Annotated in this window: 53 protein-coding genes and 1 tRNA gene (2 of these 54 running past the window's edge); 12 read left to right on the top strand and 42 right to left on the bottom strand. The window is 67.6% G+C overall.

The window, feature by feature from the left end; genetic code table 11:
* A protein-coding gene (locus HNR24_RS08995; protein WP_182495613.1) for an endonuclease/exonuclease/phosphatase family protein crosses the window boundary here: on the bottom strand, positions 1-112 show its 5' end (the start). 1,115 nt of this gene lie to the left of the window's left edge; 112 of the gene's 1,227 nt are visible here — the first part of the coding sequence; the start codon lies at positions 110-112; its stop codon lies beyond the left edge, outside the window.
* 483 nt (positions 113-595) lie between these two features.
* Between HNR24_RS08995 and HNR24_RS09000 the strand changes: the two genes are divergently transcribed.
* Positions 596-2,689 (top strand): BCCT family transporter, encoded by a 2,094-nt coding sequence (locus tag HNR24_RS09000; RefSeq protein ID WP_058888040.1) that lies wholly within the window; start codon positions 596-598, stop codon positions 2,687-2,689.
* Positions 2,690-2,845: 156 nt separating this feature from the next.
* On the opposite strand, the gene HNR24_RS09005 is transcribed toward HNR24_RS09000, so the two are convergent.
* A complete protein-coding gene (locus tag HNR24_RS09005) occupies positions 2,846-3,676 on the bottom strand; it encodes an aldo/keto reductase (RefSeq protein ID WP_058888039.1) in 831 nt (276 codons plus the stop codon).
* Between the two features lie 233 nt (positions 3,677-3,909).
* Here HNR24_RS09005 and HNR24_RS09010 point away from each other — a divergent pair, with 233 nt between their 5' ends.
* Positions 3,910-4,590 (top strand): hypothetical protein, encoded by a 681-nt coding sequence (locus HNR24_RS09010; RefSeq protein ID WP_058888038.1) that lies wholly within the window; start codon positions 3,910-3,912, stop codon positions 4,588-4,590.
* Positions 4,591-4,624: 34 nt separating this feature from the next.
* On the opposite strand, the gene HNR24_RS09015 is transcribed toward HNR24_RS09010, so the two are convergent.
* From HNR24_RS09015 to HNR24_RS09035, 5 genes are read right to left on the bottom strand one after another with little or no spacing between them, the layout of a single operon-like run.
* Positions 4,625-5,419 (bottom strand): LytR/AlgR family response regulator transcription factor, encoded by a 795-nt coding sequence (locus HNR24_RS09015; protein ID WP_058888037.1) that lies wholly within the window; start codon positions 5,417-5,419, stop codon positions 4,625-4,627.
* A gap of 42 nt (positions 5,420-5,461) precedes the next feature.
* Positions 5,462-6,787, bottom strand: coding sequence for a histidine kinase (locus HNR24_RS09020; protein ID WP_182495614.1), 1,326 nt, complete (start codon positions 6,785-6,787; stop codon positions 5,462-5,464).
* Positions 6,777-8,459 (bottom strand): sodium/solute symporter, encoded by a 1,683-nt coding sequence (locus HNR24_RS09025; RefSeq protein ID WP_058888035.1) that lies wholly within the window; start codon positions 8,457-8,459, stop codon positions 6,777-6,779. Before HNR24_RS09025 ends, HNR24_RS09020 begins: the two co-directional genes overlap by 11 nt.
* Positions 8,456-8,881 carry a hypothetical protein gene (locus HNR24_RS09030; RefSeq protein ID WP_232301710.1) on the bottom strand — a complete coding sequence of 142 codons (426 nt, stop codon included), beginning with the start codon at positions 8,879-8,881 and terminating at the stop codon, positions 8,456-8,458. The genes HNR24_RS09025 and HNR24_RS09030 overlap by 4 nt, the downstream gene beginning before the upstream one ends.
* Positions 8,866-9,348 (bottom strand): hypothetical protein, encoded by a 483-nt coding sequence (locus HNR24_RS09035; RefSeq protein ID WP_058888034.1) that lies wholly within the window; start codon positions 9,346-9,348, stop codon positions 8,866-8,868. The genes HNR24_RS09030 and HNR24_RS09035 overlap by 16 nt, the downstream gene beginning before the upstream one ends.
* 276 nt (positions 9,349-9,624) lie before the next feature.
* On the opposite strand from HNR24_RS09035, the gene HNR24_RS09040 reads away from it, so the two are divergent.
* Both HNR24_RS09040 and HNR24_RS09045 read left to right on the top strand, forming a co-directional pair.
* Positions 9,625-9,951: a DUF4212 domain-containing protein gene (locus HNR24_RS09040; RefSeq protein WP_083504672.1), complete on the top strand. Its 327-nt coding sequence runs from the start codon at positions 9,625-9,627 to the stop codon at positions 9,949-9,951.
* Positions 9,948-11,624 carry a sodium:solute symporter family protein gene (locus HNR24_RS09045; RefSeq protein ID WP_058888033.1) on the top strand — a complete coding sequence of 559 codons (1,677 nt, stop codon included), beginning with the start codon at positions 9,948-9,950 and terminating at the stop codon, positions 11,622-11,624. Before HNR24_RS09040 ends, HNR24_RS09045 begins: the two co-directional genes overlap by 4 nt.
* 121 nt (positions 11,625-11,745) lie before the next feature.
* Here HNR24_RS09045 and HNR24_RS09050 read toward each other — a convergent pair whose 3' ends face one another.
* The 9 genes from HNR24_RS09050 to HNR24_RS09090 form a co-directional block, all read right to left on the bottom strand.
* A complete protein-coding gene (locus tag HNR24_RS09050) occupies positions 11,746-12,588 on the bottom strand; it encodes an NAD-dependent epimerase/dehydratase family protein (protein ID WP_182495615.1) in 843 nt (280 codons plus the stop codon).
* An 80-nt stretch (positions 12,589-12,668) separates the two neighbouring features.
* Positions 12,669-13,172 carry a CBS domain-containing protein gene (locus HNR24_RS09055; RefSeq protein ID WP_182495616.1) on the bottom strand — a complete coding sequence of 168 codons (504 nt, stop codon included), beginning with the start codon at positions 13,170-13,172 and terminating at the stop codon, positions 12,669-12,671.
* 99 nt (positions 13,173-13,271) lie between these two features.
* The gene (locus tag HNR24_RS09060; protein ID WP_310735418.1) at positions 13,272-14,573 is read right to left on the bottom strand and encodes an ABC transporter permease; all 1,302 of its coding nucleotides are present in this window, start codon (positions 14,571-14,573) and stop codon (positions 13,272-13,274) included.
* Positions 14,570-15,970, bottom strand: coding sequence for an ABC transporter permease (locus tag HNR24_RS09065; RefSeq protein WP_182496147.1), 1,401 nt, complete (start codon positions 15,968-15,970; stop codon positions 14,570-14,572). Before HNR24_RS09065 ends, HNR24_RS09060 begins: the two co-directional genes overlap by 4 nt.
* Positions 15,971-15,993: 23 nt before the next feature.
* A complete protein-coding gene (locus tag HNR24_RS09070) occupies positions 15,994-17,583 on the bottom strand; it encodes an ABC transporter ATP-binding protein (RefSeq protein WP_058888030.1) in 1,590 nt (529 codons plus the stop codon).
* A 44-nt stretch (positions 17,584-17,627) separates the two neighbouring features.
* Positions 17,628-18,713 carry a BMP family lipoprotein gene (locus HNR24_RS09075; protein WP_058888029.1) on the bottom strand — a complete coding sequence of 362 codons (1,086 nt, stop codon included), beginning with the start codon at positions 18,711-18,713 and terminating at the stop codon, positions 17,628-17,630.
* Between the two features lie 145 nt (positions 18,714-18,858).
* Entirely contained in the window at positions 18,859-20,226 is a 1,368-nt protein-coding gene (locus HNR24_RS09080) for an MFS transporter (protein WP_058888028.1), read from the bottom strand.
* A 29-nt stretch (positions 20,227-20,255) separates the two neighbouring features.
* A complete protein-coding gene (locus HNR24_RS09085; protein ID WP_182495617.1) occupies positions 20,256-21,824 on the bottom strand; it encodes a hypothetical protein in 1,569 nt (522 codons plus the stop codon).
* Positions 21,825-22,020: 196 nt separating this feature from the next.
* Positions 22,021-22,650 (bottom strand): hypothetical protein, encoded by a 630-nt coding sequence (locus HNR24_RS09090; RefSeq protein ID WP_058888025.1) that lies wholly within the window; start codon positions 22,648-22,650, stop codon positions 22,021-22,023.
* A gap of 126 nt (positions 22,651-22,776) precedes the next feature.
* Here HNR24_RS09090 and HNR24_RS09095 point away from each other — a divergent pair.
* From HNR24_RS09095 to HNR24_RS09105, 3 genes are all read left to right on the top strand, one after another.
* Positions 22,777-22,852, top strand: a tRNA-Lys gene (locus HNR24_RS09095).
* A 356-nt stretch (positions 22,853-23,208) separates the two neighbouring features.
* Positions 23,209-23,826, top strand: coding sequence for a DUF47 domain-containing protein (locus tag HNR24_RS09100; protein ID WP_058888024.1), 618 nt, complete (start codon positions 23,209-23,211; stop codon positions 23,824-23,826).
* 9 nt (positions 23,827-23,835) lie between these two features.
* A complete protein-coding gene (locus HNR24_RS09105; RefSeq protein WP_058888023.1) occupies positions 23,836-24,852 on the top strand; it encodes an inorganic phosphate transporter in 1,017 nt (338 codons plus the stop codon).
* 8 nt (positions 24,853-24,860) lie between these two features.
* On the opposite strand, the gene pstB is transcribed toward HNR24_RS09105, so the two are convergent.
* The 4 genes from pstB to pstS all read right to left on the bottom strand — a co-directional run bounded on the left by pstB (position 24,861) and on the right by pstS (position 29,088).
* Entirely contained in the window at positions 24,861-25,640 is a 780-nt protein-coding gene (gene pstB / locus HNR24_RS09110; RefSeq protein WP_058888022.1) for a phosphate ABC transporter ATP-binding protein PstB, read from the bottom strand.
* 54 nt (positions 25,641-25,694) lie between these two features.
* Positions 25,695-26,903: a phosphate ABC transporter permease PstA gene (gene pstA, locus HNR24_RS09115; protein ID WP_083504670.1), complete on the bottom strand. Its 1,209-nt coding sequence runs from the start codon at positions 26,901-26,903 to the stop codon at positions 25,695-25,697.
* Positions 26,903-27,838, bottom strand: a complete 936-nt coding sequence (pstC, locus tag HNR24_RS09120; RefSeq protein WP_058888021.1) for a phosphate ABC transporter permease subunit PstC — start codon at positions 27,836-27,838, stop codon at positions 26,903-26,905. The genes pstA and pstC overlap by 1 nt, the downstream gene beginning before the upstream one ends.
* A gap of 131 nt (positions 27,839-27,969) precedes the next feature.
* Positions 27,970-29,088: a phosphate ABC transporter substrate-binding protein PstS gene (pstS, locus tag HNR24_RS09125; RefSeq protein WP_058888020.1), complete on the bottom strand. Its 1,119-nt coding sequence runs from the start codon at positions 29,086-29,088 to the stop codon at positions 27,970-27,972.
* Between the two features lie 272 nt (positions 29,089-29,360).
* On the opposite strand from pstS, the gene HNR24_RS09130 reads away from it, so the two are divergent.
* Entirely contained in the window at positions 29,361-30,506 is a 1,146-nt protein-coding gene (locus HNR24_RS09130; protein ID WP_058888183.1) for an FUSC family protein, read from the top strand.
* A 56-nt stretch (positions 30,507-30,562) separates the two neighbouring features.
* Here HNR24_RS09130 and HNR24_RS09135 read toward each other — a convergent pair whose 3' ends face one another.
* The 4 genes from HNR24_RS09135 to HNR24_RS09150 all read right to left on the bottom strand — a co-directional run bounded on the left by HNR24_RS09135 (position 30,563) and on the right by HNR24_RS09150 (position 32,763).
* Positions 30,563-31,069, bottom strand: coding sequence for an amino-acid N-acetyltransferase (locus tag HNR24_RS09135; RefSeq protein ID WP_058888019.1), 507 nt, complete (start codon positions 31,067-31,069; stop codon positions 30,563-30,565).
* A 67-nt stretch (positions 31,070-31,136) separates the two neighbouring features.
* Positions 31,137-31,841, bottom strand: a complete 705-nt coding sequence (locus HNR24_RS09140) for a hypothetical protein (protein ID WP_058888018.1) — start codon at positions 31,839-31,841, stop codon at positions 31,137-31,139.
* A 35-nt stretch (positions 31,842-31,876) separates the two neighbouring features.
* On the bottom strand, positions 31,877-32,416 hold the full coding sequence (locus HNR24_RS09145) for an arsenate-mycothiol transferase ArsC (protein ID WP_182495618.1): 540 nt from the start codon (positions 32,414-32,416) through the stop codon (positions 31,877-31,879).
* The gene (locus tag HNR24_RS09150; RefSeq protein ID WP_083504668.1) at positions 32,416-32,763 is read right to left on the bottom strand and encodes an ArsR/SmtB family transcription factor; all 348 of its coding nucleotides are present in this window, start codon (positions 32,761-32,763) and stop codon (positions 32,416-32,418) included. The genes HNR24_RS09145 and HNR24_RS09150 overlap by 1 nt, the downstream gene beginning before the upstream one ends.
* 162 nt (positions 32,764-32,925) lie before the next feature.
* On the opposite strand from HNR24_RS09150, the gene arsB reads away from it, so the two are divergent.
* The 3 genes from arsB to HNR24_RS09165 all read left to right on the top strand — a co-directional run bounded on the left by arsB (position 32,926) and on the right by HNR24_RS09165 (position 35,683).
* Positions 32,926-34,053, top strand: a complete 1,128-nt coding sequence (arsB, locus tag HNR24_RS09155; RefSeq protein WP_058888017.1) for an ACR3 family arsenite efflux transporter — start codon at positions 32,926-32,928, stop codon at positions 34,051-34,053.
* 34 nt (positions 34,054-34,087) lie between these two features.
* Positions 34,088-34,498 (top strand): arsenate reductase ArsC, encoded by a 411-nt coding sequence (locus HNR24_RS09160; RefSeq protein ID WP_058888016.1) that lies wholly within the window; start codon positions 34,088-34,090, stop codon positions 34,496-34,498.
* Between the two features lie 153 nt (positions 34,499-34,651).
* Positions 34,652-35,683, top strand: coding sequence for an iron-sulfur binding domain-containing protein (locus tag HNR24_RS09165; protein ID WP_083504667.1), 1,032 nt, complete (start codon positions 34,652-34,654; stop codon positions 35,681-35,683).
* Between the two features lie 61 nt (positions 35,684-35,744).
* Here the strand turns inward: HNR24_RS09165 and radA are convergent, their stop codons facing one another.
* Positions 35,745-37,163, bottom strand: coding sequence for a DNA repair protein RadA (gene radA / locus HNR24_RS09170; protein ID WP_182495619.1), 1,419 nt, complete (start codon positions 37,161-37,163; stop codon positions 35,745-35,747).
* A gap of 103 nt (positions 37,164-37,266) precedes the next feature.
* On the opposite strand from radA, the gene HNR24_RS09175 reads away from it, so the two are divergent.
* Positions 37,267-37,725, top strand: a complete 459-nt coding sequence (locus HNR24_RS09175) for a DUF3817 domain-containing protein (RefSeq protein WP_182495620.1) — start codon at positions 37,267-37,269, stop codon at positions 37,723-37,725.
* Between the two features lie 139 nt (positions 37,726-37,864).
* Here HNR24_RS09175 and HNR24_RS09180 read toward each other — a convergent pair whose 3' ends face one another.
* From HNR24_RS09180 to HNR24_RS09260, 17 genes are all read right to left on the bottom strand, one after another.
* Positions 37,865-40,381, bottom strand: coding sequence for an ATP-dependent Clp protease ATP-binding subunit (locus tag HNR24_RS09180; RefSeq protein WP_182495621.1), 2,517 nt, complete (start codon positions 40,379-40,381; stop codon positions 37,865-37,867).
* 213 nt (positions 40,382-40,594) lie between these two features.
* A complete protein-coding gene (locus HNR24_RS09185; protein WP_058888012.1) occupies positions 40,595-40,897 on the bottom strand; it encodes a histone-like nucleoid-structuring protein Lsr2 in 303 nt (100 codons plus the stop codon).
* Positions 40,898-41,150: 253 nt separating this feature from the next.
* On the bottom strand, positions 41,151-41,339 hold the full coding sequence (locus HNR24_RS09190) for a hypothetical protein (RefSeq protein WP_058888011.1): 189 nt from the start codon (positions 41,337-41,339) through the stop codon (positions 41,151-41,153).
* A gap of 79 nt (positions 41,340-41,418) precedes the next feature.
* Positions 41,419-42,948, bottom strand: coding sequence for a lysine--tRNA ligase (gene lysS / locus HNR24_RS09195; RefSeq protein WP_182495622.1), 1,530 nt, complete (start codon positions 42,946-42,948; stop codon positions 41,419-41,421).
* Positions 42,949-43,086: 138 nt separating this feature from the next.
* Positions 43,087-45,072: a M13 family metallopeptidase gene (locus HNR24_RS09200; protein ID WP_182495623.1), complete on the bottom strand. Its 1,986-nt coding sequence runs from the start codon at positions 45,070-45,072 to the stop codon at positions 43,087-43,089.
* Between the two features lie 9 nt (positions 45,073-45,081).
* On the bottom strand, positions 45,082-46,023 hold the full coding sequence (gene panC, locus HNR24_RS09205) for a pantoate--beta-alanine ligase (RefSeq protein ID WP_083504666.1): 942 nt from the start codon (positions 46,021-46,023) through the stop codon (positions 45,082-45,084).
* Positions 46,024-46,054: 31 nt separating this feature from the next.
* A complete protein-coding gene (locus HNR24_RS09210) occupies positions 46,055-46,981 on the bottom strand; it encodes a Rossmann-like and DUF2520 domain-containing protein (protein WP_310735420.1) in 927 nt (308 codons plus the stop codon).
* Complete coding sequence (locus HNR24_RS09215; RefSeq protein WP_182495624.1) at positions 46,971-48,797, bottom strand: PH domain-containing protein; 1,827 nt, start codon at positions 48,795-48,797, stop codon at positions 46,971-46,973. Before HNR24_RS09215 ends, HNR24_RS09210 begins: the two co-directional genes overlap by 11 nt.
* An 8-nt stretch (positions 48,798-48,805) precedes the next feature.
* Complete coding sequence (locus tag HNR24_RS09220; protein ID WP_182495625.1) at positions 48,806-49,318, bottom strand: PH domain-containing protein; 513 nt, start codon at positions 49,316-49,318, stop codon at positions 48,806-48,808.
* Positions 49,299-49,847, bottom strand: coding sequence for a DUF3180 domain-containing protein (locus HNR24_RS09225; RefSeq protein ID WP_182495626.1), 549 nt, complete (start codon positions 49,845-49,847; stop codon positions 49,299-49,301). The genes HNR24_RS09220 and HNR24_RS09225 overlap by 20 nt, the downstream gene beginning before the upstream one ends.
* Positions 49,844-50,821 (bottom strand): 2-amino-4-hydroxy-6-hydroxymethyldihydropteridine diphosphokinase, encoded by a 978-nt coding sequence (gene folK / locus HNR24_RS09230; protein WP_182495627.1) that lies wholly within the window; start codon positions 50,819-50,821, stop codon positions 49,844-49,846. The genes HNR24_RS09225 and folK overlap by 4 nt, the downstream gene beginning before the upstream one ends.
* Before the next feature lie 4 nt (positions 50,822-50,825).
* A complete protein-coding gene (gene folP, locus HNR24_RS09235; RefSeq protein ID WP_058888003.1) occupies positions 50,826-51,650 on the bottom strand; it encodes a dihydropteroate synthase in 825 nt (274 codons plus the stop codon).
* 103 nt (positions 51,651-51,753) lie between these two features.
* On the bottom strand, positions 51,754-52,377 hold the full coding sequence (gene folE / locus HNR24_RS09240) for a GTP cyclohydrolase I FolE (RefSeq protein WP_182495628.1): 624 nt from the start codon (positions 52,375-52,377) through the stop codon (positions 51,754-51,756).
* Positions 52,370-54,331, bottom strand: coding sequence for an ATP-dependent zinc metalloprotease FtsH (ftsH, locus tag HNR24_RS09245; protein WP_058888001.1), 1,962 nt, complete (start codon positions 54,329-54,331; stop codon positions 52,370-52,372). Before ftsH ends, folE begins: the two co-directional genes overlap by 8 nt.
* 111 nt (positions 54,332-54,442) lie before the next feature.
* Positions 54,443-54,994: a hypoxanthine phosphoribosyltransferase gene (gene hpt, locus HNR24_RS09250; protein ID WP_058888000.1), complete on the bottom strand. Its 552-nt coding sequence runs from the start codon at positions 54,992-54,994 to the stop codon at positions 54,443-54,445.
* Positions 54,995-55,033: 39 nt separating this feature from the next.
* Positions 55,034-56,065 carry a tRNA lysidine(34) synthetase TilS gene (gene tilS, locus HNR24_RS09255; RefSeq protein WP_310735421.1) on the bottom strand — a complete coding sequence of 344 codons (1,032 nt, stop codon included), beginning with the start codon at positions 56,063-56,065 and terminating at the stop codon, positions 55,034-55,036.
* A protein-coding gene (locus HNR24_RS09260; RefSeq protein WP_182495630.1) for an Rv3626c family coenzyme F420 biosynthesis-associated protein crosses the window boundary here: on the bottom strand, positions 56,062-56,575 show its 3' end. 557 nt of this gene lie beyond the right edge of the window; 514 of the gene's 1,071 nt are visible here — the last part of the coding sequence; its start codon lies beyond the right edge, outside the window; its stop codon occupies positions 56,062-56,064. Before HNR24_RS09260 ends, tilS begins: the two co-directional genes overlap by 4 nt.

The following is a 56,575-nucleotide window of genomic DNA, read 5'->3' on the forward strand; positions in this document are numbered from 1 at the left end:
AATCCGGGGTGATCGGTGGTTGCCCGGGGGTCGGGTAGAAGGAGGTCGGGGACGCTGCACCAGCGGAGTCGCTGGTGAGGTCGGTGGCGTGCGCGCCGGAAGATCCGGCCATCACGAGACCGGCGACGAGGCAGCCAGTGATAGTGCTGCGCGTCAATCCTCTGGCCCGCAGCTCAGAACGTTGCTGGCCTTTGGGCATGCGATACACCGTAATGCCGCTCCATGCCCGTGCCAACCTCAGAACGGGACTTGGGGAAACAGTTACCAAGGCGTAATAGTCCGGCAGAGCGTGCAGGACCGCTCGCCCGGACCTCGGAACGGGCACCATAGCGGCGTCATCTGGGCTGCAGCAGTTGCATTATAAGTCCATCGGGTGTGTAAATAGTAGACAGACACTTTGTGATTCTCGAGGGTCGAGACACTTCTGACGACGACGCGGGCCCCTGCCAGTGTCGCGATGCGATGGCGCACCAGCCCACCGCAGCGACCACGGAGTCGGCGTCGTCTTTTGCGTGTCTAGAGTAAAGAGATCACTGCGCACTGACTTACCTTGCACTTCACCAGAGAACACTCTCACCTGACTGAGGAGGACTTCATGGCTTCGCAACCCGAAGCTCGACTACGGGACTGGTCGCCAGCCGATGCCTGGCGCGGCCTGAACAAGCCCGTATTCATCCCGGCGGTGCTCATCATCGTCATCGGCCTGATCTTTGCCACCATCTGGGGTTCAGCCAACGGCGCCGATGCCTTTGAGACGCTCAACGCCACCATCGTGGACACGATCGGCTGGTGGTACGTCCTGATCGCCACCGGGTTCGTCGTCTTCGCCCTCTGGGCCGGCCTGTCCAAGGTGGGCAACATCCGGCTGGGCCGCGACGACGAGAAGCCTGAGTTCTCCCTGGGCTCCTGGTTCACCATGCTCTTCGCCGCCGGCATGGGCATCGGACTCGTCTTCTGGGGCGTGGCCGAGCCGCTGTGGCACTTCATCGCTCCCCCGGACGTCACCGGCGCCGTCGGCACCGACGCCGCCGGCGAGGTCGTGACCGCCGGGGATTCGGCGGCCATGGGCACCGCCATGGGCCAGTCGATCTTCCACTGGGGCCTGCACGCCTGGGCCATCTACGTGGTGGTCGGGCTGGGCCTGGCCTACATGACCTTCCGCCGCGGACGTCCGCTCTCGGTCCGCTGGCTCTTGGAACCGATCTTCGGTCGCAAGCTGATCGAATCCTGGGTCGGGCACGTCATCGACGTGGTCGCCATCGTGGGCACGGTCTTCGGCATCGTGACCTCCCTGGGCATCGGCACACAGCAGATCGCAGCCGGCCTGGGCTTCATGGGCTGGATCGAGGATCCTGCCAACACCGTCCTGCTGACCGTGATCATCGTGGTCATCATGGCGATCGCCACCTTCTCGGTGATCACCGGAGTGAACAAGGGCCTGAAGTGGCTCTCGAACTTCAACATGGTCATGGCCGCGATCCTGGCACTGTTCGTGCTCGCTGCAGGTCCCACGCTGTTCCTGCTCCAGGCCTTTGTGGGGAACCTCGGCGAGTACCTGATGGCCTTCCCGCAGCTGATGTTCGAGACCAGCGCCAACTACGTGGGCGGCGAGGATGCCGGATGGTCCGGAGACTGGACCATCTATTACTGGGGCTGGTGGATGAGCTGGTCCCCGTTCGTGGGCATGTTCATCGCGCGGATCTCCCGCGGGCGCACCATCCGCCAGTTCGTCATGGGCGTGCTGCTGGCACCGACGCTGGTCAGCATCCTGTGGTTCACGATCTTCGGCTCCTCCGGCATCTACTACCAGATGACCGAGGGCGTGATGGTCCAGGACGGCAACGTCGACACCGTCGGCGCCACCTTCACCCTGCTCGAGCAGCTCCCGCTGGCCTCGATCACCGCCGTGGTGGCGATCCTGGTGATCGCGATCTTCTTCATCACCTCGGGGGACTCCGGATCACTGGTCACCGACGTGCTCTCCTACGGCGGGCGCACCGACACCCCGAAGCTCACCCGGGTGTTCTGGACCGTCTTCATCGCGATCACCGCGATCGTGCTGCTGGCGGCCGGAGGCGAGGCCGCGGATGCGGCACTGCGCGTGCTGCAGGTGACCTCCATTGCGGCGGCGGCTCCGCTGTCCATCGTGATGGTGCTTGCCGTGATCGCGCAGATCCGCATGTTCACCTACGAGACGCAGACCATGCCGCGCTATGTGCGGATCCGCCCCACGGCGAGCAAGACGGCGCTGGTGGACACAGCGCGTCACGGCGTCGAGGGAGACTCGACTCGAGAGGTCCACCGGAACCTCCGCTCCATGGTCACCGGCCAGCGCGCCGCCCTGAAGGGCTTCCTCGGCAGCACCTCGGCGACGCTCTCCGGACTGGAGAAGCCCACGTCGAAGCAGGCGGACGCCCCCGAGGAGTTCTCCGCTGATGACATGGTCTTCGCGATCCAAGACGTGCCGGCCCACTCCACCGTGGTCAACCCGGAGACGGGCACCATCGGCTGGGATGAGGACGTGGCCTACCACGACCCGATCGCCGACCAGGTGTTCGAGACCCCGGAGTTCGCTGAATCCGCCACGGGTCAGCAGTGGGAGTCTGAGCAGATCTACGAGGAGGCCGTCGGGAACGGCGAGACCGAGTCGACTCCGGGGACCACCCCGGAGGAGAACCCGAAGCGCTGAATGCGCGCGGTCTGACCCCCTAGAACGCGCGGGACCCCAGTTCATGATGAACTGGGGTCCCGCTCGTCTGTTCTGGGTGAGCCAGCTCTCGCCTACCGGCCGCTTGGGTGACCGTGGCCTGCTCGGCCGAGGCTCTGCCGGGAGCCGGTTCAAGGTTCAGGAGGGGTTGAACTCCCCCGGGTTCGGGCCGGTCCGCCCGTCGCGCTCCAGCCCGTCGATGGCCGAGAGCTCCTCTTCACTGAGCTCGAAGCCGAACACGTCGAAGTTCGACGCGATCCGTTCCGGAGTCACAGACTTCGGGAACAGGATCCGGCCGCGCTGCAGGTGCCAGCGGATGACCACCTGCGCCGGGGAGACGCCATGGGCCTCGGCGGCTGCCTTGACCGGCTCATCCTCGAAGACCGCGCCCTGGGCCAGCGGGCTCCAAGCCTGGGTCTTGATGCCGTGGCGCTCGTTGGCCTCCTGGATCTCGCGCTGCTGCAGCGCCGGGTGGATCTCCACCTGGTTGATCGCCGGCACGACGGTGCCAGCCTCGACAACCCGGTCAAGGTGCTCGGGCAGGAAGTTCGAGACGCCGATGCTGCGGATCAGACCCTCGGCCTGCATCTCTTCCATGGCCTTCCATGCGTCGAGGTAGGCCTCATCCGCAGGGGATGGCCAGTGGATCAGGTAGAGATCCACGTAGTCCACGCCGAGCTTCTCCAGCGACGTGCGCAGCGCCTGCTTGGTGTTTCCGGCCTTGAAGTCATTGACCCAGACCTTGGTGGTGATGAAGAGCTCCTCGCGGGGAACGCCGGAGGCTGCGATGGCCCGCCCCACGCCTTCTTCGTTGCCGTAGACGGCGGCGTTGTCGAGATGCCGGTACCCGACCTTCAGCGCTTCAGCGACCACCTTCTCGGCGTCCTCCGCCGGAACCTGCCAGACCCCGAAGCCGAGCTGCGGGATGGCAGCACCATCGTTGAGTGTGATTGTGGGAACAGTAGCCATCGGCGACCTCTCTCATCCTGCGGACATGTTCGAGGGCAGCTTCGCCCTCGTGTTGTGTGAACCACGCAACTGTCAGGATCATTCCATGAGGTTGCCCCTCGTCCCACGCGACCCACCTCGAAGGCCCGCGCTGTTCTGCTCACTGGTCAGCCGATGCTGACCCGCCTAAGCTGAGGTGACAGGTTCGCATCGCTCCCGGTGCGCAGCTCGGCACCGAACACGGAGGATCCATCATGACGGCAGAGGTCACCGCATCACGACGCCGAGCCACCGGACGCACCCTGCTGATCGTCTCGGCCCTCGGCGCGGCCGGATTCGCCGGATGGTCCTTGGCCCAGCTCCAGCTCGCCTCGACCGAGACGTTTCTCTCCGACGCCTGGCACGCCTTCGGGCTGATCGTCTTCGCGGGACTCTTCGCCCTGGTCGCCTGGCGCCCGAGGGCCTACCCGGGGCTGATGGAGCTGACCATCGTGCACAGCGTCGGCATGTTCGTGCTCGCGTTCACCAATCAGGACGCCGCCGGGGCCACGGCGACCATGATCCTGCACGGGCTGCTCGCCCTGGCGCTGCTGATCGCCTACGTGGTGCTGGGCTGCGTCAAAGCCTGGGGCCGCCAGCCCGCAGCTGCTCACACCTCCCCCGGCCGGACCGGCTCCCCCGATGCGACCGGCTCCCCCGCGGTGGCCGGGAAGTCTGGCGCCAAGAAGGATTCCGCGCCAGATGCTTCGGCGAAGCAGCGGCAGAGCCGGGAGTCGACCTCAGAACGCGGCCAGCGCAGCCTCGAGCGCACCCCGGAGGCTCCGGCGCAGCCCGGTGGCACGCCCAACGCCCAGCCCGGGGAGGCTTCTCCCACCAAGACTCAGCCCACTCGGCCGATCTCGCAGGAGCTTCCGGAAGACCGCCCGCGGCGCTGAGCCGACCCAGCCTTTTCCGGTCGGCCGGTACCGGTCACACCCCGAGGCGCCTGCGAAGCTCGGGGGCATGTCTGCGTGAGACCTCGACCCGGCTGCGCTGGCGGTCGTTGAGCACCAGCACCAGAGCACCCCGGAAGTCGGGCACCAGCTCCCGGACGTAGCGCAGATTCACCAGATATGAGCGGTGCACGCGGAAGAAGTGGCCCTGGAGCCGTCGTTCGAGCTCGTTGAGCGAGAAGGACACCAGCACCCGATCCTCGGTGAGCTTCAGCGAGGCGTATCCCCGCGCCGCCACCGCGTAGACGATCGCGTCCCCGTCCACCAGCACCGTCCGGCCGTCTCTCTGCACCGGGATGCGCACCAGCTGCTGGATTCCCTGCGGGGCCGGGGTAGCCGGACCCGGCGCTGCGGGGGCCGCCGTCGCTGCGGCGGAGGGAGAGGCGGCACCTTCGGCTCCGGCGAGCGCCCGCTGCACGGATCGTTGCAGCCGCTCGGCGGAGAACGGCTTGACCAGATAGTCCGCGGCAGAGAGATCGAAGGCCTCCACTGCGTGATCCGGGTAGGCGGTGGTGAAGATGACCTGAGGCCTGCGCGACCCGGCGGGAGCCTCGGCGGCGTGCAGCTGCTGCGCGACCTGAAGCCCGGTGAGCCCCGGCATCCGGATGTCCAGAAACACCAGGTCATAGGCCAGGGAGTTCAGAAGCAGCAGCGCCTCCTCGCCATTGGTGGCCTCTCCGACCACCTGGACGCCTCCGATCTCCTCGAGCAGGAATCGCAGCTCCTCGCGCGCAGGGGCTTCGTCGTCCACGATCAGAGCCCGGGGGTGCATCCGCCCAGTATAGAGCCAATATTCAGGTGACTGTGATGCCGATCACCGCAGCGGTATCTGCAGCTCCACCACGGTGCCTCCGGTGCGCGGGGTGGAGATGGCCAGCTCATAGCGGTCGCCGAACAGCGAGTTCAGCCGTTCGGTGATGTTCTGCAGCCCGACTCCGGCGTGGTTCGGGTCTTCCGGGGGCGCCTCGCCGCCGCCCAGACGGCCGGCGCCGTCGGCCATCTGCGCCAGCACCTCTGAGGCCATCCCGACGCCGTCGTCGCTGACCCGGATGCTGGTGGTGCGGGCCAGCGGATCCACTCTGGCCCGCAGGTGCACGGTCCCGCCCGCAGGCTTGCCCGCGATGCCGTGCTTGACCGCGTTCTCCACCAGCGGCTGGATCATCAGCACCGGCACCCGGGTGGTGAGCACCTGAGGGTCGATGTCGTAGCGGACCTTCAGCCGGTCTCCGAACCGCGCCTGCTCCAGCGAGACATAGGTGCGCACGAAGTAGTACTCCTGCGCGAACTCGGCGTAGTGCCCCTCCTGGCGCACCGCGTAGCGGAAGAACTCGGAGAGTCGCAGCAGCAGCTCGCGGGCCTCATCGGGCCGGGTGCGAGCCTTCGAGGCGATCGTGTTGAGGATGTTGAACAGGAAGTGCGGGTTGATCTGGGCGCGCAGCGCGTTGAGTCGCGCGTCAGTGGCGAGCTGCTTCTCCCGGTCCAGCTCCGCGAGCTCCAGGTGCAGTGAGAGCATCGCGGCCATGTCCTCGACCAGCTGACGCGGCGGGATCTCGGCCTCGGCCTGGTAGACCCCGAGGGTCCCGATCACCCGGGCCCCCACACGCAGCGGCACGATCACCGCCGAGGTGACCTCGCAGTCGGGCTTCCGGCAGCCCACCCCGGCACGGTCGCGGACCACCTGGGTCTTGCCCTTGGCGATCGTGCGTGGGGCCGCAGAGGTCTGCATCTGGGCACCCTCGCGATGATGATCGGCGCCGGGTCCCACATAGGCCAGGATCTGCTCGCGGTCGGTGATCGAGACCGCGTCCCCGGAGAGCATCGGGCGCAGCAGCTCACAGGTGCGCCGGGCGGCCTCCGGGGTGAGCCCTGCGCGCAGCGGCATCGAGCGACCCGCGGCGGCGAGGTTGCGCACCCCGCGGCTGACCTCGACCTCCCGCGGCGAGACCGGCCGCTGACGACGCCGACCGGTGGCCCCGCGCAGCGCCGAGGGGTAGCCCAGCACCGCTGCCACCGTGAGCCCGAGCCCGAGCCCCAGAGTGGGCAGCATCGGCAGCGCCGGGTCGGCGAAGACCTGGGTGCCGAGATAGACCAGCACCCAGATCAGCGTCACCCCGGCCGCCAGCATCGCGCTACCTCGCATCCACGCCTCCTCGGGTCAGTCGGGCCATACGCTCGGCACGGCGGTCCGCGGCTGTTCCATGCATCCGCACCCAGTGCGCCTGCACCCCGTCGGGGGTTCTGGTGCGCAGCGAGACCAGCACCACCACCGCCACGGTGATCGGGGCGACCACCAGGGTCGGCGCGGCGAGCAGCTCCCGCAGCCAGTCGGTGGTGATCAGACCGGCGGTCATGAACATGGACACCGAGAGCGCCGCCCCGGTGAGCAGTCCCGCCAGGGAACCTGCCGCGGTCGTGCGGTGCCACCAGATGGCCAGCACCAGCACCGGTGTCAGCGCTGACCCAGCCACCGCGAAGGCCCAGGTCACCATGGTCGCCACCAGCGAGGGCATGGCCGGGGCGAACGCCTCGGGACGCAGCGCGATGGCCAGGCCCGCCGCGAGCGCGGCGCCCAGGAGGGTGGTGATCCGCCCGGCCCACACCGCCTGGCGCTGCGTGGCGCGCGGGTTGATGTGGCGCTCATACACGTCATGGCCCCAGGTCGCCGCCGAGGCCAGCAGCAGCCCCGCCACGGTGGACATCGCGGCGATCAGTGCGGCGGCAGCGATCAGCCCCAGCCCGGTCTGCTCGCCGTAGATCCGGCCGAGCACCGGCAGCGCGTGCTCCGGAGTATGCAGCACCCCGTTGACGGTGAGCTCCTGCAGCCAGGGCCTGCCCGTGACCGCTTCGGGGATGATGTCCCGGGCGGCGGTGCCCAACATGATCGCCATCGAGTAGAACGCGCCGATGAGCACCAGCACCCAGACGGTGGTGGTGCGGGCGGCCTTCCCGGTGGGTGAGGTGAAGTAGCGGTTCATCACATGCGGCAGCCCGGCCGTGCCCAGACCCAGGGTGACCACCAGCGCGACCTGGCCCAGCGGCCCGTACCGGGCGCCGGGCTCACCGAAGAGCGCCGGCTCCCCCGGGTGCATGTGGTTGGTCTCCTCGGTGAGCGCCCATTCCTGCCCGTCGGCGCCAAGGGTGGGGTTCGCCAGCGGCGCCTCGCTCAGGGACTGCACCGCCTCCCCGTAGCGGAAGCCATCGGCGGTGACCACCACGGCGAGCCAGACCAGCGCGGCGAAGAGCAGCAGAAATTGCACCGCCTGGTTCCAGGTGGTCCCGCGCATCCCACCGAAGGCGACGACGACGGCGACCACCGCCGTGGAGAGCAGCACCCCGGTCGCGTACGGAGAGAGTCCCAGCAGGCCCTGACCGACCAGCAGCTCCCAGGTGATCCCGCCACCCACCGACTGCGGGACGAGGTAGGCGAGGATGACAAGCTGGACCACCCCCACCGAGGCCAGCCGGACCGGGTCCGAATCCATTCGCCGGCCCAGGAAGTCGGCGAGCGAAAACTCCCCGAAACGGCGCAGCGGCGCGGCGATGAGCAGCAGCACCGGAACGAAGCCGGCGGCGAAACCCACCGCGTACCAGGCCCCATCCAGACCCGAGACGTAGACCGCGGCGGCCACGCCCAGGAATGAGGCGGCCGAGAGGTAGTCTCCGCAGATCGCCCAGGAGTTGGTCATCACGCCCACGCGCTGGCCGGCCAGGTAGAAGTCCACCGTGGAGGGCCCGCGGGGGCGGCTGATGAAGGAGACCCCGAGCACGATGATCAGTACGGCGGCCAGGGTCACCACCGCGGTCGAGGTCATTGCGGTGCCTCTCCGCTGCCCGCGGAGCCGCCGGCGTCGTCGTCGGGGTGCTGCTGACCACCCAGCATCCGTGATTCCACCGAGGCGCTGAGTCGCGCCGCGGCGATCCCGATCACCGCGAAGGCCAGGTAGAGGCCGCCGGCCGCGGCGACGAAGCCGGGGCTGAGCTCCCCGAAGACCCGAGCCCCGGTCCACCACTGCAGCGTGATGGTCAGCACCGGAAAGGCGGCGACCAGGACCAGGAAGACCAGGAAGTAGGCGATGGCGATGCCGCGCTGGGTTCGAAAGGCTGCGTCGACCTCGGCGGGGGTGTCTCGGACCTCCGTGTCAGCGGCGGCCTCGGCGGGCAGGCCCTCCGGCGAGGGTGCCGAGGGACTCGGTCCGATCACCTCGGTGGGACGCCCGTTCAGGCGGGGAGCCACGTCCGGTACATGTTCCAGGCGGACTTCAGCAGCACCACGGCGCCGCCGCCGGCAAGCACGAGACCCATCCCTGGCAGCAGCCCACCCCAGGCGCCGGAGCTCGCGGAGAAGGCGAGGATGTTCCAGGCCTGCAGCACCACGATCCCCGCGACCAGCAGACCAGGGATCATGGCGTGGGCGATGGCCAGCCTGCGGCGGGGCACGAATCCGCCGGCGAAGGCCAGGAAGCCCACGGCAAGGGTCAGCACCCCTGGTCCATCCGTGCCGCGCAGCGCGTAGGTCTCCCCGGTGACCTGCTCCATGAAGGGCAGATAGACCCAGGGCAGGAAGGCCGAGACGATCAGCATCAGTCCACCCAGGATCATCGCCTTGCTGCCGGGGTGGAAGACCCCCCAACCGGTGGCGCTGCCAGCCTTCAGGCGGGCCGTGATCCCGCCGTAGAGGCCCTTGTCTGCTGTCGTGGTCATGTCGCCATCTTAGGTGTGATCCATGACACAGGCGAAGTCCAGGGCTGAGAACCCGTTCAAGCGGTGGATTCCCGGCCCCGAGCGGTGGATTCTGCGCGCTGAACGGTCCACCGAACCGACTCACCCGCTCAGCGGCGGATTCCCGCCGCTGGCAAACACAGATGCACCGCTGGTCATCCAACCCCTTGTGATCTGTCTCACAATTTGGCTGGCTTAGGTCAGCTCCTGCGCACCCGCGCGGGCGAATCACTCGCATACGAAAGAAGGGAGCCTGACATGTCCGATGTGGCACATGAGGGCATCTCCGGCGGTCCGCCAGAGGCGGAGGACATCAGCTGGCGCAAGCGCTACTGGAAGAAGAACCTCCGGCTGATGATCACGCTGCTGGCCATCTGGTTCACCGTCTCCTTCGGCTTCGGCATTCTGCTGATCGAGCCGCTGAACAACATCGTGATCCTGGGCTTCCCGCTGGGCCTGTGGTTCGCCCAGCAGGGCTCCATCTACGTCTTCGTCATCCTGATCCTGGTCTACGCGCTGTGGATGGACCGGATCGACGACGAGTTCGGGGTGGCCGAGCGCAATGAAGAGGGTGGCTACAAATGACTGAGACCCAGTTCTGGACGTTCTTCTTCATCATCCTGACCTTCGGGATCTACATCATCATCGCCTGGCGCTCCCGGGTGAAGGAGACCAAGGAGTTCTACGTCGCCTCCCAGGGGGTCCCGACCCTCGCCAACGGCGCGGCAGTCGCGGCCGACTGGATGAGCGCGGCCAGCTTCATCGGCATGGCAGGGCTCATCGCCTTCCTAGGCTCTGACGGCTCGGTCTACCTGATGGGCTGGACCGGCGGCTACGTGCTGCTGGCCCTGCTGCTGGCGCCCTACCTGCGCAAATGGGGCAAGTTCACGGTGCCGGAGTTCGTGGGCGATCGGTACTCCGAGTCGGTGCGCATCGTCGCGGCCATCGCCGCCATCGTGGTCTCCTTCACCTACGTGGTCGGCCAGATGGCTGGCGGCGGCATCGTGTTCAGCCGGTTCCTGAACCTCTCGGTGGAGTGGGGCGTGGTGCTGGTCGCCGTCGTCATCTTCGTCTACGCCGTGCTCGGCGGGATGAAGGGGATCACCTACACCCAGGTGGCGCAGTACACCGTGCTGATCATCGCCTACCTGATTCCGGCCTTCGCCGTGGCCTATCAGACCACGGGGATCCCGGTTCCGCAGATCTCCTACGGACAGATCCTCACGGAGCTGGACTCGCTCAGCGTGGAGTTCGGTCTCAACGAGTTCACCGAGGCGTTCTCCGGTCGGGCCGGCGGCCAGATCGACGTGTTCCTGGTGACGCTCTCACTGATGCTGGGCACAGCGGGGCTGCCGCATGTGATCATCCGGTTCTACACCACCAAGACGGTCCGCGGCGCACGCTACTCGGCGTTCTGGGCGCTGTTCTTCATCTCGCTGCTCTACCTCACCGCCCCCGCGGTGGGGGCCTTCACCAAGCTGAACCTGCTCCAGGGCGTGCAGGGCCAGGGTCCCGACTCGCTGCCGGATTGGATCAACACCTGGGGTGCCACCGGTCTGGTGACGGTGAACGAGGACGCCGAGACGATCCAGACCGTCTCCAACCTCGCCACCTCCGGGGCGGATCTGATCGTGAACAACGACATCCTGGTCCTGGCCTCCCCCGAGATCGGCGGACTGCCGGCCCCGATCGTGGGACTGATGGCCGCCGGCGGCATGGCGGCCGCCATGTCCACCGCGGCGGGCCTGCTGCTGGTCATCTCCTCGGCCGCCTCGCATGACCTCTACTTCCGGGTCTTCAAGAAGAACGGCGCCTCCGAGAAGGAGCAGATGATGGTCGGTCGCATCGCGATGGGCGTGGCCATCCTCTTCGCCATCTGGGCCGGCATCAACCCACCGGCCTTCGTGGCCCAAGTGGTCGCGTTCGCCTTCGGACTGGCGGCGGCGAGCTTCTTCCCGATCCTGATCCTGGGGATCTTCTGGAAGAAGGCGAACGGCCCCGGCGCCACGGCAGGTATGCTCACCGGTCTGGCGTTCACCGGCACCTACATGATCTACACGCTGGAGGTCTTCGGCACCAGCGCGAACGAACACATCCTCAACGTCTCCCCCGAGGGCATCGGCGCGGTCGGCGCGGCAGTGAACTTCGTGGTCACCATCGTGGTCTCGAAGCTGACGGCACCGCCCAGCGCCGCGGTCCAGGAGATGGTCGAGGATATCCGGTACCCGCAGACCCGAAAGGCGGCAGTGCGTTCCTGATCCTGCCTGCGGCCCAGGCCGGACCCAGATCGAGCAGAGGCCCCCGCTCCAACGCTGGAGCGGGGGCCTCTGCTCTGCGCCTGGAGCGGGGGTCTCTGTTCTGCGCCCGCAGCGGGGTCCCTCAGGAATCGCGCCAGGAGTGTCTCGGCTCGTAGCCCAGCTCGCGGCGGGCCTTCTCGATGGAGAGCAGCGTGTCATTCACGCCGAGCTCTCCGCGCAGCTCGACGTCCGGGAAGACCTCTGCGACAAGGTCCGCGTTCGGGCGTGACATCACCGTGTCCGCGGCGGCGATGATGTACCGCTCGAACCCGGGTCCGGCGACCTCGAGGGCGCGCTGGACGGCCTGGGCGCCGTCGCGGGCGTCGATGTAGCCCCAGAGGTTCCACTTGCGCAGCGTCGCATCGGAGTCGAAGCCCGGGAACTCGGCGTAGTCCTCGGGGTTCATCACGTTGGAGAAGCGCAGCGCGGTGATCGAGAGCTTCGGGTTCCACCGGACCAGCTCGATGGCCATCTGCTCCTCGAGATGTTTGACCAGCGAGTAGGTGGACTCGGGCCGCGCCGGGTACTGCTCGTCGACCGGGATATAGGGCGGTGGAGTCTCAAAGGGCAGCCCGAGCACGGTCTCCGAGGAGGCGTAGACGATGCGCTCTATCCCCAGCCGGGCCGCCGCCCAGAAGACGTTGAAGGTCGCGGTGATGTTGTTGTGGAAGGTGGCCGCGTCGGTCCGGATCCCGGGCGCCGGAACGGCCGCCAGGTGCACCAGCGCCTCCACGCCGTCGTGCTGATCCCCGACTCCGCCGAGCGCGTCGATGACCTGCCCGTAGTCGGTGAGGTCAAGCTTCACGAAACCGGGCCCGCGCGTGCCTTCGGCGTCGAATCCGATGACCTGATGCCCCGCGGCGCGCAGTTCCCGCGCGACGACGGTCCCGAGCTTCCCGGTGGATCCGGTGACTGCGATTCTCATGGCGCCTCGATTTCCTGTGCTCGAATGGTGTGCTGGGTCTCAGCCGATCCCGTGCTCAGAGTAGTCCAGATGCCACCGGCTCAGCGGGGATCGGGGCCGAGTCCCAGCGCGTCGAAGACCGAGGAAGGCTGGGTGAGGCACCAGGTGAAGACCGGATCCGGGTAGAGGACGCCCACTGCCTCACCGGCGTCGAGCACCAGCAGCGGGTGGGCTCCCGCCCGGCGGTAACGGCTCAGCACGTCCTCGATCGAGTCCTCCGGGGACACCGGATGCGGGGCGCCCCCAAGCAGGGCTGCGCAGCGCTTCTTCTGCCAGTCCTGCGGGTGCTTCTGCGCGGCCTCGTTCAGGGACGCGGCGGTGATCAGGCCCAGCGGCTGGTGCGAGAGCCCGAGGACGACGGCGGCAGCATCAAGTCCGTGCACCAGCTCGGCGGCGTCGCGCAGCGGCGCGGTCACCGAGACCACCGACTCCACCGACTCCACCGGCGACATGAGATCAGCGACTCGGGTGATTCCCGCGTCCCGCGGGGACACTGCGGCGTGGGGCCCGGGACGCCGGGCGGCAGAAGGTGAGATGTGCTCCATGGGAAACCCTTGACTAGTGAACCAAGAGCCCGCTGCTTGAGCCGGTAAGAGCCTATCCGGAACCTCTCCCGCGGTAAAGACGTCGCCTTTGGGCTGGCGCTATTTCACATACGGAGTGCCGTTCGCCGCGGGCGGCCGAACCCTTCCGACGAAGCCGGCCACGGCGAAGATGGTGATCACATAGGGCAGCATCAGCAGCGCCTCCGAGGGCACCGGGGTCCCGATGGTAGCCAGGGTGTTGCCCAGCGAGGTGGAGAAGCCGAAGAGCAGCGCCGCCAGCAGCGCCCCGATCGGGTGCCACCGGCCCAGGATCATCGCGGCCAGCGCGATGAAGCCGGCACCTGCAGACATCTCCTTGCCGAAGGCCAGCCCCTGCCCGATGGTGAAGAACGCACCACCCAGGCCGGCGATCCCCCCGGCCAGGATCACGTTGTAGACCCGCATCCGGTTGACCTTGATGCCCACCGTGTCCGCTGCCTTGGGGTGCTCGCCCACCGCGCGGGTGCGCAGGCCCCAGCGCGAGCGGAACAGGAACACATTGAGCACCCCGACGATGAGGTACATCAGGTAGACCAGAATGGTCTGGTTGAACAGCACCGGACCGATCACCGGGATCTGTGAGAGCCCCGGGATCGGCAGCCGCGGCAGCTGCTGCCGGGCGTTCCACAGCTCGGGGTTCTGGGTCAGCACCGTGGAGAACAGGTACCCGGTCAGACCGATGATCAGCACGTTGAGCACCACACCCACGATGATCTGGTTCACCTGGTACTTCACGGAGAAGAACACCAACAGCGCACCCACCAGCGCCCCAGCGATCGGGGCGAACACCAGACCCATATAGGCGCTGGTGAACACGGAGGCCGCCACGGCGGCGAGGAACGCCCCGGCCAGCAGCTGAGCCTCGATGGCGATGTTGATCACCCCCGAACGCTCACCCACCAGCCCGCACATAGCGCCGAAGATCAGCGGCACCGAGAGGGCCAGTGCTCCGGTGAGCATGGTGACAAGCGGGATCACGGCGCCGCGATCGGCACCGGCCCAGACCAGGAAGGCGAACACGAAGAGCACCCCGAAGAGCAGCGGCAGCCACAGTCCGGTCTTCCTCCGGCGTGACGCCTGGAAGATGGCGAGCCCGGCCAGGGCAAGCAGCGCCACCGCCAGGATCCAGGCCGCTGGACCCGAGGGCAGCTCCACCAGCGGGATCTCGAAGAAGTCCCGTCCTGAGGAGAGCCGGAAATTGGTGCGCGCTCCTGCCGGGGTGGTCAGTGCGAAGAACACTCCCAGCACCGCCAGCACGGCGTAGGTGATCGGGTACTTCCAGGAGATCGGCCGGACTCCGGTGGAGGCTCGCTCCAACGGTTCGGCGTGGACGGCAGTGCTGCCAACGGTCTGTTCGCTCACTTGCCAGGCTCCTGTGGGTTGCTGCTCGATGAACCGGGATTCGGTGCTTCAGGACCCGACGTGTCGGTGTCGGATGCTGCGGTACCGGGTGGGGCGCTCGGTGCGCCGGCGGTCTGCAGCTCACGCTCCGGGGTCTCGGCGGCGGCATGCTCACGGGGAGTCTTGCTGCGCGCGCGGCGACGCCCGATCCGGGGACGTCCGTCGGCATGGGGCAGGAAGAAGATCGCCCGGACCAGCGGCGGTGCGGCGATCATCAGCACGATCACTGCCTGCAGGACCAGCACAATGTCGATCGGGGTGCCGGTCTGTGCCTGCATCAGCACCCCGCCGGCACGCAGCCCGCCCAGCAGCAGACCGGCCAGGAAGGTGCCCAGCGGCTTGGAGCGGCCGAGCAGCGCGACCGTGATGGCATCGAAGCCCAGCGTGCCGGCGACTCCGCCGGCCAGCCGGTATTCGGTGCCCAGCACGTGCGCGGCGCCGCCGAGCCCGGCGAGACCGCCGGCGATCACCAGCACCAGCGCGGTGGCCTTGGGCACGTTGATCCCTGCGGTGCGGGCGGCCTCCGGGTTCTCCCCGATGGCGCGGAACTCGAAGCCCAGGGTGGACCGCTCCAGCAGCCACCAGACGGCGATGGTCGCCAGGATCGCGACCAGGAAGCCGGCGTGGAGCCGAAAGCCGGGGCCCAGCAGGGAGAAGAGCTGCGCCGATTCATCCACCGAGCTCGAGAGCGGCTGGTTGGAGCCGGTCTGCTTGAACCACTGCTGCTGCAGCAGATAGGCGAGGAGGTAGATGGCGATGTTGTTGAGCATGATCGTCACGATCACCTCATTGGCGCCGGTGCGCGCCTTGAGCACACCTGCGATCCCGCCCCAGATGGCGCCGCCGAGGATGCCGCCGGCCAGTGCCAGGAGCACGTGCAGCCCCACCGGCATCGAGAGCGCGTAGCCCAGGAACCCGGCGGAGGTCGCGCCAAGGATGATCTGGCCCTGACCACCGATGTTCAGCATCCCGGAGCGGAAGCCGATCGCGATGCCCAGTCCGGCCAGGATCAGCGGCACCGAGTAGACCATGGTCTCGGTCAGCGGACGGATCGAACGCGCCACGGAGGGCGCCTGCCAGTCGAAGACGGCGCCGCGGAACAATGCGGAGTAGGCTTCGCGCAGCACCTGGAAGGAGGTCTCCAGGAAGGCGCTGGGCTGGGCGAAGAAGTAGCTGAGGCTGGCCTGGACGTCCCGGCTGGCGGCGAGGATCAGCACTGCGCCGACCACCAGGGCCACGACGACGGCGAGGACCGTCACCACCCAGGAGGTCTGACCCAGCTCGCGCAGGGCGCGCGAGAGTCGGCCTTCGGCCTCGGCCCACGGGCTCTGCTGCTCGGGCTTCGGGGCAGGGGTCATCCCGGTCTGGGGCCCTGTTGCGCTCACTTGTTCTCCTCTGCTTCGGCCCGCTCATCGGCCTCGGCCAGCACGGTGTGGTGGGTGGCGGCCTGGGTCTGCGCCTCCTCGGCGGGCACTCCTGCCATCATCAGGCCCAGCACGTCGCGGCTGGTGCTGGCCGGGACGATGCCCACGACTCGGCCGCGGTACATCACCGCGATCCGGTCCGCCAGGTTCAGCGCCTCATCGAGCTCGGTGGAGACGATCAGGCATGGGGTCCCCTTGTCCCGCTCCTCGATGATCGTGCGGTGCACGAACTCGATCGAGCCGACGTCCAGGCCACGGGTGGGCTGGCTGGCCACAAAGAGCCGCAGGGCTCGACTCATCTCGCGGGCCAGCACGACCTTCTGCTGGTTGCCCCCAGAGAGGGTGGAGATCGGGTCGTCCACGGTGCCCATGCGCACATCGAAGCGTTCGGCCTGGGTCTGCGCGGCCTCGCGCATCACCGGAAGGCGCAGCGCGATGTTTCCGGGCCCGCCGGCATAGGGCGGTCGGTCATACATGTCCAGGGCGTAGTTCTCGGTGATGGTGAATGCGCCGATGACACCGTCGGTGCTGCGATCCTCGGGCACGAAGCCCAGTCCCGCAGCCAGTCGCTGCTTGATGCTCAGCGGAGCCAGGTCCTTGTCATCGAGCAGAATGCTGCCTGCCACCGGGCTCCGGATCCCGAGGATGGTCTGAGCCAGCTCGCTCTGTCCATTGCCGTCGACCCCGGCGATCACCAGGATCTCACCGCGCCGCAGGGAGAGGTCCACGTCGTCCACGACGATCTTGTCTGCGCTGTTGAGCACGGTCAGTCCGCGCACCTCGAAGCTGACCTCGCCCGGATCGGCAGCCTCTTTGGCAGTGGTCAGGCTGACCTCGCGGCCGACCATCAGCCCTGCCAGCTCGGTCTCGGTGGAGCGCGGCGAGGTCTCCCCCACCACGGCGCCGCGCCGGATCACGGTGATCCGATCCGCCACCGCGCGGACCTCGCGCAGCTTGTGGGTGATGAACACGATCGAGGTGCCGGAGTCCCGCAGCTGCCCCATGATGGTGATCAGCTCATCGGTCTCCTGCGGGGTCAGCACCGCGGTGGGCTCATCGAGGATCAGCACCTTGGCATCGCGAGAGAGCGCCTTGATGATCTCCACGCGCTGCTGGGCTCCCACGGGGAGGTCCTCGATGCGAGCATCGGGGTCCACATCGAAGCCGAAGCGTGCCGAGATCTCCAGCACCTTCGCGCGGGCCGCGGCCATGTCCATGATGCCCGCAGCGCGCGTGGGCTCGTAGCCCAGTGCGACGGACTCGGTCACGGTGAACACCGGGATCAGCATGAAGTGCTGGTGCACCATGCCGATCCCGGCGGCCACTGCGTCACCGGGCCCGTTGAAGCTGACCTCCCGGTCATCCAGCAGGATCTCACCCTCGTCGGGGCTGTAGAGCCCGTAGATGGTGTTCATCAGGGTGGACTTCCCGGCTCCGTTCTCACCGAGCAGCGCGTGGATCTCTCCTGGCTGGACGGTGAGTGAGATCCGGTCATTGGCGGTGAAGGAGCCGAACCGTTTGGTGACCCCTCTGAGCTCAAGCTTCATCGCTGCGGTGTCGCCGATCAGTTATACGTAGGGTTATGCGGTGGTCAGGACGGGGCGTTCTCGGACTCGATGACGGTGTCGCCATCGATGATCTCCTGGCGCAGCTGCTCTATGGCATCTGCGACCTCGGAGGGCACCTCGTCCTCGAAGTCGTGGAAGGGTGCCAGGCCGACGCCCTCGTTCTCCAGGGTGCCCACGTAGGACTCGTTGCTGAAGCCGTCCTGGGTGCCTTCCTCGATGGTGGCGTAGACCGACTGGCCGATCTCCTTGAGCACGGAGGTCAGCACGATGTCTCCGAAGTCGGTGGACTCATAGCCATCGGAGTCGACCCAGATCATCTTGGCGTCAGCCGCCTCCAGGGCGGGGCCGGCCCCGACGCCGGCGTTGCCGGCCACGGGCATGATGATGTCGGCGTCCTGGCTCAGCAGCTGCTCGGTGACCTCGCCACCCTGGGTCTGGTCGCTGAAGTCCCCGGAGAAGGAGCCGGTCTGGCCCTCCTTGTCCCAGCCGACGAGCTCGACGTCGCCGTCGTTGTCCTCGTTGTAGCGCTCCACGCCGTCGGCGTAGCCGTCCATGAACACGGTCACTGAGGGGATCTGAATGCCGCCCCAGGTGCCGACGACTCCGGTCTCGCTCATTGCGGCCGCGACGTAGCCGGCCAGGTATGCGGCCTCGCCGGTGTTGAAGACCAGCGGCTTGGCGTTCTCGAGCTCTTCGCCCTCTTCGAAGTTGAAGTAGGAGTCGATCAGCGCGAAGTCGGTCTCCGGGTTGGCCTCGGCGGCTTCACGCAGGCCCTCTTCGAGCAGGAAGCCCACGCCGAAGACCACGTCACAGTTCTGCTGGACCATGGTGTCCACGTTGGGGCCGTACTCGGACTCGGCGGTGGACTGCGCGTCGGCGGAGTCGATGTTCAGCTCGTCGATGGCCATCTCCAGGCCTTCGAAGGCGGACTGGTTGAAGGAGCGGTCATCCCAGCCGCCCTCATCGGAGACCAGGCAGGCCTTGTAGTCGACCTCTTCGGAGGCGGCGCCCTCGCCGTCCTCCTCGGGGGCCTCTCCGCAGGAGGACAGCAGCAGTGCTGCGGCGGCCGTGGCAGCGATGGCGCCGCTGGTCTTGAAGGACCTCTTCATGTGGGGCTCTCCTCATGGTGCAAGAACGGCACCCATACGGGTGCCGAGAAACGAGTGATGCAGGCAATAGTACGACACATTCCTACATCAAACATTGCCCGGAAGTTTCAAGGATGTTCACCGGCGCGAGGAACCGGGACTCGGTTCAGTCGAGCTGTTTCGCGGTGGTGTCTGGGGCGAGCCTGAGCATCAGCAGCACCGCGAGCACGACGCCGATCAGACAGATGCCGAAGGCTCCGGCCAGACCGAAGGTCGGCTCCATCCAGGCGATGAAGAGCAGCGGTCCCAGCCCGGCGCCGATCCGCGAGATCGTGGAGGCCCAGCCGAACCCGGAGCCGCGCAGCTCGGTGGGGTAGAGCTCGGAGACGTAGGTGTAGAGCACCGGGATCGCGATCTGGATCACCAGCCCGAATCCGAGCAGCAGGATCAGCACAGCGACAGGAAGGTGCATCGTGAGTCCGAGGACCACCAGCATCGCCGTGGCTGCGGGGGCGGAGACCGCGAGCAGCACGCGTCGTCCGGTGATCTCCACCAGCACCGTGGAGATCACGACCCCCACGAGTCCGACGGCGGCCATGCCGGCGGTTCGAATGAAGGCCTGATCCTGTTCGTAGCCTGCCTCGATCAGCAGTGTGGGCATCCATTGGATCGCGATGTAGTAGACCGTCATGATCGCCAGGAACAGCACCCAGGAGACGGTGGTGACCCGCCAGCCGTGCGCCCAGACCAGCCGCAGCTGCTCCCCCACCGCGCGGAAGCTCAGCTTCGCCGGCGCCTGGGTGGTCTCCAAGGTGTAGGCCTGCACCGGCGCCCCGGTGCGGGTCACCATCGAGTCGATGACCTTGCGGGCTTCTTCCATCTGCCCCTGGCGCATGAGATACATCGGAGATTCAGGCACGAAGAGCCGCACCGCGAAGACCAGCAGTGCGGGCAGGATCATCGCCAGCAGCGGCAGCCGCCAGTCCCCCCAGGTGCCGATGAGCCAGGCCGAGACGAAGCCGGCCAGCGCCGCTCCGATGGGCCACCAGCCGTCCATGGCGGTGAGCACCCGGCCGCGCTGCTTGGCCGGAGTGAACTCTCCCACCAGGGCGTAGTCCACCGGGATGCATCCACCGAGGCCGACTCCGGCCAGGAAGCGGAAGAGCACGAACCATTCCAGGCTTCCGGTCAGGGCGCCGGCCACGGTGAACAGCGAGAAGATCAGCAGCGTCCAGGCGAAGGCCTTCTTGCGTCCGATCCGGTCCGCGATGGTGCCCCACATGACAGCGCCCACGGCCATCCCGATCAGGTTCGCCGTGCCGATCCAGGCGGCATCCGAGGGTGTGAGGTCCCACTCCTCGGAGAGCAGCGGTATCAGGATCCCGTTGAGCGAGACGTCCCAGGCGTCGAACATGAACCCCAGCCCACCGATGAGGAAGATCCGGCCCTGGGTGTTCCACCGCCAGGGCAGACCCTGCAGGACCGATTCACCGGTGGGCAGCGCCGTCGAGGTGTTCGCAGTGTTCTGTTGCACGAAGCGAGTGTAAGCCCGCAGTGCGCGACTTACTCCCAGATGACCTCAAGCTCATCGGCCGTCATGTCCACCATCGGGGTGCCCAAGGTGCCCGGTTCCCCGAAGTAGAGCTCGTAGAGGCTGGTCACGCCGTCTTCTTCGGCTTCGTATTCCACGTCGACCCGACCTGTGAAGTACTCGGCACCGACCAGCGTGGGAGTGCTGTAATTCGGCTGCGGGGTCAGCCGCTGGAGCGCCTGATCCGTCTCGGCCGGCAGCGAGCGCGAGATGCTTCCCTCCACCACGGTGGCTCCGGAGACGTCTTCGGGCATGTCCAGCCCGCAGCCGGCTTCCAGCTCGGTGGAGGCCACACATTCCTCGACATCGCTGAGGATCAGCTCTCGCCAGGTCTCGGTCGCCTCCTCGGTGAGGCCCACGTCGAGGGTGCCGGCACTGGCGTAGGTCTCGGTCACTTCGAGAAGACCGTCGCCGTCGATGGTGAAGTTCTCATCGTCGATGGCCAGTTCATACATCAGGCCCAGGAACACAGTGGCTTCCGAGCCGGAGACCGGCTCGCCGTTGACCGTGGTCTCCAGGTCACCGAAGTCGGGCTGCATGATCTCGGCGGCGCCGTCGACCTCCCAGGAATCGGTGTCGGTGTTCTGGTAGGTGTAGATACGCTTGGTCACCCCGGCGTCACCGAGGGTGTAGCTGACCTGGACCTCATGGGAGAACGAGAGCTCCTCGGTGGTCTCCTCCTCGGTCACCTCGAGATCCGTGATAGCAGCCAGCTCCAGCGAGGTCGCGAGGACCTCATCGGTGAGCAGCGTGGTGTCGCCTGCGTCGTAGACCAGCGAGCTTGCCGCCTCGGCGTCGCCCTCGGCGAGTGCGGTGAAGTAGGACTCGACTGCGGAGTAGGGAGTCTCGGCGTCGGTGTCGACGCTGCCAGAGCCCTCAGACCCATCTGCTTCACCGGAGTCACTGGCAGCTTCGGTCTCCCCGCCCTGGTCATCGGCCTGGGCGTCGCCGCCGCCGGTGAGCATCACGATCAGCGCCACGATGGTGCCGAGGACGACGACGCCGGCCGCGATCAATCCCCACATCAGGCCCTTTCCGGGCCCCTTGCCTCCGCTGCTGGGCCCACCCGGTCCCTGCGGGTACATCGGTCCGCCCGGGCCGCCGGGAGAGCTGGGCCCACCGGGACTCTGCGGTCCGTGCTGGTCGTAACCCGGCTGGCCATAGCCGGGCTGGCCCTGCTGGCCGTAGCCTGGCTGGCCGTAGCCGGGCTGACCCTGCTGGGCATAGCCGGGCTGGCCATAACCGGGCTGCTCGAAGCCGGGCTGACCCTGCTGGGCATAGCCGGACTGCTCAAAACCAGGCTGACCCTGCTGGGCATAGCCGGACTGCTCGAAACCAGGCTGACCCTCCTGGCCATACCCGGGCCGCTCGGAACCGGGCTGACCCTGCTGGTACTGGCCTTGCTGGTCTGGCTGGCCGAAGCTCGGCTGGCCCTGCTCGTGGTGCCCGGGCTGGGCAGCCTGCTCCGAGTGCTCTCCGCCGGTCGGTGTGAAGCCGTCCTGCTCTGGTTCCCGGCCAGAGTTCGGCTGCTGATCTGTCATGGTGCGCCCCTTGATGCGGCCAGCGCGAGCTGGCTCGTGACTGGTTCTTTACCCCGGAGCCCCCCCCCGGGCCCGGTCGGCGAACACACGAAGTCTGCTGGACCGGCGTGTCGCGAGTCTCAGCGTACCGTCAGAAACGCCTGCAGCCAGGGCTCAGCACCAATTAATCTTGCAGTTTTCGCTTGATACCTGCTGGTCAGTCGAGGGTGCCGGCGCGGCAGCCGCGTGCGGCGCTCTCCAGCTCCTCTGCCGTGCGCAGCAGCTGATCGGCGCGCTCGGTGAGCCGTCGGGCAGACTCCGGACTGTGCCGCTCGGATCCTCCGGCCCACAGCGCCTGCCCTCGGGCGATGACGCGGCAGAACGCGCCGGCTCGATCGAAGGCGGAATCGATGTCCCCTCGGTACATCCCGGCCAGGACCAGATCCGCGAGACGGTCCATCTCCTGCGCGGTGGGAGGCTCCGCGACTCCGGCGATCGCATGAGGCGCAGAATCGCTCTTGCCCAGTTGGTAGTACTCACTCATCCGCTGCGGGTCCTTGTTCACCGCGGCACGGATCGCGTAGATCCGCCAGAGCCCTCCGGCAAGAGAATGAGCTGGGGAGTCGGACCAGAGCTCGGCGATGGCTTCGATGCCCTCGGTCTCGGCCAGTCGGATGAACCGCTCCGTCACCTCGGGATCCTCGGAATCTCGCCCATGGAAGACCAGCGCATGCGCGGTGTCGTGAGCGGCCTGCGAGATGATGGCCGGATCCGCGCCGCCCTCACGCTGATCGAACTCTGCCGGCTCGATGTAGCGTGGCCGACGGTGCCGAGGTTGGTTGGTCATCGCGTCCTCCTTGAAGAGATTCGCCGCAGGCTGCGAGCCGCTGGACTGCCGGCCCGCGTGGTGTCCGCCATTATGCCGCAGGCTCACGCGGCGATACCATAGGGCACGTCTCCAGCGGCTTCACAGGGGCCTTTAGCTCAGTTGGTAGAGCATCGGACTTTTAATCCGCTGGTCGCGGGTTCGAGCCCCGCAGGGCCCACCATAGCCCTCCGATGGAGACCGTCATGCCCAGGTCAGCGCACAGCGCAGGCCTGGGCATGACACGTGAGAGCGCCGATTCCCAGCCACGCCGAGGGCTCAGTTGACCGTTCCCCCGCAGAGGGAGCACACTGGAGATGTGCCGGGCTGCGGTAACCCCCGGGCTCCATTTTTGAGCCGCTTCGAGCGGCCCCGCGCCGTGAGGCGTTCCCAGCCCGGCACACCTGAACATCTCAGATCCACGCGGATCCCTTCCAGCGCCGATGCCCAGAAGCTGCCGTCCGAGCACGGTCGTTCACCTTCGGGCTATACACTCAGGGCCGACACGTCGACACTCGTTCACCTGGGGAAACGCACCGAATGATCGTACGCAGAGGCCAGCGCAAGCCAGAGGCCACCGACCTGCTGGCCAGCATCGCCCGCGAAGTACGTTCCGGAGTCCAACTGATCTCCCAGCTGCTCGGCAGTCCCAGCGACGAGCGCTCCGCGCTGCGCGAGCAGCTGCTCGGGCTTGAAGGCAGGGCAGTGGACCTGCACTTCAATCTGATGACCCATATCCGCAGCGTCTTCGTCACTCCGCTGCCCCGGCAGGACATCTACGCGCTCTCGCAGCAGCTGAATCGGACCATGGAACACGTGGTCGCCGCCGGCGACCTGATCCTGGCCCGCCCCCACCTGGTCCTGCCCACGCAGAGCGCGGACCAGCTGGAGACGCTGAGCCGACAGCTGGATCTCACCGTGGCCGCGATGTCCCGACTGGAGGACTTGGACCTGCTGGAGGACTACTGGATCCAGATGCAGCGACTGACCAAGCAGGCCAACCGCACCCATCGGGCATGGTTGACCTCCACCGACAACGCGTTCCAGCCCAATATCGCTTTGCAACAGGCGCAGATCGCCGATGCGCTGCTCGCCGCAGTGCAGGACCAGCGGGCTGTGGCGGTCACCGCCGGGTCGATCATCGTGCGCGAGTCCTGAGGCGTCAGGGTGGAGCTGATCCTGCTCGGGCTGATCTGCCTGACACTGCTTCCCAACGCCTACGTGGCCGGGCTGCATGATGTTCCCAATGCCATCGCGATCCCGGTACGCACCCGCGCGCTGACCCCGCAGGCGGCAACCAGGCTGGCGGCGGGATTCAACGCCCTCGGGGTGCTGCTCGCCCTGCCCCTGGGCATCTACCTCTACAACTGGTTCGACTTCCCACAGATGCAGCCACGGATGCTTCTCGCGGTCGTCCTGGCCGCCGCGCTGACGCTGCTGGGCTGGAACCTCTTCACCTATCTGCGCGGAATGCCGACCTCGACCACCCACGCCCTGCTGGCTGGGTTCCTCGGCGGCACCCTGGCCGCCGCCGTCGTCGCGGATCTCGACTTCGCTGAGGTCCTTGCCATGCCGTGGACCGGCGCGGTCCTGACCCTGCTGCTCTCTCCACTGGTGGCCTTCGGGCTGGCCTACCTGCTGGTCTTCGCCGCGGTGCGCTTCGCCCGCGGCGAGGACCCGGACGCGGTCAACACCACATCACGGATGGCGCAGTCGGTGAGCGTCGGAGTCACCTCACTGGGAACAGGTCTGCAGCAGGGCCAGCGCTTCTCCTTCGTGCTGCTCACCGCGCTGATCGCTGCCGGGGTCCAGGACGCACAGGCCTGGCTGCCCTACGCCTATATCGGCTTCGCCGCCCTGATCGGGGCCGGATGCCTCACCGGTGGCTGGAGGATCGGGCACACCCTGGGTCACCGGCTCGTGGAGATCGATCCGCTGCGCGGGATGGTCGCCACCACCACGACCTCCGCGCTGCTGTTCATCGGCTCGCTGGGCTTCGCGCTTCCGCTCTCCACCTCGCTGACCGCGGCGTCCACCGTGATCGGCGCCGGCTCGAACCAGCGTTTCGCCACTGTGCACTGGCGAGCGTTCCGGCGGATCTGCCTGTTCTGGGTGCTGACTCCGATGGTGGCGGGCACGGCCACGGCGATCTTCACCCTGGCGCTGAGTCCGTTGCTCCTCTGAGCCCAGGCTCAGCCGAAGCGACCGGAGACGTAGTCCTCGGTGGACTTCTCCTTCGGAGTGTTGAAGATCGAAGTGGTGTCGTCGTATTCGATGAGTTTGCCCGGCTTGCCGGTGCCGGCGATGTTGAAGAACGCGGTCTTCTGCGAGACGCGCGCCGCCTGCTGCATGTTGTGGGTCACGATGATCACCGTGTAGTCCTGCTGCAGCTCACCGATCAGATCCTCGATGGCCAGGGTGGAGATCGGGTCCAGTGCCGAGCAGGGCTCGTCCATGAGGATCACATCGGGCTTGACCGCAATGGTGCGTGCGATGCACAGCCGCTGCTGCTGGCCGCCGGAGAGGCCTGAGCCGGGCCGGTCCAGACGATCCTTGACCTCGTTCCAGAGGTTCGCGCTGCGCAAGGAGGTCTCCACGATCTCCTCAGACTCGGACTTCGAGAGCCGGGCCCCGTTGAGCTTGTATCCGGCGAGCACGTTCTCGCGGATGGTCATGGTCGGGAACGGGTTCGGCCGCTGGAACACCATGCCGACCTGAGTGCGCACGGTCACCGGGTCCACACCGGGGTCGTAGATGTCCTCCCCGTCCAGGAGCAGCTGTCCCTTCACGCGGGCGCCCGGGAGCACCTCATGCATCCGGTTCAGCGAGCGCAGAAAGGTGGTCTTGCCGCAGCCGGAGGGACCGATGAACGCGGTCACCGCCCGGGCGTCGATGCTGATGTTGATGCCCTCCACCGCCAGGAAGTCCCCGTAATAGACGTTGAGGTCGACGGCATCTACTCGCTTAGACATATCTGTTGTTCACACTTTCTCTGGGAAGAACGTCGGGGACCGCAGGTCTGAGACTCAGCGTCCGGTCTGCTTGGGGGCGAAGAGCGTGGCGATCAGGCGCGCGAAGAGGTTCAGGCCCATCACGATGAGGATCAGCACCAGGGCCGCCGCCCAGGCCCGCTGCTCCGAGGGGTCCGAGAAGTTCGGAGAGGTCGGGTTCTGGAACTGCCGGAAGATGTAGACCGGCAGGGCTGTCATCCAGCCCTGGAACAGATTCCAGTTGGTGTTGACCACGAACCCGGCTGTGACCAGGATCGGGGCGGTCTCCCCGATCACGCGGGCGATCGCCAGCGTGACCCCGGAGGCGATGCCGGAGATGGCGGTGGGCAGGACCACCTTCAAGATGGTCCGCCACTTGCGCACGCCGAGGGCGTAGGAGGCTTCGCGCAGCTCGTTGGGCACCACTCGGAGCATCTCCTCAGTGGTGCGCACCACCACCGGGACCATGAGCACCGAGAGGGCGATGGCCGCAGTGATCCCCAGTGTGGAGCGCTGCGTGGTGAGCAGGCCGGTCACGCCGCTGAAGACCGAGAGGAACCACGCCATGGCGGCGCCGGCGAAGAGCCCGGCCACGATGGAGGGGATCCCGGTCATCACGTCGACGAAGAAGGTGATCGCCCGAGCGAGCAGTCCGCCGCGTGCGTACTCCACCAGGTAGATCGAGGTCAGCAGGCCGATCGGCACCGAGATCACGGTGGCGGCCAGGGTGATCAGCAGCGATCCGATCAGGGCGTGGAAGATTCCGCCCAGGACCGCGGTGCCCTCGGTCTGCGAGGCCTGGTCGACCAGTCCGGTGATCCCCTGCATGTCGGAGACCAGGAATCCTGGTGCCATCAGGCCCTGGATCCCCACCGAGGCCACGGACCAGATCACCGAGACCAGGGGCATCAGTGCGATCAAGAAGGCGAGGTAGACCAGGTTGGTCCAGAGACCGTCGGTGGCTCGTCGTCGGTTCACCCTGGTCCTGGTGACGAGGTAGCTGCTGAGCACGTAGGTCACCGCGGTGAAGATGAACCAGGTGGCCAGGTTGAACCCCAGCAGTGCCGAGAGAGCGGCACCGAAGACGATCGAGCCGCCGAGCAGCGCGATCCACAGCCAGGAGGGCAGCGTGTTCTGCGTCAGGGAGCTGCGCCGCAGCACCCCGTTGCTGCCCGAGTCCCCCAGGCTGGGCGGGCCGGAGGGGCCCTGGACGGAGGCCGGCGTCGGAGTAGGTGTCTGTGTCATCAGTTGGCTCCCGAGAATTCCTTATGGCGGCTGACGATCCAACGCGCTGTCATATTCACCAGCAGCGTGATCAGGAAGAGCACCAGGCCGATGGCGATGAGCTGGGCCTGTCGTTCCGAGCCGGGCGGAGCCTCCGGGAAGCCCAGCGCGATCTCTGCTGGAATGGTGCTGTTCCCGCTGGAGATCAGTGAGGCGGTGAGCATCCCGGGCGAGAGCACCAGCGCCACAGCCATGGTCTCTCCGAGTGCGCGACCGAGGCCGAGCATGATTCCGGAGATGATCCCGGCTCGAGCGAAGGGGAAGACCGACATCTTGATCATCTCCCACCGGGTGGCGCCCAGCGCCAGCGCGGCCTCTTCATGCAGCTTCGGCGTCTGGATGAAGATCTCCCGGCAGACCGAGGTGATGATCGGCAGGATCATCACACCCAGCACCACGCCGGCGGTGAAGATGGTCCGGCCGGTCTGTGAGGGGTTCCCGGCGAAGAGCGGGATGAAGTCGAGGTTCTCGTGGAGCCATCCATAGACCGGAACCAGGGCTGGGCCGAGGAAGCTCATGCCCCAGGCGCCGTAGACCACCGAGGGGATCGCGGCGAGCAGGTCGATCACATACCCGATGCCCTTGGAGAAGCGCGGCGGCGCGTAGTGCGAGATGTAGAGCGCCACTCCGACCGCCACCGGAGCGGCGAGGATCAGCGCGATGAAGGAGGCGATGAGGGTGCCGATGACCAGCGGGTATGCGTAGTCGAGGAACGCGGTGAGGATCCAGCCCCCCTGATCCTCCTGGTAGACGGCGTCGCGTGAGTTCACCGTCAGGAACAGTGCCACGAATGCCAGGGTCAGCAGGATGACGACGCCGGCGGACACCGTCAACGCCGAGAAGACGCGGTCTCCGGCGACTCCCCGCTTATCGGACTGAGTCAGTGAGCTGCTCACCTGGTCTGCCTCTCAGATCTGTGTGGTGGATGCGTGATGAAGCACGCGCGGACGCCGGGCGGTGGGAGCCTGAACTCTCACCCGACCACCCGGCGTCCGTGTTGTTCATGCGGTGCTGAGACTGCTCAAGCTCACTCGGACACCGTGATGGCGGAGAGGGACTCCATCGCCCCGTCGCGCAGCTCATCGGAGATGGGAGCGTTGCCCGCGGCGCCTTCGGCCGTGGCCTGACCGTCCTCGGAGATCACGTACTCTCCGAAGGCCATCGCGAGGTCAGCGGTCTCCTGGTCCGGGTACTCGTTGCAGAAGATGTGGTAGCTCACCAGGACCACGGGGTAGGCGCCGGACTCGTCGGTACGGCGGTCGAGCTCATAGGCCATGTTGTTCGAGGCCTGGCCCTCGACCGGGGTCGAGGAGGCCACTGCCTGGGAGGCCGCCTCGGGGGAGTACTCCACGTACTCCTCGCCGACCTGCACGGCCACCGTGGTCAGGTCACCGATCTGGGAGGCGTCGGCGTAGGTGATGGCGCCGTCGGTCTCGGAGGTCAGACCGACCACGCCGGAGGTCTGCTGTGCAGACTCTGCCGCGATCTCCCCGGGCCACTCGCCGGAGACCTCGTAGTCCCACACGTCGGAGGCCGTGGCGAGGTAGTCGACGAAGTTCTCGGTGGTTCCTGAGTCATCTGCGCGGTGCACCACGGAGATCGGGGTGGAGGGCAGCTCCAGGTCTGGGTTGTGCTCGGCGATGGCTTCGTCGTCCCAGTTCGAGATCTCGCCGGCGAAGATGGACGCGATCGTGTCAGCATCGAGGTTCAGCGTCTCGTCGATGCCCTCGACGTTGAAGGCCACCGCGACCGGGGAGATGTAGGACGGGATGTGGAAGGCGCCCTCGGGGCCGCAGATCTCCTGGGAGGACTCCCACTCCTCGTCGCTCATCGCGGCATCGGAGCCGGCGAAGTCGTATTCCCCGCCGAGGAATCCGTCGCGGCCGCCGCCGGAGCCCACCGAGGCGTAGTTGACCTGGGCGTCAGGGGCAACAGAGGTGAAGCCGTCGGTCCATGCGGTCATGGCTGCCTCCTGCGAGGATGCGCCACCGCCCACGAGGGTGCCCGCCACTTCGCTGCTGGCACCGTTCTCGCCGCTGTCTTCCCCGCCCCCGGCATCGGGGTTGTTGGACCCGCCACAGCCGACAAGGGCCAGGGTTGATACGGACAGGATGGCCGCTGTGCGACCGAAGCTCTTCATCTTCACGGTATTCAGTGCCTCTCTGAGGTCTCATCAGGCGACGGTGCGCGCCAGTGGAACGAGTCTGTGCGGTCCGCTGGGGTGCGTCCTGCGAACCTCGATCCACATTAGGCAGGGCAGGTGACACTGTGACCCTGTGCAGGTGACTGGGGCGCTCACTTAAGGTGAACGCTTGGTGAACGGGGACCCAGGCCGGCGCGGGCCGGCTGAGGCCTTTCTCACGGGCAGATGTGAGCCGCCTCGTATCCCCAGCAGTGCCTGCCGCCTACACTCATGGGGTGACAACCGAGCGCTCATCACCGCCCCTGCTGGCCCGGGCGCGCCGCTTCACCGAACGTCGGGTTCGGGTCGGCGTGCGCAGGATGCGACGCTCCGTGGTTCCGGCGGCGCAGATGACCGTGGCCGGGGTCGGCGCATACACGATCGCCGAACAGGTCCTGGGCCACGACGACCCGCTCTTCGCCGCCATTGCCGCCCTGATCGCTCTGGGGTTCACCAAAGAGCCACGCATGCGCAAGGTGCTCGAGGTGAGCGTCGGCTGCACCCTGGGGATCCTCATCGGTGACCTGTTGCTGCACCAGCTTGGATCAAATCTGGGCACGGCCACACTGGTGCTCTTCCTCTCGATCATGTTGGCGCGCTTCCTGGACTCGGGACCCGTGCTGGCCATGCAGATGGGTCTGCAGGCGCTGCTCGTGGTGCTGATCCCTCCCCCGGAGGCCGCCGCGCTCGGGCCGTTCACGCGCAGCCTCGATGCCATCATCGGAGGCGCAGTGGCGATGGCGATCACGCTGCTGACCCCGAAGGACCCGCGCCGGGAACCGATCGCGGAGCTCAAGAGCGTGGTCGACGCGATGACCGCCTCGCTGCGTGACGTGGCCGAGGCGGTGCGGAACTCGGACTCGCGTCAGGCCTGGCACTCGTTGATCCGCTGCCGCGGCCTGCAGCCGCAGATCGATGAGCTGCGCAACGCGGTGCGCTCAGCCAAGGAGCTCACCGTCTTCTCCCCGGCCTACCGGAAGCACCGCCACTATGTCCGGCACATGGCAGAGGTGGCCGATCAGGTGGATCTCTCGGTGCGCAGCATGCGGGTGGTGGCTCGGCGGGTCATCAGCACCGTGGATCACGCCTCACTCAGTGATGGCGCAGTGGAGAACCTCGCAGCGGTCTTGGACGAGTTCGCGGAATGCTCGTTGCTGCTCTCCCAGGCTGTGGCAGAACCCGGATCGGCCTACACCCGCCGCATGGAGACCGCCGAAGATGCCCTCTCCGCGCTGGCCCAGCGGCTGCACCCGAAGTCCCTGGGGATCGGGACGCTGGAGGGTGAGACCGTGGTGCTGCTGCTGCGCACCCTGGTGGTGGACATGCTCCAGGCCACGGGGGCATCCCATGAGGACGCCCGGGACCAGCTGCCTGAACTGTGACCGGCCGCAGCGCCTCGCAGCTCTGACCGGTGAGAACCGGTCAGCTTGCCGCGGGGTCAGAGCTGAAGAATCATCCTGGTGTTGCCCAAGGTATTGGGCTTGACCCGGGCCAGGTCGAGGAATTCAGCGACCCCCTCGTCGGGCGAGCGCAGCAGCTCTGTATAGACCTCCGGATCCACGGCCGCCTGGTCATCCATGATCCCGAAGCCGTGCCGGGTGAAGAAGTCCACCTCGAAGGTCAGACAGAAGACCCGACTGACCCCCAGCGTGCGGGCTCGGGCGGTGAGCTCGTGAAGCAGCCCAGAACCGACGCCGTGCCCGCGCCAGCGGGAGTCGGTGGCCAGGGTGCGCACCTCGGCCAGGTCCTGCCACATCACGTGCAGCGCGCCGAAACCGATCAGGGTGCCGTCCTCGGCCACGGCGACGACGAACTCCTGGATAGCCTCGTAGTAGGCGACGGCCTCCTTGGGCACCAGGACGCGCTGGTCCACCAGGGGTTCCGCCATGCCCATGATGGCGGCGACATCGGCGGTGCGCGCTGGCCTGATGATGAAGGAACCCATCGGCACAGTCTATGCGGGCAGCTGGTGTCGGCGAGGCGAATCCGAGCGTGCCCCGCGGCTCATCGGGTCAGCCCTCGCTGAGGCTGAACTCATGGGGTTCCGAGCGGACGCCGCTGAGACTCACGGTCAGCTCATAGCTGCCGGGCGCCAGCGAGGCCGGCTCCGCGCAGTCCTCGGAGGAGTCGGAGCGGGGCCAGGTGAAGTGCGCCTGTTCGCTCTCCCCGGGCTCCAGCTGCACCGGCAGCGACTCGCGGGAGACGGAGCATTCTGCGGTGGAGAAGACCGTGGCCCCGGCGTGCTCCACCAGGTACTCCTGCTCGGCCGTGCCCAGATCAGCCTCACAGGCGTAGTCGGCGGTGTTCTCGACCTCCATGATCAGCATCGGAGCGAAGCCTGGCCCATAGGACTCGGCGCCGGTGGAGGCCCGGACCTCGAGATCCCCGGTGCGGCAGCTACCATCCTCAGCCGGCTGGTCCTGAGGCTGTTCCTCCTCGGCGGCGTCCTCACCCTCGGCGCCCTGATCATCGGCGCCTCCCGCGTCCGGGGATGACCCTTCGGAGGGTTCCGCCTCAGAACCTGCCTCGGAGCCTCCAGGGGTCTCTTCGGAGCTGGCGCTCTGCTCTGGGACCACCGATTCGGTGTCCTGGCCCCAGCTCAGAGCAAGACTGATGAGCCACCCGAGCAGCGCCAGGACCACCACGGCCAGGACTGCCACCAGGATGCGTCGGCGCCGGTAGACCTCGGCAGACTGCCGCCTTCGCTGGGAACTCATGGCCCCAGGTTAGCGGAGGAGACTGAGGTCGATTCTCAGCCGAGCAGGCGTTCCCGGAGCTCGCGCACCCGCAGGTGGATCTCGTCACGGACCAGCTCCATCCGCTCCCGTCCTTCAATCCCCCGCTCACTGGGCTCCTCGAGCTCCCACCGCTCGATCTGCACACCCTCCAGCGGCTGAACCTGCGCCTCGGCGCCGATGATGACGACGTGCCCAGCCTCACGCATCGCCTCCGGGGTCAGCTGCCTCGGGGTCTCGGCACTGATGTCCGCGCCGATCTCCGCGAGCACCTCGGCGGAGAGCGCGTTGACCTTGGACCCGGGCTGCGTGCCGGCGGAGGAGACGAGGACGGCACCTTCGCGCCCGGCCGTGGCGAGCTCCAGGCGCATCAGCCCGGCAGCCATCTGGGACTTGCCACCGTTCTTCATACACACGAAGAGCACGCCCGGCTGCTCGCTGCGCGGCGTGGAGGCCGCGACCGGGGCGATCTCCTCCTCCGCACCGCGGACCGGCTGATCGGAGGGGCTGGTGGAGTCCTCGCCGGTCGCGGGGAGGTTCGTCGCTGTCTCGCGCATCAAGGGGTGGTCCTTTCGGTCATGGCGTTGAAGAGGTCTTGCTGGGCTCCGGGCACCACGGAGTAGTAGGACCAGGTGCCGCGCTTCTCCCGGGTGAGCAGTCCCGCGTCGACAAGCACCTTCAGGTGGTGCGAGACAGTGGGCTGCCCGAGCCCGAGCGGCTCGGTGAGGTCACAGACGCAGGCCTCCCCGGACTCCTCGGCGGCGATCAGGGTGAGCAGCGTGATCCGGTTGGGGTCTGCAAGGGCCTTGAACCCGACGGCGAGCTCGGCAGCCGCCTCGGGGTCCAGCGGGATCCGGTGCGCCTGCGGGGTCGGCGGGACCTTGCAGTCGATCTCGGTGGTCATCGCGTCTCCTCAGCGTTCGGCATGGCTGCCCGTCTCCTCGATTGTCCCGCCCAGTCTCCCGCAATGGATGGACGTGGCGGGCGCATCACATGGATTGACATCCGTCGATATTTCTGACGATACTCGGGGCATCGAAGTTTGTCGATCTTCCCAGGAGTTTCCGTGACCCAGTCTGCCCCACCTGTCCCCGACACCTCGGCAGTGGTGGCCAAGCTCTCGCTGCTGGATCGTTTCCTCCCGGTCTGGATACTTGCGGCCATGGGGCTGGGACTGGCGCTGGGCGCCGTCGTGCCCGCGGTGGGTGAGGCCATGGAGTCCATGGAGGTGGCCGGGGTCTCGCTGCCCATCGCGATCGGACTGCTGATCATGATGTACCCGGTGCTGGCGAAGGTCCGCTACAACGAGACCGGCCGGGTACTGAAGGACAAGAAGCTGGTCATCACCTCGCTGGTGATCAACTGGGTCCTCGCCCCGGCCTTCATGTTCGTCCTGGCATGGGTCTTCCTCGCCGACCTGCCGGAGTACCGGACCGGACTGATCATCGTGGGGCTGGCCCGGTGCATCGCCATGGTGCTGATCTGGAACGATCTGGCCTGCGGTGACCGCGAGGCGGCTGCGGTGCTGGTGGCCGTCAACTCGGTGTTCCAGGTGTTCATGTTCGGTGTGCTGGGCTGGTTCTACCTGCAGGTCCTGCCGAGCTGGCTGGGGCTGGCGACCACCTCGGCGGAGTTCTCCATCGTCGCGATCACCGTCTCGGTGCTGGTCTTCCTGGGCATCCCGCTGCTGGCGGGCTACCTCACCCGGACCCTGGGCGAGAAGGCCCGCGGCCGGGAATGGTACGAGGCCAAGGTTCTGCCGAAGATCGGCCCTTGGGCGCTCTACGGCCTGCTCTTCACCATCGTGGTGCTCTTCGCACTCCAAGGCGACCAGGTGCTCTCGAGCCCGATGGACGTGGTCCGGATCGCAATCCCGCTGCTGGTGTACTTCGTGGTCATCTTCGCCGCCTCGATGGTGATCGGCTGGCTGCTGCGGATGGGATACGAGCGCACCACCACACTGTCCTTCACCGCCGCCGGGAACAACTTCGAACTCGCCATCGCAGTCTCCATCGCGACATTCGGCGCCACCAGCGGCCAGGCCCTGGCCGGAGTGGTCGGACCCCTGATCGAGGTGCCGGTGCTGGTCGCACTGGTCTACGTGGCGCTGTGGGCGCGCCGATTCTTCAACGGATCGAACATCTCGACGACGCAGGAGCGCCCCATCGCCCCTGTCGCCCCGCACAGTCTCTGAATCCCCTGTTCGGCAACCCTCCGGAAGGAACCCCATGAGCACCTCCAAGCCCACCGTCCTCTTCGTCTGCGTCCACAACGCCGGACGCTCCCAGATGGCCGCCGGATTCCTGCGTGAGACCGCAGGTGATGCCGTCCAGGTCTTCTCCGGCGGCACGGCCCCGAGGGAGTCCGTGAATCCGATCGCAGTGGAAGCCATGGCAGAGCTGGGAATCGACATCTCCGAGAGCATCCCCAAGAAGCTCACCGACGATTCGGTGAAAGCCTCAGACGTGGTCATCACCATGGGCTGCGGTGATGAGTGCCCGTTCTACCCGGGCAAGCGCTACGAGGACTGGGAGCTCGATGACCCCGCAGGTCAGGGCATCGAAGCAGTCCGAGTCATCCGCGACGACATCCGCGCCCGAGTGCAGGAGCTCATCGGCAGCCTGAACCTGAAGGTCTGAGCCAGCGCGGCAGGCCCGGAGCGTGGCACCCACGAGCGCGCAGCCACCCCAGGGCGCGGCAAACTCAGCGCGCCACAAACTCAGGGCGCGGCGAACTCAGCGCGCGGCAGGCGTGGAGCCCGACCGGGGCCGGGGTTCTCTAGACTCTTCACGATGACACCCGCCAGCACGCCTCATGCCAGCACCCCGCTCGCCGCCCAGGGCGGGCGCCCCGACCTCGGGTTCACGCCCGAGCCCACGCTGGTCCATGACCGCGTGATCGAGTGGTTCGAGGCCAGCGCCAGGCCGCTGCCCTGGCGCGATCCCGACTGCACGCCCTGGGGGGTGATGGTCAGCGAGATCATGCTGCAGCAGACCCCTGTGGTGCGGGTGCTTCCGCGCTGGGAGCTCTGGATGCAGCGCTGGCCCCGGCCGGTGGACCTCGCGCAGGCACCCACCGCGGAGGTCCTCACCGCCTGGGACCGGCTGGGCTATCCGCGCCGTGCGCTGCGTCTGCAGGCCGCGGCTCAGGCCATGGTGGAGCACCATGACGGAGAGGTGCCCAGCACCGCCGCGGAGCTGCGCGCACTTCCGGGCGTAGGCGAGTACACCGCGGCCGCCGTGGCCTGCTTCGCGTTCTTCCAGCCCGAAGTCGTGGTGGACACCAACATCCGGCGGGTCCACGCGCGCGCCTTCACCGGGGATGCGCTGCCGGGCAAGACCTACACCTCCGCGCAGCGTCGGCTCGCCCACGAGCTGATGCCCTCCCCTGAGATCGACGACGGCGCCACCGCCTGCGCCTGGAACGCCTCGGCCATGGAGCTGGGCGCGCTGATCTGCACCGCCCGCTCCCCGCAATGTCAGATATGCCCGGTGGCGGATCTCTGCGCCTGGCGCGCCGCTGGATCGCCACCACCCACCGAGGAGCAGCAGACCCGCGGACAGGCCTGGGCGGGCACCGATCGTCAGGTGCGCGGGGCGATCATGGCGGTGCTGCGCACCGGAGAGACCGTGGGGCGCTGCGAACTGCTCGACGGTCTGCCGCTTCCCAAGGCTTCGGCGGAGCAACGCAGCCGCTGCCTGGACTCGCTGCTGCGCGACGGCCTCGCCGCGGAACACGGCGGGCAGGTCAGCCTGCCCGGATCACAGGGTTCGGCCACACCGAATCCCGGCGGACCCGCGACCGGCGGCCCCGCCACTGAGTAGACCGCAGGCGAGTAGGCCGCAGGCGGCTGGCTCTTGTTCTGCCTCTGGCTCTAGCTCTAGCTCAGCCTGACTGGCCGCCGTCGAGCACCAGGTTCAGCGCCTCAGCGAGCGAACCGACCTCCCGGACCCGCATCCCTTCAGGGGCGGCGTCCTTCTCGGTGGACTTCCGCGGCACGATCGCGTGGGTGAAGCCCAGCCGCTGGGCCTCCTCCAGCCGCTGACGCAGTCCCGGCACCGGGCGGACCTCTCCAGCCAGGCCGACCTCGCCGAAGACCACGAACCGGTTCGGCAGCGGCTTCTCCAGCGCCGCGGAGGCCACCGCCAGGGCGATGGAGAGATCCGCTGCGGGTTCGGTGATCTTGACCCCACCCACCGTGGCCACGTAGGCCTCGGACTTCATCAGGGCGGTGAGCTTGGCCCGGCGCTGGAGCACCGCGAGCAGCATCGAGACCCGGGGAGAGTCCAGCCCGGAGACTGCGCGGCGGGGCTGGGCCGCCTGGGACTCCGCGACCAGCGCCTGGACCTCCGCGGTGAGCGGTCTGCGGCCCTCCAGCGTGATGGTGATGCAGGTGCCGGGGACCCGCTCGGTCATCGCCGAGACGAAGAGCCCGCTGGGATCCGCGAGTGAGGTCAGGCCGTCCTCGTTGAGGTCGAAGCAGCCGACGTCATCGGTGGGGCCATAGCGGTTCTTCACCGCACGCAGCAGCCGCAGCCGGGAATGCCGGTCCCCTTCGAACTGGCAGACCACGTCGACCAGATGCTCGAGCATCCGCGGCCCGGCGATGCTGCCGTCCTTGGTCACATGCCCGACCAGGATCATGGTCATGTTCCGGCGCTTGGCCGACTCGATCATGGAGGCGGTGACCTCGCGGATCTGGGTGACCCCGCCGGGGGCGCCGTCGACCTCGGCGGAGGAGAAGGTCTGCACCGAATCCATGATGGTCAGCTGCGGGGAGAGCTTCTCCACCTGACCCAGCGCCTGGCCCAGATCGGATTCCGCGGCGAGATAGAGGCCGTCGGAGATGGCATCGATGCGTTCGGCGCGCTTCTTCACCTGGGCAGCGGACTCCTCACCGGTCAGATACAGCACCGGGGAGTCGGGGTGGGCGCGGGCCACTGCGGAGGCCACCTGCAGCAGCAGCGTGGACTTGCCCACGCCGGGCTCACCGGCCATCAGGATCACGGCCCCCGGAACAAGGCCGCCGCCGAGGACCCGGTCCAGCTCTCCGATGGAGGTGGGGCGGAACTCGGCCTCCGAGGCATCCACCTCGTGGATCACCCGGGCCGGCTGGGCGAGCTGACTGGCCGCCGTCGTCCTGGCGGTGACCTGGCCCTTCTCCTCCACGGAGCCCCAGGCCTGGCACTCCGGGCAGCGGCCGACCCACTTCACGGTCTGCCAGCCACATTCGGTGCATTCGAAGGAGGGGGACCCCTTGGACCGGGACTTCCCGGTGCTCCGGGACGCGGTGCGAGTTGCCATGGTCCCTACGTTACCGCCGGGGGCTGACATATTCCGGCGCACCCCAGAGAGAACCCGTACGATGCTCGGAGCCCACCATCCCTCACTGATTCCCAGGAGTTCCGTGTTCCGCTCCCCCAAGACCTTCTTCCGCGTGCTGGCCTTCGCCGAGGCCGTGTCCTGGACCCTGCTGATCGGCGGGATGATCCTGCGCGCGACCAATGACCTGGACATCGCGGTGAGCATCGGCGGCGGCATCCACGGCTTCGTCTTCCTCGCCTATGCCGCCACCGCGGTGATCGTGGCGAAGAATCAGCGTTGGAGCGCCGGGCCCACCGCGATCGCAGTGATCAGCGCGGTGATCCCCTACGCGACCATCCCGGTGGATCTCTGGCTCAAGCGCAGCGGCCGGCTCGAGGGCCCTTGGCGCACCGAGGTCACCTCGGATCCTCGGGACAGCAGCTGGCATGACCGCGCCCTGCGGGTGCTGCTGAACCGGCCCGCGCTGATCGGCGGGGCGCTGGCGGCCGGCGTCGTCGTGCTCTTCGTGGCGCTGCTGATCATCGGCCCGCCGGGGGGCTGAGCGATCCGGCGTCCAGACGACTGAGCGGACGCCTGTCCTGCAGGCCGGCAGCAGAGATCTTCTGCGGACGCCTCACGCAGAAGGCCCGCACCCTGAACAGGTGCGGGCCTTTTGCGTCGAACATGATGCTCGGCGATGATCAGCTTTCGATGGCGGCTGGTTCTTCCGCTGCCTCGATCTGATCCTGCGGGTCGTGCCACTCGAAGGTGAGCTTGCGCTGCTTTCCTTCGCCCTCGACGCCGATCGAGATGCCGGCACCGTGCGGGATCTCGCCGTAGAGGATCCGCTCGGAGAGCTCGTCCTCGATCAGGGTCTGGATGGTGCGGCGCAGCGGCCGGGCACCCATCGCCGGATCGTAGCCGGTCTCGGCGAGGAACACCCGAGCAGGCTGGGTGACCTCGAGGGTCATGGCCTGCTCGGCGAGCCGCTTGCGCAGCCGGTCCACGAAGAGATCCACGATCTTCACGATCTCTTCCTGCTTCAGCTGCGGGAAGACGATCGTGTCATCCACGCGGTTGAGGAACTCGGGCCGGAAGTGCTGGCGCAGCTCCTGGCTGACCGTGGCCTTCATCCGCTCATAGTTCGTGGTGGTGTCTTCACTGGAGGTGAAGCCGGTCATCACGCCCTTGGAGATGTCCCGGGTGCCGAGGTTGGTGGTCATGATGATCACCGTGTTCTTGAAGTCCACGACGCGACCCTGGGAGTCGGTGAGTCGACCATCCTCGAGGATCTGCAGCAGCGAGTTGAACAGGTCCGCGTGGGCCTTCTCCACCTCGTCGAAGAGGACCACGGAGAACGGACGGCGGCGCACCTTCTCGGTGAGCTGACCGCCCTCCTCGTAGCCGACGTAGCCTGGAGGGGCGCCGAAGAGCCGGGAGACCGTGTGCTTCTCGGAGAACTCCGACATGTCCAAGGTGATGAGGGCTTCTTCGTCGCCGAAGAGGAACTCGGCCAGGGACTTGGCCAGCTCGGTCTTGCCCACGCCGGTGGGTCCGGCGAAGATGAACGAGCCCGAGGGACGGTTGGGGTCCTTCAGCCCGGCGCGGGTGCGGCGGATCGCCCGGGAGAGCGACTTCACCGCCTCGTCCTGGCCGATGACCCGCTTGTGCAGCTCCTCCTCCATACGGCGGAGGCGATCGGACTCCTGCTCGGTGAGCTTGAAGACCGGGATGCCGGTGGAGAACGCGAGGACCTCGGCGATCAGATCCGCGTCGACCTCGGCGATCTCATCGATCTGTCCGGACTTCCATGCGTCTTCCTTGGCCTGGCGCTCTTCGACAAGCTTCTGCTCCTTGTCACGCAGGCTGGCGGCACCCTCGAAGTCCTGGGCGTCGATGGCGGATTCCTTCTCCCGCCGCACGTCCTCGATCTTGCCGTCGAACTCCTTGAGCTCCGGCGGCGCGGTCATCTTCTGGATCCGCAGCCGGGCGCCGGCCTCATCGATCAGGTCGATGGCCTTGTCCGGAAGGAAGCGGTCGTTGATGTACCGGTTCGCCAGCGAGGCGGCCGCTTCAAGGGCCTCCTCGGTGATCGAGACCTTGTGGTGGGCCTCGTAGCGGTCGCGCAGTCCACGCAGGATCTGCACGGTGACCTCCACGGAGGGCTCCTCGACCTGGATCGGCTGGAAGCGACGCTCCAGCGCGGCATCCTTCTCGATGTGCTTGCGGTACTCCTCCAGGGTGGTCGCGCCGATGGTCTGGAGCTCACCGCGGGCCAGCAGCGGCTTGAGGATGTTCGCAGCGTCTATCGCGCCCTCGGCGGCACCTGCTCCGACCAGGGTGTGGATCTCATCGATGAACAGGATGATGTCGCCACGGGTGCGGATCTCCTTGAGCACCTTCTTCAGGCGCTCCTCGAAGTCACCGCGGTAGCGGGAGCCGGCCACCAGGGACCCGAGGTCCAGGGTGTAGAGCTGCTTGTCCTTGAGCAGCTCCGGCACATCACCGTTGACGATGGCCTGGGCCAGGCCCTCGACGACGGCGGTCTTGCCCACGCCGGGCTCGCCGATCAGCACCGGGTTGTTCTTGGTGCGGCGGGAGAGCACCTGCATCACGCGCTCGCGCTCGTAGTCACGACCCACCACCGGGTCCAGCTGCGCCTCACGGGCGGCGGCGGTGAGGTTGCGTCCGAACTGGTCCAACACCACCGAGCCCGCGGGGGTGCCCTCATTGGAGCTTCCCTGCCCGACGCCGGCGCCGGCCTTCTCCTGGTTGCCGCCGGAGTACCCGGAGAGCAGCTGGATGACCTGCTGGCGGACCTTGTTCAGGTCGGCATTGAGCTCCACGAGCACCTGGGCTGCAACGCCCTCGCCCTCGCGGATCAGGCCCAGCAGGATGTGCTCGGTGCCGATGTAGTTGTGTCCCAGCTGCAGCGCCTCGCGCAGCGAGAGCTCCAGGACCTTCTTGGCGCGCGGGGTGAACGGGATGTGACCGCTCGGCGCGTTCTGGCCGGGACCGATCTTCTCCTGCACCTTCTCGCGCACGCCGGTCAGCGAGATGTCCAGCGACTCAAGGGCCTTGGCCGCGACACCCTCACCTTCGTGGATCAGGCCGAGCAGAATGTGCTCGGTGCCGATGTAATTGTGGTTCAGCATGCGTGCCTCTTCTTGGGCAAGCACAACCACGCGCCTGGCGCGATCAGTAAATCTCTCGAACATAGCCACAGACACTCCTAGCGTTGGTGCTCTGCCTCAAGGCTACGGGCATTGCGGGGTGACGTCGCGGCTGTTCGCCGTAGGGAAAAGTCGACGCGCCCGGCGGGAGTGAGCGCACAGAGACGTGTTGCCCGGTCACAGCATGCGGCTGCGACCGGGCAACACGTCAGAACGAAGGTTTCTCGGTGCTGAAACCTTCCGAAGCGACTGGAACGATCAGCGCTTCTTGGCGTTTCGATAAGCCTCCACGATGTCGCGGTGCAGGCGACCTCTGCTGGAGACCTGATAGCCGTTCTTCACGGCCCAGTCCCGAATCTGACGGGCCTCATTCTGGGGGGATGGCGGTGCAATCGCCCGCCCCTTGCGGATGTACTTCTTCAGCGTCTCGCGAAGCTCCTTGGCATGCTCATCGCTGAGGTCAATCTCATAAAAACGAGAGTCCAGTCCAAAAGTGACCGTCTCTTTCGCTTCGGTGCCGTCCAGATCATCGACGAGAACCACTTCTACCTTCTGAGCCATCTCATACACCTCACTGCTCACTCACACGTCGAGACTCATGAGTTTCATCTCTCGTGACGCTTTTTCATACTGCGACAGATCAAGAACGATCTATGTAGTGTCGAGTATTTCAACAAAAGCAATTCTTGGTCAAGCCGAGCAGATTCAGTGATTTACCAGCTTGGAAGCTGCTTCTGTTGAGCAACCAGTTCCTAGGCCGAAGACGGTCATGACTGGTTGCCCGGAACAATCAGATTAAGCGCACAGGAGTGATTCAGCGGCGCGCTTCCGGTGACCCCTGATCGGGCTTGAACCCCTTATCGGAGGCCTCATCCCGCACCTGAGTCTCGGCTGCGCGCTCATTTCGATCGGCCCGGAAGATGGACCGGATCGCGAACCAGAAGACCAGCCCTACGCCGATAGAGGGTGCGAGAACTTCGAAGTACGTCCAGAAGTTTTCCATTAAATTCCTTGCTTGCATTCAGGTTTAAAGGGCGAAGCTGACATTGAATATCAGCGTACGCGTTTTATCGGCGCGGCGTTCAGCCCTGAGCCTCAGGTTTCAACAGCGGGAACAGGATCGTCTCGCGGATGCCGGTTCCGGTGAAGAGCATCACCAGACGATCGATGCCCAGGCCGATCCCACCCATGGGCGGGGCGCCGTACTCCAGGGCGCGCAGGAAGTCCTCGTCATGCTGCATCGCCTCGTCGTCCCCGGCGGCTGCCATGCGGGACTGCTCAACGAGCCGTTCCCGTTGCAGCACCGGGTCCACCAGCTCCGAGAAGGCGGTGCCGCGCTCCATGCCGCCGATGATCAGGTCCCACGCCTCGATGACCCCGGGCTTCTCCCGGTGCGCTCGGGCCAGCGGCTGTGCCGCGGGCGGATAGTCGCAGACGAAGGTGGGCTGGATCAGGGTGGGCTCCACGATCTCGCCGAAGAGCTCCAGGACCAGCTTCTGCGCGTCCCAGGCCGGGTCCACCGAGACCCGATGCTCCTCGGCGATGTTGCGCAGCGTCTGTGCAGGAGTCTCCGGGGTGATCTCCGTGCCGACCGCCTCGGAGAGCCCCGGGTAGACGGAGACCCAGGCCCACTCGCCGTCGAGGTCGATGACGCCCTGATCGGTCTCGATCTGGCGGCTGACACCTGCGGCGTCGGCGGCGTTGAGAATCATCTCGCGCATCCGCTCGGCCATCACGTACATATCCGCCCAGGCCTCGTAGGACTCCAAGGTGGTGAACTCCGGGGAATGCGTGGAGTCCACGCCCTCGTTGCGGAACACCCGGCCGATCTCGAAGACCCGATCAATGCCGCCCACGACTGCCCGCTTGAGATAGAGCTCCGTGGCGATGCGCAGAGTCATGTCCTGATCAAAGGCATTGAGGTGCGTCTGGAACGGCCGCGCCTGGGCGCCGCCGTGGATCAGCTGCAGCATGGGGGTCTCCACCTCCACATATCCGCGCCCATGCAGGGTCTCACGGATGGAGCGGGTGATCGCCGCCCGGCGGAACACCATCTGCCGCGCCTCGTCGCGGACGATCAGGTCCGCGTAGCGCTGACGGACCCGGGTCTCCTCGTTGAGCTCTGCATGGAGCACCGGCAGCGGCCGGACAGCCTTGGAAGCGATCTCGAAGGAACTCGCCATGATGGAGAGCTCGCCGCGGCGCGAGGCGATGACCTCTCCACTGACGCGCACGTGGTCCCCGAGGTCCACCAGCGCCTTCCAGTCGGCGAGCGCAGCCTCCCCCACCTCGGCCAGTGAGATCATCGCCTGCAGCCGGACGCCCGCGCCATCGGGGCCGCCCTCCTGCAGGGTGGCGAAGCAGAGCTTGCCGGTGTTGCGCACGAACATCACCCGGCCGGTCACCGCCACGGTCTCGCCGGTGGCTGCCCCGGGCTCAAGGTCCGGGAAGCGCGCGCGGACCTCTGCGAGCGAGGCGGAACGCTCGACGACCACGGGATAGGGCTGGACGCCGGAGGCGAGCAGCCGCTCACGCTTGTCCAGTCGCACGGCGCGCTGGTCGTTGGTGTCAAGGTCATTGGGGCCGGGGGCGGCGGAGTTCGGGGCAGTCACAGTCGAATATTCTACGTGCCTTGCGCCGTGGCCGACTCGCGCCGGCCTTGCCCGCCGCCGGCCCAGCCCGGCACTGACTCGGTCCGCCCTCAGCTCAGCCCGGCACCAACCCAGCCCGCCGCCAGTCCGGTCCCCGGCTCACCAGATCGTGACGCGCTCCTGCGGGGGCAGGTACATGCCGTCTCCGGGCTGGGTCTGGAACGCGGCGTGGAAGGCATCGAGGTTCTTGACCACCTGGGTGGCGCGGAACTCCGCCGGGGAGTGTGGGTCGATGCTGATCAGCGTGACCGCGCGCTCGGGACGGGTGAGGTTCCGCCAGGCCTGCGCCCAGGCGAAGAAGAACCGCTGATCGGCGCTGTAGCCCTCGACGTCGTCGGCTTCTGTGCCCTGGGCCTGCAGCCACACCCGGTAGGCCTTGTGCGCGATGCCCAGCCCGCCGAGGTCCCCGATGTTCTCTCCCAGGGTCAGCGCGCCGTTGACCGTGTGCTCCGGGGCCTGGGACGGCACCAGGGCGCTGTACTGTTCCACCAGCTTGGAGGTGCGCTCCTCAAAGGCGCTGCGATCCGCATCGGTCCACCAGTTGCTCAGCGAACCGTCGGCGCCGTAGCGGGATCCCTGGTCATCGAAGCCGTGGCCCAGCTCATGTCCGATCACTGCCCCGATGGCGCCGAAGTTCTGCGCCATGTCCCGCTCGGCGGAGAAGAACGGGGGCTGCAGGATCGCGGCCGGGAAGCAGATCACGTTCTCCAGCGGAGAGTAGTAGGCGTTCACGGTCTGCGGGTTCATGTGCCACTCGTCGGGGTCCGGTCCCTCGTCGAGCTTGGCGATGTCACGCTCCCATTCGAACGCCGCGGCGCGACGGACGTTGGCCACCACGTCCGCCGGGTCCACCTGGACGCCGGAGTAGTCGATCCAGCGTTCCGGGAAGCCGACCATCGGCTTGAACGCGTCCAGCTTCTCGAGGGCGCGTGACCTGGTCTCCTCGCCCATCCAGCTCAGCGTGCTGATGGACTCGCGGTAGGCCTCGATGAGCGCACCGATCAGCTCGTCCATCGCGGCTCGCGCCTGGGGCGGGTAGTGCCGGGCCACGTAGATTTGCGCCACGTCCTCACCGAGGTGGGCGTTGGTCAGCGCGACTCCGCGCTTCCAGCGCTCCTTGAGCTGCTGCGCCCCGGAGAGCCGCTTGGAATAGAAGTCGAAGTTCTCGTTCACCAGCTCCTCGTGCAGCAGCGGTGCGGCCCAGCGCAGCAGCTGGACCCGCAGCCAGAGCTTCCAGGTCTGCAGCGGCTGATCGGTGAGCGCGGCCTGCATCCCGGGGAGCACATCGGGCTGGGCGAGCACGAGCTGCGCGGTGTGCCGCGGGGCCAGCCCCCAGCCGGCGAACGCCTCCCGCAGCAGCGGCATCAGGGCCTCAGCCTCGTCGTCGGTGACCAGGTTGTAGCGCTTCTGCGCATCGCGCAGCGTCACCTTGTCCCAGTGGCTGCGCGCGATGACCCGCTCCAGAGCGACGACGTCGGCGGCCGCCTCGGCGGCGTCGCTGACTCCACTGAGCTCGAGCACCCGGACCAGGTGCTCCTGGTAGGCCGCGAGGATCTCGGAGAGCTTCTCCTCGCGGTAGTAGGACTCATCGGGCAGACCGAGCCCGGACTGCATGACGTGCCAGAGCATCCGGGTGGGATCCCCGGCGTCGCGCATCGCCCCGGCGACGAAGATCCCGCCCACGCCCTGGCGCTGCCAGGAGGCGGAGAGCCGCACCAGGTCCTCGGCGCTGCTCACGGACTCCAGCTGGGCGAGCATCGACTCGATGGGCGCCAGGCCGCGCTGCTCGGCGGCCTCGGCGTCCATGAAGGAGGTGTAGAAGGCGCCGATGCGACCGGCGATGACAGGGTCAGCCTCGCCGATGTCCCCCGCCGCGGCCTCCTCCAGGATCTGCCGAACATCCGCCTCGGCCTTGTCGCGCAGCTCGTGGAAGGACCCGTAGGCGTCCATGTCCGCGGGGATCTCGGCGGTCTTGAGCCATTCCCCGTTGACGTGGCGCTGCAGGTCATCCTGGGGGCGCACGTCGGGATCGATATACGGGAAGGACTCGGTGGCGTTCGGGCTGCTGCTGGCGGTGTCGGTCATGGACTCAGCCTACTCCCGAGGCTGTGACCTGCCCGGATCCAGCGAGATGTTGTCGATCAGTCGCACCGGACCCACCCGGGCGGCGATCAGCGCCAGGGCCGGTCCCTGCAGGACCCCGTGCTCGTCCAGCAGATCCCCTCCGGGGTGGAGCTCCTGCAGGGTGCCCGGGTCCACGACCACCAGGTAGTCCAGATCCACGCCGGTGGTCGCGTTCAGCTCCGAGACCTGATCGGCCAGCCCCAGGGGCCGCCCGGCCGCGGCGTCGTCCTCCAGGGCGAAGAGCGCGGCGGAGAGTGCGAGCGCGGAAGCGTAGTCATGCTCATCCAGACGCTGATTCCGGCTGGAGCGGGCAAGTCCGTGCTCATCGCGCACGATCGAGACCGTGCGGATCACCACATCGAGGTTCAGGTCTGCGGTCATCCGGGTGATAATCGCGACCTGCTCGGCGTCTTTGGCGCCGAACCAGGCCTCGAGTCTCCCCGGCGCCGGGGGGCTCATGATGTTGAAGAGCTTCGCGACCACGGTGACCACCCCGTCGAAGTGTCCCGGGCGGGCCGCGCCCTCCCAGCGATGTCCGAGCTCACCGGCGCTGACCCGGACCTGCGGGAGATGGGGGTCACCGGGGTACATCTCGGCGATCTCCGGGAGGAAGATCAGATCTGCCCCGTGCTCGCCCAGCAGGGTGACGTCCTGCTCCGGGGTGCGCGGATAGTGCTGGTAGTCGGCGTCGTCGTCGAACTGCAGCGGGTTCACAAAGATCGAGGCGATGACGATGTCCGAGGCTGCCCGGGCGGCGTCGATCAGCACGCCATGCCCGGAGTGCAGCGCCCCCATAGTGGGGACCAATCCGACGACCGGGGCGGACTCATGCTGCTGGAGGTGCCCAGCGACCGCCTCGGCAAGCGCGGCGCGGAAACTGGCGATGGTGGTCAGGACCTGCGGTGGATTCACCGGACCAGTCTAGGTCCGTGCGGGCGGCGGGTCAGGCGTCGAGGACGTCGAGCAGCTCTGCGGCCTTCCCCGAGGTGATCACTCCGCGGTCCAGGGCGCGCTGGGTGGTGGCCCTGGCCATCGCCATATAAGCAGTGCGGATGTCCGCCGGCAGCTCCGAGCTCGCCAGGAGCTGCACGTGGCGCCGCAGGGTGCCGGCGTCACCGCGCGCCACCGGGCCGGTCAGCGCGCTCTCTCCGGAGGCCAGCGCGTTGTCCAGAGACGCCTGCATCAGCGGGCGCAGGACGGTCTCGGCATGATCCACCCCGATCCGGTGCAGCATCTCTGCGGACTGACCGGTGATCGTGTTCAGGTGATTCGAGGCATGCGCCAGCGCCGCATGGTAGGTGAGCCGGTCGGGCTCCCGGATGACCACCGGCTCCCCGCCCATCTCTACCACCAGGGCCTGGGCGATCGGCAGCACCGGGCCCGGCGCGGTCACCCCGAAGGCGCAGGTGTGCAGCTTCTGCAGGTCCATGCTCAACCCGGTGAAGGTCATCGCGGGGTGGATCGCCAGCCCGATGGCCCCGCGACTCTGGGCAGGGGCGAGCACCTCGGTGCCGTAGCGCCCGGAGGTGTGCACGATCAGCTGCCCGGCCTGGATGTGCCCGGCCTCGGCCAGCCCGGAGACCAGCTCGGCAAGGGCGTCGTCGGGCACCGCGAGCAGCACCAGCTCGGCGCGGCGCATGATCTCCGGGATCTCCAGCACCGGCACCCCGCCCAGCAGGGACTCCGCCCGGTTGCGCGAGTCTGCGGAGACGGCATGGGCGCCGATCACCGAGTGACCGGCACCGCGCAGCGCGGCGCCCAGCACCGAGCCGACCTTGCCGGCGGAGATCACTCCGACGCCGAGGCGGCCTTCCCGCTGGGCGGGCGGGAGCTCCGCGGCGTAGGGGTCCACGGGCTGATCAACGGTCACGGGGCTCCTGCTCCTGGTGAGTCGGGGGTACGGCGGGGTCTCGCGGTGCGGCGGGGTCTTGCGGTGCGGCGGCGGGCGAGGCGGGGCCGTGGGGGGCCTCCGGTGCGGCCAGCGCCTCGGCGGCCTTGCGCTCGAACTCCTGGAGCTCCTCGGGACGCATCCAGTGGTTGCGGTCGCTGTAGCGCCGGGCCCTGGCGGCCTGCTGGGACTCGTATTCGAAGAGATCCTGGACGGCGTGCAGGTCCTGGTTCTTCAGCTTGGCCGCGAATGGGCCGGCTGGAGAGTGGATGGAGATGTCTGCGATCCTCCGACGGCGCTGCAGCGGCCCCTGGTGCAGACTCAGCGACTGGATCCGTTCATGCGGGACCATGGTCAGCTGCCGCGAGGCTCGCCCATCGCGGAACATCAGCGCGGTCGGTGTGGTGCGGAATCCGCGCCGCCGGCGCACGAGGGGGTCGAAGAAGCGGGCCCGACGGGGCACCTCGGAGTAGCCGAGCTCCGTGCCCACACCGGTGAGACCGGCGGTGAAGACCTCTTCGGGGTTCTGGACCTGCAGGTCAGGGAACATCTCCGCGGCGGTGGCCATGACGTCGTCGAGCCGGCCCACCGGCAGCAGCACCGAGCGCTTCTCTCCGATGCCGTAGCCGGCGACGGTCACCACGATCTTGAACCACTTGAACGGGCGCCAGAGCACCGGCTGCTGGATCTGCAGCGCCTGCACCCGCCCGGGCGGGATCGTCTGGTTGGTGGTCTCGAGCAGTCCGTAGCGCACGCGCAGCCCGGAGCTGGTGGCGGTGGAGGTGAATCCGAAGCCGGTGCTGAACTGCTGGTAGTAGATCGTGATGGCGGCGATGCCCATGGGAATCACGGCGGGAAGCGCAGCTCCGGTGAGCACCGCCCAGACCGAGGCCGATCCGCCGTCGGAGCCGAAGCTGAGGCCGATTCCGAGACCGATCACCGCGGTGAGCACGATGATCAGCACGAAGACCGTGCCCCAGCCGCTGAGCACCGAGCCGATCAGCCGACCGGTGGGGACCTTGGCGATGAGCCGATCCGCAGCCACGGCCGGACGTTGAGCCGTCTCGGGAGGGACCGCGCCGGACGGGCCCTGTGCTGAGTAGGCGTCAACCGGGAGCGCCTGGTCTGGGTAGCCGGGGCGCGCAGCCCCGTGCAGAGGCTCCGGAGCCGGATAGCCCTGCGCGGCGGATGAGCCCTCGGCGCTCGCAGCCGGCTCGTCCCGGCCCGCCGCGCGGTCCATGATCTCCGAGCGCAGCTCTTCGGCCTGGGTCTTCTTCAAGAACGCCAGGGTCGCGGCGGTGCCGTCGCCCTCTGCCACCTCGAACTTCAGCTCGGCGAGGCCGGTGAGTCGGGCCAGCAGCGGCTGGCGCAGGTCCACCGCCTGAACCCGGTCGATCCGGGCCTGACGGTGCTGGCGCACGAAGATCCCAGACTTCACCATCACGTGCTCGGCGGTGATCTTGTACCGGGTGAACCACCAGGAGAGCACGAAGCCAGCGAAGATCAGCGCGATCACCAGCAGCACTGCGCCGCCGGCGAGCAGGAACGGCGTGGGGTTGGACTCCACGCTGCGCTGGATCTCTCCGCTGCGGAACGCCTGCCAGGCGTCCGTCCAGGTCTGCCAGTTGTAGCTGAGAAAGATGCCGGGGATCGCGACGACGGCGAGTCCGCCGCGCACCAGCGGGCTCAGCGGGTGGACCTTGGTCCAGCTGGCATCGAACCACCGCTCGGTCGCGGCGGCGGATTCCCCGCCAGCCTGACCCCCGGAGGGCTGCTGCTCGGTGGCCTGGTCCTCCATGTCCGCGCTCACAGACCGGCCAGGCGGGCCTGGCCACGGATGGAGAGCTCTTCCCGAAGCCGCGCACCCTCCTGGCGCGAGGCCCCCGGGATGACAGCGTCGGTGGCCGCGGCTGCGGTCTTCAGCTGCACAGTGCACAGACCGTAGCGGCGCATCAGCGGGCCGGCCTCGATGTCCACGTACTGCAGCCGCCCGTAGGGCACCGCGACCATCCGCTGGAAGAGGATGCCGCGGCGGATCAGCAGGTCGTCCTCACGCTCGTGGTAGCCGATGGAGCGGATGCGTCGAGGGATCAGACTCAGATCGACGGCCGCCCAGACCAGCACCACGGCGGAGACAGCGATCTTGATCCACAGTGGAATGCCTCCGAAGACGCCGATCGCGTCGAGCACGATCGGGGTCGCGACGATCGCCGCTGTGATCACCCAGCCGAGGATCCCGGTGATGAACTTCACGGTGATGTACCGCTCGTCCACTCGGGTCCAGGTGACACCGGTGGGGTCAATGGGTTCCGCGGGCATAGCCCTCCTCGGGTATTTGTCCTGTGTCGCGTCTGGTCGGTCCGCGGCGCTGCTGGCCCGTTGGATTCTCATCCGGCGGAACCCTGCAGAGCAGCTCGACGACGAATCCAATGATCACCCAGATCACGCCGCCCGTGATCATCAACAAGGATGAGTTCACGTTCGGCGCGGTCAGCGCCGCCGCGGGGACCAGGTCACCGAGGATACCCGCATGCCAGCCCGCGATCAGCGCCCCCGCATAGGCTCCGGCCTGGCCCGCGGTCAGCACCCGCACCGCGTGCAGCGGGTGCAGGCTGCGCTGACGACGCCGGCCCTGCGCCGCGGCCCTCGCGATCCGGCGCTGGTCGCGCCACACCAGCAGCCCCAAGGTCAGCACGATCAGCGCGATGCCGAGCACGGTGACCAGGGAGGTGCGCGGCAGCACCGGGGAGCCCATCCCCTGGGCGGACATCCAGACCGTGGTGATGAATCCGGCCAGGGCGGCCAGGGCTGCGATGAGCAGCAGGCGCAGGGCGGAGAGCCGGCTCACGGTGCATGCTCCAGCGGCTGCACGGTGTCGAAGTCTGCGGTGTCCCGGGCCAGTTCGGCCACCGGGCGCCCCGCCAGGTGCGCCTGTGGGTCCATCCAGGTCCAAGGCACCAGCACGAATCCGCGCTGGGCGGCCCGGGGATGCGGAACCTGCAGGGTCTCGGAGGAGATCCGCTCCTGCCCGTAGCTGATGATGTCGATGTCCAGGGTGCGCGGACCCCAGCGGATCTCACCGTTCTCCGCGCCGCGGGCTCGGTGGTGCTCCGCCTCGATGGCCTGGGTGCGCCGGAGCAGCTCCTGCGGGCTCAGCGTGGTCGCGATCTCGATGACCTGGTTCAGGAAGTCCGGCTGATCGGCCGGTCCTCCCACGGGACTGGTCCGGGCCACCGGGGACTGCTTCAGGACCCGGACCCGCTGGGTCCCCTCCAGCGCGGTGACCGCGGAGGCCAGGGTCACGGCGGACTCGCCGAGGTTCGAGCCCAGGGCCAGCACCGCAGCGACCTCGGGGCCGGGTGCCCCCGCGGGGTCCTGCCCGGAGGTCTGCCCGGCAGCCAGGTTGGGGGCCAGTTCGGCAGCCGGGTCGGCCAACAGGTCGGCGCGGTCCCGACGGGCCGTCACCGAGACGTCCTGGAAGCTCTGCGGAAGCGGAGCCTGGGGCTTGTGCACGGTCACCTCGGTCGCGGCGATGCGCTCGTCGCTGCGCAGGATCGCCCGGGCCAGATGCTCGGCGAGCGCCTCGATCAGGTCGAAGGGCGCCCCGGTGATCCCGGCCTGGACCAGTTCGGCGATCTCCACGTAGGAGACCGTGTCAGCGAGGTCATCGCTGCGACCGGCCGCGCGGAAGTCCACGGTGAGTTCCACGTCGACCCGGAAGGTCTGGCCCTCGCGCTTCTCGAAGTCGAAGACTCCGTGGTGGCCGGTGGCTGTGAGTCCGGTGAGCCGGATGCTGTCACGGGGCCTGCTCCTGCTCGACATCTCTCTAGCTTCTCAGCTTGGCGATGACTTGGACAGCGTCCAGGCTTGCCTGCACGTCGTGGACCCGGACTCCCCAGACTCCGGCCTGGGCAGCGATCGCCGAGAGCACCGCAGTGGCGGTGTCGCGGGTCTCTCCCGAGCTGACCGGGGCGAGGAACCCCTTGCGAGAGGCGCCGAAGAGCACCCGGTGACCCAGCCTGACGAAGCTCTCCAGGCCGCGGACCAGCTCCCAGTTCTGTTCATGGGTCTTGGAGAACCCGATCCCGGGGTCCAGGATGAGCTGCTCCCGGCGGGCCCCGGCGTGAAGGTAACTCTCGCGCACCGCAAGCAGCTCCGCGGTCACGTCCTCGAGCAGCGAGTCGTAGTCGGTCAGGGCGCCCATGCTCTGGGCGTCGCCGCGATTATGCGTGATCACGATCTGCGCACCGGATTCGGCGATCAGTTCCGGCATGGCGGGATCGGTGAGCGCACCGGAGACGTCGTTGATGGTCAGGGTGCGCGGGTCCACGCCGGCGCGGTCGGCGCACTGCAGCGCGGCCAGCGCGGTGGCTGCCCGGCGGGTGTCCACCGAGACCGTGATCCCGCAGCCCAGCAGCTCCTTGAGCACCGGGAGGATGCGGCGCTGCTCCTCGGCCACCGGGGTGGGCTCGGCGCCTGGCCGAGTGGACTCCCCGCCGACGTCGATCATCGCTGCCCCGAGCTGGGTCATGCGCAGCGCCTCGGTCACCGCCGAAGCGACGTCGACGGTCCCGGCGTCGTCGTCGAACCGTCCGCCGTCGGAGAAGGAGTCCGGGGTGAGATTCAGGATCCCCATGATGGACGTGCTCATCTGGCCCTCCGCTTCGGTTCCGCTGGGATGCTTCGGCTGCGCTGGTTCCGCTGTGACGCTTCGCCGCGGTCCTTCACTGCGCTGCTTCGGCTGGAGATCAAGCCTACTGCGGGCGGCCGTGCAACATCAGGCTCATCGCCTCAGCCCGGGTGGCGGCGTCGCGGAGCTGTCCGCGCACCGCGGAGGTGATGGTCCGCGCGCCGGGCTTGGAGACTCCCCGCATGGACATGCACAGGTGCTCCGCCTCCACCACGACGATTGCACCGCCCGGGGCCAGATGCTCCACCAGGGCGTCGACCACCTGGGTGGTGAGCTGCTCCTGGACCTGGGGGCGCTTCGCGAAGATGTCCACCAGCCGGGCCAGCTTGCTCAGACCGGTGACCTTGCCCTCCGGGGAGGGGATGTACCCGATGTGGGCGTGGCCGAAGAAGGGCACCAGATGGTGCTCACAGGTGGAGTAGAAGGGAACGTCGCGGACCAGCACGAGCTCCTCATGGCCGATGTCGAAGGTGGTGGACATCAGCTCGGCCGGGTCCTCCCGCAGCCCCTGGAACGCCTCCTCGTAGGCCCGTGCCACCCGGGCGGGTGTGCCCTTGAGGCCCTCGCGCTGCGGGTCCTCCCCCACCGCGAGCAGGATCTCGCGCACCGCGGCCTCGATGCGCGGCAGATCCACCGCGCCCGGGGTCGCCGACGCGGCCGGGTCCGAGCCGCTGCGCCGATCAGGCATCGGTGCTCTCGCCGTCGAACTGGTAGTCCGGATCCCGCTGGTCCTCCGGCACCACCTCGGAGGTGATCGTGACCGGACGCCCGGGGGAGGATTCCCAGACCTGGCGCACGGGTCGCTTGATCACGTCGTGGAAGATCGCGGCGACCTCGTGGGCGTTGAGCGTCTCCACGCGCAGCAGCTCCTCGGCGAGCCGATCCAGGACATGCCGGTTCTCGTGCAGCGCGTGGTAGGCCTCGTCATGGGCCTCATCGATGATCGCGCGGACCTCAGAGTCCACGACGGCGGCGAGGTCCTCGGAATACTCCTTGCCCTGGGCCATCTCGCGTCCCAGGAACGGGCTGGAGTCTGAAGAGCCGAGCTTCACCGAGCCCACCCTCGCGCTCATGCCGTATTCGGTGACCATCCGGCGCGCGGTCTCGGTGGCCTTCTGGATATCGTTCGCGGCCCCGGTGGAGGGGTCCTTGAAGACGATCTCCTCGGCCACCCGGCCGCCCATCGCGTAGGCGATGGTGTCCAGCAGCTCGTTGCGGGTGGTGGAGTACTTGTCCTCCTCCGGCACGACCATGGTGTAGCCCAGGGCCCGGCCGCGCGGCAGGATGGTGATCTTGGTGACCGGGGCCGAGTAGTTCAGCGCCGCCGCGACCAGGGCGTGTCCGCCCTCGTGATACGCGGTGACCCGGCGCTCGTGGTCCTTCATCAGTCGGGTGCGCTTCTGCGGTCCAGCCATGACCCGGTCGATGGCCTCATCGATCGCGCGGTCATCGATCAGATCCGCATTGGAGCGCGCAGTGAGCAGGGCGGCCTCGTTGAGCACATTGGCGAGATCGGCGCCGGTGTAACCCGGGGTCTTGCGCGCCACGGCCTTGAGGTCGACGTCCTCGACCATCGGCTTGCCCTTGGCGTGGACCTCGAGGATCGCGCGCCGCCCGGCGAAGTCCGGAGCCTCCACCGGGATCTGGCGGTCGAAGCGTCCGGGGCGCAGCAGCGCAGGGTCCAGCACGTCGGGACGGTTGGTGGCTGCGATGACGATGATGTTGGTGTTCGCGTCGAACCCGTCCATCTCCACCAGCAGCTGGTTCAGGGTCTGTTCCCGCTCATCGTTGCCGCCGCCGACTCCGGCGCCGCGCTGACGACCCACGGCGTCGATCTCATCGACGAAGATGATGGCCGGGGCGTTCTCCTTGGCCTGCTTGAACAGGTCCCGGACGCGGGAGGCGCCCACGCCGACGAACATCTCCACGAAGTCCGAACCGGAGATCGAGTAGAAGGCTCCTCCGGCCTCTCCTGCCACGGCCTTGGCCAGCAGGGTCTTGCCGGTGCCGGGTGCTCCGTAGAGCAGCACGCCCTTGGGGATCTTGGCACCCAGGCGCTGGAACTTCTCCGGCTCGGAGAGGAACTCCTTGATCTCGTGGAGCTCCTCCACCGCCTCCTCGGCCCCGGCCACGTCACCGAAGGCCACCTGGGGCATGTCCTTGTCGAACATCTTGGCCTTGGACTTGCCGAACTGCATCACCCGGGAGTTGCCCCCGGACATCCGGGTCAGCAGCCAGATGAAGAGCAGCGCGATGATCAGGAAGGGGATCATGAAGCCGAGCATGGAGAGCAGCCAGTTCGACTGCTCGGGCTCATCGGTGTAGCCCTCGAGCTCGGCGTCGGCGATGGCCTGGACCACCGTCTCGGCGCGCGCCGAGGAGTAGAAGAAGTGGACGACGTCGCCGACTTCCTCACCGTCCTGCTCGTAGGGCGAGCTCAGGTTCAGATCGACCCGCTGATCGCCGTCCTCCACGGAGGCTTCGACGACCTCACCGTCAGCGAGCAGCTCCATGCCGATGTTGGTGTCCACCCGCTGGCCATTGGCCGAGGAGGAGAACATCATCGGCACGACGAGCAGCAGCAGCACCACTGCCAGGACGATCCAGAACAGTGGCCCGGTGAAGATCTTCTTGAAGTTCATGCAGCTCCGTCAGACGCAGATGTGCCTAGCCTGGCTTGAGTGCTAGGGCCTCTAAAGGTACTCGGGCTCCACGTCGCGCGGGTAACCGGTTCGGCGACGTTCGCCGCCAGCTCACTGGTAGATATGCGGAGCCAGGATCCCGACACAGTCGAGGTTGCGGTACTTCTCGGCGAAGTCCAGGCCGTAGCCCACGACGAACTTGTTCGGGATGTCCATGCCGACGTACTTCACGTCGATGTCGACCTTGACCGCGTCGGGCTTGCGGAAGAGCGTGCAGATCTCCAGGGAGGCCGGGCCGCGGGACTCCAGGTTGGTCTTCAGCCAGGACAGCGTGAGCCCGGAGTCGATGATGTCCTCGACGATGAGCACGTGCCGGTTCATCAGGTCCGCGTCGAGGTCCTTCAGGATCCGCACCACCCCGGAGGACTTGGTGCCGGAGCCGTAGGAGGACACCGCCATCCAGTCCATGGTCACATGCGAGCGCAGCGCCCGGGCCAGATCGGCCATGACCATGACCGCACCCTTGAGGACACCGACCAACAGCACATCCTTGTCTGCGTAGTCCCGGTCGATGACTGCTGCAAGTTCTCTGATCTTCGCGTCGATCTCTTCCTTGGTGTAGAGCACCTCGGTGAGATCTGCTTTGACATCCTGAGCGTCCATGGGTGGTGTCCAGCTCCTAGTAGATAAGTCTCGCGTTCCTCAGTTCAGGCGTGGAACGATGACAAGTTTCGCATAGTCCGGGCTCCCCCGCGTCCCGCGGTGCGCGCTGACCCCGCCCTCGAGCTCGATCGGACCCGCGGATCCGCTGCGGTGCAGGAGATTCTCCACGGCGGTGAGCCGCTCGTAGGAGGGGGTGGCGCCGCCCGCGGCGATGACGGCGAGCGCGATCACCCGGCGGCGGATCGCCGGCGGCTCGTCGCCCAGCGCCTGCAGCTCCATCCTCAACTGACCCTCTGCGCCGGGGTCCTCGAGCAGCAGCTCGAAGCGTGCCTTCGCCGCCTGATCCAGATAGTCCGCGTCCTCGGCGGCGATCTGCGCGGTGCGCGCCAGGGAATCCGTGATGCTGCTGCTCAGCCGCGCCTCCAGGTAGGGCAGGATCTCGGTGCGGATCCTGGAGCGCAGGAATCGAGGGGCCGTGTTGGCCGGATCCTGCCAGGGACTCAGCTGCGCGTGGGCGCAGATCTGCTCGGTCTCGTCCCGGGTCAGGCCCAGCAGCGGGCGCCGGAAGGGACCGCGCACCGCCGGGATCCCGGCGAGGCTGCGGGTCCCGGAGCCGCGTGCCAGCCCGAGCAGAACCTGTTCGGCCTGGTCATCGCGGGTATGGCCCAGCAGGATCCGCTGGGCGCCGGTCTGCTCCAGCGCCTGGGCGAATGCCCGGTACCTGGCGGTGCGCGCGGCAGCCTCGGGACCGGCCGTGGAGTTCGGGTCCACTCTCGCCTGCACGGAGATCACCGGGTCCAGGCCCAGGCCGGTGAGCTGGGTCAGCGCCGCGGCGGTGACCGCCTCGCTGTCAGGGTGCAGCTGGTGATCGACGACGACGGCGCCGATCCGCCCGGCACCGGTCGTGCCGTCGGCGGTGCTGCGGCGCCGGTGGTGAAATGCCGCGGCGGCGGCAAGGGCCAGGGAGTCCGCGCCACCGGAGCAGGCCACCAGGGTCATGCCTTCCGGGTCCAGGGCGGCCTCCACGGCGCGCCGGGCTCGATTCACCGCATCAGGGAAGCGCGGGCTCACGCCAGCCTCATGCGCTCGATCCATTCCTGCGGGTGGTGCAGCTCCTGCTCGGTGGGCAGGTGCTCGGGAGATTCCCAGATGATGTTGAAGGAGTCCATGCCGATGGTCTCCACGATGTGCCCGACGAACTTCTGTCCGTCCCGGTACTGTGCAGCCTTGACATCGAGCTGGAGCAGCCTGCGGATGAACTTGTCCAACGGGGTGCGGGTCTTGCCGCGGGCTTCGAAGCGCCGCCGGATGGTCTTCACGCTGGGCACGATCGAGGCGTCCACACCGTCCATGATGACGTTCGCGTGGCCTTCCAGAAGGCTCATCACCGCAGTCAGGTGGGACATCGTCTCGCGGTCCTGCGGAGTCTGGATGACCTCGATCAGGCCGCGCCCGGCCCGGATCTGCTCGATGACCTCACCGAGCCGGTCACCCAGCCCGGAGGCCATGCCCATGGTGGAGGAGCTCAGCTCGGTGATCTTGGACTTCAGATGGTCCGCCAGCCACGGTGCGGCGGCGAAC

This window comes from Nesterenkonia sandarakina (genome assembly GCF_014138825.1).
Classification (GTDB): domain Bacteria; phylum Actinomycetota; class Actinomycetes; order Actinomycetales; family Micrococcaceae; genus Nesterenkonia; species Nesterenkonia sandarakina.

What these genes read in the sequence shown, in the direction of transcription:
- HNR24_RS09200 (WP_182495623.1), bottom strand. Translation starts at nt 45,072, where the DNA reads ATGACCGACACCGCCAGCAGCAGCCCGAACGCCACCGAGTCCTTCCCG.
- HNR24_RS09045 (WP_058888033.1), top strand. Translation starts at nt 9,948, where the DNA reads ATGACTGAGACCCAGTTCTGGACGTTCTTCTTCATCATCCTGACCTTC.
- HNR24_RS09035 (WP_058888034.1), bottom strand. Translation starts at nt 9,348, where the DNA reads ATGACCACGACAGCAGACAAGGGCCTCTACGGCGGGATCACGGCCCGC.
- HNR24_RS09135 (WP_058888019.1), bottom strand. Translation starts at nt 31,069, where the DNA reads ATGGGTTCCTTCATCATCAGGCCAGCGCGCACCGCCGATGTCGCCGCC.
- HNR24_RS09140 (WP_058888018.1), bottom strand. Translation starts at nt 31,841, where the DNA reads ATGAGTTCCCAGCGAAGGCGGCAGTCTGCCGAGGTCTACCGGCGCCGA.
- HNR24_RS09085 (WP_182495617.1), bottom strand. Translation starts at nt 21,824, where the DNA reads ATGACAGATCAGCAGCCGAACTCTGGCCGGGAACCAGAGCAGGACGGC.
- HNR24_RS09005 (WP_058888039.1), bottom strand. Translation starts at nt 3,676, where the DNA reads ATGGCTACTGTTCCCACAATCACACTCAACGATGGTGCTGCCATCCCG.
- HNR24_RS09145 (WP_182495618.1), bottom strand. Translation starts at nt 32,416, where the DNA reads ATGCGCGAGACAGCGACGAACCTCCCCGCGACCGGCGAGGACTCCACC.
- folK (WP_182495627.1), bottom strand. Translation starts at nt 50,821, where the DNA reads ATGTCGAGCAGGAGCAGGCCCCGTGACAGCATCCGGCTCACCGGACTC.
- HNR24_RS09165 (WP_083504667.1), top strand. Translation starts at nt 34,652, where the DNA reads ATGACACCCGCCAGCACGCCTCATGCCAGCACCCCGCTCGCCGCCCAG.
- HNR24_RS09055 (WP_182495616.1), bottom strand. Translation starts at nt 13,172, where the DNA reads ATGGAGCACATCTCACCTTCTGCCGCCCGGCGTCCCGGGCCCCACGCC.
- HNR24_RS09020 (WP_182495614.1), bottom strand. Translation starts at nt 6,787, where the DNA reads ATGCGAGGTAGCGCGATGCTGGCGGCCGGGGTGACGCTGATCTGGGTG.
- HNR24_RS09090 (WP_058888025.1), bottom strand. Translation starts at nt 22,650, where the DNA reads ATGACCAACCAACCTCGGCACCGTCGGCCACGCTACATCGAGCCGGCA.
- HNR24_RS09070 (WP_058888030.1), bottom strand. Translation starts at nt 17,583, where the DNA reads ATGAAGCTTGAGCTCAGAGGGGTCACCAAACGGTTCGGCTCCTTCACC.
- ftsH (WP_058888001.1), bottom strand. Translation starts at nt 54,331, where the DNA reads ATGAACTTCAAGAAGATCTTCACCGGGCCACTGTTCTGGATCGTCCTG.
- hpt (WP_058888000.1), bottom strand. Translation starts at nt 54,994, where the DNA reads ATGGACGCTCAGGATGTCAAAGCAGATCTCACCGAGGTGCTCTACACC.
- HNR24_RS09000 (WP_058888040.1), top strand. Translation starts at nt 596, where the DNA reads ATGGCTTCGCAACCCGAAGCTCGACTACGGGACTGGTCGCCAGCCGAT.
- HNR24_RS09025 (WP_058888035.1), bottom strand. Translation starts at nt 8,459, where the DNA reads ATGACCTCGACCGCGGTGGTGACCCTGGCCGCCGTACTGATCATCGTG.
- HNR24_RS09100 (WP_058888024.1), top strand. Translation starts at nt 23,209, where the DNA reads ATGATCGTACGCAGAGGCCAGCGCAAGCCAGAGGCCACCGACCTGCTG.
- HNR24_RS09185 (WP_058888012.1), bottom strand. Translation starts at nt 40,897, where the DNA reads ATGGCTCAGAAGGTAGAAGTGGTTCTCGTCGATGATCTGGACGGCACC.
- HNR24_RS09160 (WP_058888016.1), top strand. Translation starts at nt 34,088, where the DNA reads ATGAGCACCTCCAAGCCCACCGTCCTCTTCGTCTGCGTCCACAACGCC.
- HNR24_RS09010 (WP_058888038.1), top strand. Translation starts at nt 3,910, where the DNA reads ATGACGGCAGAGGTCACCGCATCACGACGCCGAGCCACCGGACGCACC.
- HNR24_RS09150 (WP_083504668.1), bottom strand. Translation starts at nt 32,763, where the DNA reads ATGACCACCGAGATCGACTGCAAGGTCCCGCCGACCCCGCAGGCGCAC.
- folE (WP_182495628.1), bottom strand. Translation starts at nt 52,377, where the DNA reads ATGCCTGATCGGCGCAGCGGCTCGGACCCGGCCGCGTCGGCGACCCCG.
- folP (WP_058888003.1), bottom strand. Translation starts at nt 51,650, where the DNA reads ATGAGCACGTCCATCATGGGGATCCTGAATCTCACCCCGGACTCCTTC.
- radA (WP_182495619.1), bottom strand. Translation starts at nt 37,163, where the DNA reads ATGGCAACTCGCACCGCGTCCCGGAGCACCGGGAAGTCCCGGTCCAAG.
- HNR24_RS09215 (WP_182495624.1), bottom strand. Translation starts at nt 48,797, where the DNA reads ATGGAGGACCAGGCCACCGAGCAGCAGCCCTCCGGGGGTCAGGCTGGC.
- HNR24_RS09050 (WP_182495615.1), bottom strand. Translation starts at nt 12,588, where the DNA reads ATGAGAATCGCAGTCACCGGATCCACCGGGAAGCTCGGGACCGTCGTC.
- pstB (WP_058888022.1), bottom strand. Translation starts at nt 25,640, where the DNA reads ATGTCTAAGCGAGTAGATGCCGTCGACCTCAACGTCTATTACGGGGAC.
- HNR24_RS09190 (WP_058888011.1), bottom strand. Translation starts at nt 41,339, where the DNA reads ATGGAAAACTTCTGGACGTACTTCGAAGTTCTCGCACCCTCTATCGGC.
- HNR24_RS09220 (WP_182495625.1), bottom strand. Translation starts at nt 49,318, where the DNA reads ATGCCCGCGGAACCCATTGACCCCACCGGTGTCACCTGGACCCGAGTG.
- HNR24_RS09075 (WP_058888029.1), bottom strand. Translation starts at nt 18,713, where the DNA reads ATGAAGAGGTCCTTCAAGACCAGCGGCGCCATCGCTGCCACGGCCGCC.
- pstA (WP_083504670.1), bottom strand. Translation starts at nt 26,903, where the DNA reads ATGACACAGACACCTACTCCGACGCCGGCCTCCGTCCAGGGCCCCTCC.
- HNR24_RS09180 (WP_182495621.1), bottom strand. Translation starts at nt 40,381, where the DNA reads ATGTTCGAGAGATTTACTGATCGCGCCAGGCGCGTGGTTGTGCTTGCC.
- HNR24_RS09015 (WP_058888037.1), bottom strand. Translation starts at nt 5,419, where the DNA reads ATGCACCCCCGGGCTCTGATCGTGGACGACGAAGCCCCTGCGCGCGAG.
- HNR24_RS09065 (WP_182496147.1), bottom strand. Translation starts at nt 15,970, where the DNA reads ATGACCCCTGCCCCGAAGCCCGAGCAGCAGAGCCCGTGGGCCGAGGCC.
- HNR24_RS09040 (WP_083504672.1), top strand. Translation starts at nt 9,625, where the DNA reads ATGTCCGATGTGGCACATGAGGGCATCTCCGGCGGTCCGCCAGAGGCG.